This window comes from Advenella incenata, assembly GCF_004217095.1.
Taxonomy (GTDB): domain Bacteria; phylum Pseudomonadota; class Gammaproteobacteria; order Burkholderiales; family Burkholderiaceae_B; genus Advenella; species Advenella incenata.
Genome location: NZ_SHKO01000001.1, coordinates 1,848,234 through 1,905,904, shown reverse-complemented (window position 1 = coordinate 1,905,904; position 57,671 = coordinate 1,848,234). Strand labels below are relative to the sequence as shown.

Genomic DNA, 57,671 nt, shown 5'->3' with positions numbered 1-57,671 from the left:
TGATTTGCCAGATACCCAGCCTGTTGGCCAGGGACGCATAGACGTCCCGCGTTTCTTCGGCCAGTTCGATCGGGCATGGATTCTTGGTTTCGGCGTACCAGCGCAGCGTTTGCAGGCGCGATGCCAGGCGAATCAGCACAATCCGAAGATCGCTGGCCATGGCCAGCAGCATCTTGCGCAGCATTTCCCGCTGGCCGGACGATTCGTTGTGCCCTTGCGATGAAGCATTACGCGCGATCGCCCCGATCCGTAACAGCGCCCGCGAACCGTTGATCAGACTGAAGGTTTCCAGTCCGAAAAGCCTGATAAGCTCATTTTTCTGATCCTGCGCAGACTCGTCCTCCAGATCAATGGGAATGGCCAGCACCAATGCGGCAACCAGCGTCGCGGCATCCAATTGCAACAGGGAAAGAATTTGCAACATGCCTTTGGCATGATGGATGGACGGCTCGCCGGTTGCGATGGATGCGTCCTGCAAAATCGGATCGCACCAGGCCACCGCCTGTTCCACCATATTGCGGCCAGCATCGTCCAGACCGGCACATACGGCATTCATCCATGCGTTGTCCTGGAAGGAATCCGGTATGAACTCGGGTTCTGTTGTTTTCATAAGCGGGAGCAGGTGGAAATATTGGGAATATCGATAAAAGTGGCAACAGCCTGCGTTCCCTGATTGTCAATTCATCCTGGCAGTACCAGGCGGACAAAAACGATCGGGCCAGCAAACGGCATGTTTGTGCAAAAAGGTATTTTAACGCCGCTGGCCAAAAAAGAGCAGGCTTGCGTGATTTGTTTATCCGGTAGACAATTTGACACGTGTAGTAAACAGCTGGGCGCAGCCGCAAATTCCTTGTCATGCAAACAGATACGCTGCCGGATCAAGCCAACGCCCTGCCCCTGGCTCGCAGGCTGACCGCACAGGCTGACTGGCGTTACTGTCGCTCCCACCCACCGTTTATCAACAGGAGACGCGTTACCGGCTTGTCGCCCCAAAAAGGGCAGGCGTCACTTTATTTTCGCCAGACCGGCCGGCACTTTATTCTATGTCAAATGAAATTACCGGCAGCGCGCTGCTGATCGTATGGCACTCAAGAACCGGTGCCGCCGAAGCCGCCGCAAGACAGGCATACGACGCAGCGCAGGCGATCCGCAAGGAGCTTGGCGAGTCTCACAACGTTTATTTGAAGCGCGCCTGCGACGTGACCCCGGAAGATATGCTTGAAGCGGGCGCATACCTGTTTTGCGCACCGGAAAATCTGGCCTCGCTCAGCGGCCAGATGAAGGAGTGCCTGGATCGGCTGTATTACCCGGTGCTACACCGCATAGAAGGTCGCATTTTCAGCGTAATCATTACCGCAGGCAGCGATGGTGAAGGCGCGCTGCGTCAGTTACGGCGCATTTGCAGCGGCTGGCGGCTCAATGAACGAGTGCCCGGCATTATCCTGAACATGCGTAGCGATACTGAAGCGGCCATTCTGGCCCCCAAAACGCTTTCCGAGGCACAGCGTCAGCAGGCGGGAGAAATCGGTGCAACCCTGTTTGCGCTGCTGTAAGCCTCTGTTGCCTCGCCTTGCGGTCTATCCAATCGGCAAGGCGCCAGCGCGTAGCTGGCCGGCGCCGTCACTAGCGTACTATCGGATAAATTGCGGGCTTACAGCGCCGCTGTTGCGACGATTTCCACTTTATAGTCAGGATTGGCCAGGCGGGCTTCGATAGTGGCGCGCGGCGGGGCATTTTCTTTTGAAACCCACTCGTCCCAGGCCTTGTTCATTTGATCGAATTCTTTCATGTTGGCCACGAAGATCTGCACCATCAGCAACCGCTCCTTGCTGGTACCTGCTTCCTTGAGCAGGGAATCGATGGTGGTCAGCACTTGTTTGGTCTGGCCTTCCATATCGAGCGTGGCATCGTCGGGCACCTGGCCTGCAAGATAGGCTACACCGTTGAATACGGCCATATCGGAAAGGCGGCTGCCTACGTTGGTACGCTTGATCTCACTCATGACTGACTCCTGTTTGAACGTTGTCGAAAGCGTGCATTATCACACAGCCGGCGCGATTGCGGCACAAACAGAACGTCGTTTTTCAATCACGCAGGCGGCAGATCAAAGACGTGGCGCAGATAAGTCAGATAGGCCGGATCGTCGCACATGGTTTTTTCCGGCTCATCCGAGACCTTGGCCACCGGCTGCCCATTACAACGCACCATTTTCATGACGATCTGCAGCGGCTTGACACCCAGATCGTTGGTCAGGTTGGTGCCAATCCCGAAGGACACTTTGCAGCGTCCGCTAAAGCGTCGATGAATATCCATGGCCACCGGAAAACTCAGGCCGTCGGAAAACACCAATGTCTTGGTGGACGGATCGACCCGGTTATTGCGGTAGTGGGCCAGCAGCCGCTCGCCCCATTCGAACGGATCACCTGAATCATGCCGAGCGCCATCAAACAGCTTGCAGAAATACATATCGAAATCACGCAGGAATGCATTGGTTCCGTACACATCCGATAGCGCAATCCCCAGGTCGCCCCGATACTCCATGGCCCACTTTTCCAGGGCAAACACCTGGGAGTCGCGCAAGCGCGGCCCCAATGCCTGACAAGCCTGCAAGTACTCGTGGCCCATGGTTCCCAAAGGGGTGACACCATATTGCTTGGCCATCAACACGTTGCTGCTGCCCGCGAAGTTGATGCCCATCTGTTTTTGCAATGTCTGCACCACTTCGTGATGCCACTCGCCGGAAAAGCGGCGCCGGGTGCCGTATTCGGCCACCTTGAAGTTGGCCATATCGGCCGAGCTGGTAATCAGCTGGATTTTTTCCTCAAGGCGTCGTCGCCCCTCTTCGTAGTCCAGGCCCGGCGCCTTGTTGCGAAAATACACCTCATTGACAATGGCCAGTACGGGTATTTCGAACAGGATGGTGTGCAGCCAGGAGCCTTTGACCTCGATCGAGATTTCGCCCGGTTCCTGGCCTGGCGTAACAGAAATGCATTTTTCGGGCAGATGAAACAGCCCCAGAAACTCGACGAAATCCCCTTTGATAAAGCGCAGATTACGTAGATAGTCCAGCTCATCTTCGGAAAACTTGATTTGGCACAAATCGTGGATTTCACTGCGAATTTCTTCGATATACGGCTGCAGGTCAATGCCTTTGGAGCGGCATTTGAAGCGGTATTCGACGTGGGCCCCCGGAAAGTGATGCAGTACCACCTGCATCATGCTGAACTTGTACAGGTCTGTATCGAGTAGGGATTGGATGATCATGATAACGTCATAGGTGTTTTCATAACCATATCACAGCTATAGGGTTTTGAGCATATTCCCCTAAAGATTAGGTAAAATCCTAATTTGACAAATAAATATTTAATCTGGAGTGGTAATGACTCACGTCGTGACCGAAAACTGCATCAAATGTAAATACACCGATTGCGTCGATGTCTGTCCGGTGGATTGCTTCAAGGAAGGCCCCAATTTTCTGATTATCGATCCAGACGAATGCATCGATTGCGCCGTCTGTATACCCGAATGTCCTGCGAACGCCATTTTTGCTGAAGAAGATGTACCTCAGGACCAAATGAAGTTTATCGCCATCAACGCCGAACTCAGTGCTGATTTCCCCACCATCAGCCGGTCCACCAAGCCTTTGCCTGACGCCGATGAATGGAACGGAAAAGAAAATAAACTGCAATATCTCGAACGCTGAAGGAAGGCCACGCCCCGCCGTATGACACAGGAAAAATACACAAGCCAGATCGTCACCGCCCGAACAGAATGGATTCCCGGAAAACTTTTCTCGATTGTTACTACCAAAGATCCCGCATTCACGTTTGTTCCCGGCCAGTTCGCCCGGCTTGGCCTGCCGGAAAATCCGCAGATCGATGGCAAACCCGACATCTGGCGTGCTTATTCCATGGTCACTCCACCGCATGCCAATGAATTGGCGTTCTATTCAATTGTGGTCCCGGATGGCCAATTCAGCCCGCGCCTGCATGATCTGAAGGTAGGCGATGCCGTGTATATCGACAAAACCGCATTCGGCTTCATGACCATTGAGCGATTCCCCCAAGGGGGGAACTTGTGGATGCTGGCCACGGGCACCGGCCTATCTGCATACCTGCCCATGCTGGACGATCCGCAGACCTGGCAGCAGTTTGAACGCATCATCCTCGTGCATGGCGTTAGGCAAGCCAATGAACTGGCCTACCAGGACGATATTGCGCGCTTTGCCCGGACCCATGCGGCCAATGACCAACAGTTCGTGTACCTGCCCCTAGCCTCGCGCGAGCCTTTGCCGGGCATGCCGCAGGCGCGCATTACCTCATTGATCGAATCGGGTGAACTGGAACAACTGGCTGGCGCCAGCCTGGATCCGGCGCTCGCCCGTGTCATGCTCTGCGGCAACCCGGCAATGGTGAAGGACGCTCGCAAAATCCTTGCCGACCGCAACTTTGCTCCGGGCCGACGCGGCGTTGCCGGTACCCTGGCCGTGGAAAACTACTGGTAAGGATCACGGACACCGGCAAGGATCATAGGCATATTTGCGGGCGTTGTGGCCAGTCGGGCGGGTAACCCCGTATATAACCGCATGGTATTTCATGAAAATTCTTGGTAATATTTGCTCGTATCTATTGCTGCGCAGCAACATATGATCGTTTCTTGGCGATTCTTAACAAATGCGCACGCATATTTCACATTCTTGCCTATAGTGAGTGTTAGAATTTTTTCATTGAACGCCGACCTTCGTTGGATATGGACCGAACATGATCATGCTTTACCAGCTCCATGAGCTAACCCGCAGTTTTCTTACGCCGATGGCATCGTTCACACAAATCGGGTCCAACCTCTTTACCAACCCGTTCAGTCCCTACACCTACCTCCCTCTGTCAAAAAACATTGCCGCCGGCTTTGAACTGTTCCATCGCCTGGGCAAAGATTACGAAAAGCCCGAGTGGAATATCGACACGGTCATGGTGGGTGGCAAAAAAAGCACCATCACGATTACCACCACGCGAGCCAAGCCCTTCTGCAATCTGATTCACTTCGAACGCGAACACAGCAAGAATCCGGGCGGCGATCCAAAGGTGCTTATCGTGGCTCCCCTGTCGGGCCACCATGCCACGCTTTTGCGCGACACGGTCAAAACCATGCTGACCAGTTTCGATGTCTACATTACAGACTGGGTAGACGCCCGTATGGTGCCGCCCAGCAAGGGACCATTTCACCTGGACGACTACGTTGACTATGTCCGTGAATTCATCCACGTTGTCGGCCCCGACATGCACATCATGTCCGTCTGCCAGCCCACCGTACCGGTGCTGGCCGCCGTCTCGCTCATGGCCTCTGCCGGTGAACACGACGCCATGCCCAAATCCATGATCATGATGGGTGGCCCCATCGATACACGACTGTCGCCCACACAGGTCAATAGCCTGGCAGACTCAAATCCGTTCTCGTGGTTCGAAAACAAGCTGATTCACGTTGTGCCCGGCCGCTACCCCGGCGCCGGCCGCAAGGTTTACCCCGGTTTTCTGCAACATGCAGGTTTTGTGGCAATGAATCCGGACAAGCATATGGAAGCGCACTATGACTTCTACATGAACCTGATGTCCGACCAGTTGTCCGAAGCAGAACATCACCGCCGGTTTTATGACGAATACAATGCCGTGCTGGATCTGCCCGCTGAATATTATCTGGACACCATCCGCGTCGTATTCCAGGACCACCTGCTACCCAAGGGAGAATGGAAAGTACACGATGAATTGGTCAAACCGCAGGACATTGCCCACTCCCGCCTGCTGACCATCGAAGGTGAAAACGACGATATCACCGGCTATGGCCAGACCGAAGCCGCCCAGAAACTGTGTTCCGGCCTCAAAAAAGAGGACAGAAAGCATTTTCTGGCCAAAGGCTGCGGCCACTACGGCATATTCTCCGGCTCCAAATGGAGAAAACAGATTTTCCCCGTAGTGGAAGCTTTTATCACCGAAACCGAAGAAAAGAGCGTCAGTCAGGCTGTTGCCGCCGCCTGAAAGCAACTGACACTGCCATTTTCGGTACAATGAAAGGGACGTGGCTCTGGCCGCGTCCTTTTCTTATTGCTCCCTATGAACCACGCCCTCCTCATCGACCGCATAGACGCGGTGTTACCCCAGACGCAATGCACCCAATGCGGCTACGACGGCTGTCGTCCGTACGCACAGGCCCTGGCGGCGGGCACCACGCTGATCAACCGCTGCCCACCCGGTGGCGATGCCGGCATTGAAAAACTCGCAGCGGTGCTCGATACCCCCGTTTTGCCGCTGGATGAAACCTGCGGCCAGCCGGGGCCCCTGCTCGTGGCGGTGATTGATGAAACGCATTGCATCGGCTGTACCCTGTGCATCCAGGCCTGTCCTGTAGACGCCATTATGGGGGCCAATAAATTCATGCACACAATCATCCCTGATTTGTGCTCCGGTTGCGAGCTGTGTGTTGCCCCCTGTCCGGTAGACTGCATCGCCATGGTCGATGCCAATCGCCCATGGACGCAAGAGGACGCCGACGCTGCCCGAACCCGCCATGAACAGCGGGCACACCGCCTGCAACTGAATGCCCGGGAAAAAGAAGAACGGATGCGCCGTGCTGGCGCCCAGGCGGCCACCTCCAGTCAGCAGACAGATGCCCAGGCTGCCCATCCCGAACAACCTGCCGATCACCAGCCACAATCGAACCAGGCGCCCACGGCAGCGCCAACAGCCGAAGACGCCAAAAAAGCAGCCATTGCACTGGCGTTGCAACGAGCACGCGCACGTCGCAAAACCACAAATCAATCGGGTAGTACTTCATGAATGCAGCAAAACGCAGACTCATTTTCGAAAAACTGGCCGCTGCCAATGCCAACCCCACCACAGAGCTTGAGTACGAAAACACGTTCCAGTTGTTGATCGCCGTTTTGCTTTCGGCTCAGGCGACCGACAAATCGGTCAACCTGGCCACCCGCCATATTTTCAACACCTGTAAAACTCCACAAGATATTCTGGATATGGGGTTGGACACCTTTACCGAAAAGATTCGCACGATCGGTCTTTATAAGACCAAGGCCAAAAATGCACTGGCAACCTGCGCTATCCTGCAGGAGCAATACCAGGGCGTTGTGCCCGATAATCGCGAAGCGCTCGAGACACTACCCGGCGTCGGACGAAAAACCGCCAACGTTGTCCTCAATACCGCTTTTGGCCAACCGGCCATGGCCGTGGACACGCATATTTTTCGCGTCTCCAATCGAACCGGCCTGGCTCCAGGAAAAAACGTCAGGGAAGTCGAAGACAAACTCATGCGCTTCGTACCCAAGGAATACTTGTTGGATGCGCATCATTGGCTGATTCTACATGGCCGGTATATTTGCGTGGCGCGCGCGCCCAAGTGCACGCAATGCGGGATTGAAGACCTGTGTGAATTCAAAGAAAAGAATCTGGGGGGCGCTAAGCGTCAACCAGCAAAAAAAACGGGCACGGCCCGGCCAGCAAAGAAAGCCGCATTAAAAAAGACAGCGAAACCGGTCAATAAGACGATTAAAGAAGCGGCATAGCGGGGCTGCGCAAGCTTTTGTGTCCTGTGGCCAAAAACCAGGCAGCCCCATTGTGCTTTTGCAAAAGCACATGCAAAATTTGGCCTACAAGGCATCCCCAGCGCAGTTATACGAGTCGGATCAATCCTGCGCCTTGTTGCTGTGACCCAGTCCCAGATAACTTTGCGCTACCTTGGGATCGGCACGCAGAATCTGCGATGAGCCTTCCATCGCTACCTCGCCCATTTCCAGAACATAACCGTAATCAGATGCCTGCAGGGCGGCACGTGCGTTCTGCTCGACCAACAGTATCGACACGCCGGTCTCGCGCAGTCGCAAGATAATGCGAAACACTTCCTGCACCACACGCGGCGCCAGCCCCAGACTGGGCTCATCGAGCATGAGCAACGTAGGCTTTGCCATCATCGCTCGTCCCACGGCCAGCATTTGCCGCTCACCACCCGAGAGCGTGCCGGCGCGCTGATCGCGACGCTCCAGTAAACGCGGAAACAGCTGGTAAACCTGGTCCAGCGTATCGCGCCAGCCGGCAACGCGCTGACGATACTGACGAAACCCGCCAAGCAGCAGATTGTCCTGCACCGACATGCTGGTAAACAGCTCGCGCTTTTCCGGCACCAGGCACAGGCCTGCCGCCACGCGCTCTTCCACGGGCATCCGGCTGATGTCCTGCCCGCGGTATAGAATGCGCCCGTGGGCGCGACCGGATGTGGGCAAGGCGCCCATCAGGGTATTGAGCAGCGTTGATTTGCCGGCGCCATTGGCGCCAATCACCGTCACGACCTGCCCCTGGTCCATGGCCAGAGATACGTCATTGACCGCAAGCACCTTGCCGTACTGCGCATTAATATTATGTGCTTCCAGTAACCGGCTCATACGCGTACCTCATTATTGTCGGTCGTGTCGATCGCAATTTCATCTGTGATAACATCATCATCAATCCCGCCCAGGTATGCTTGCAGGACTTTGTCGTTCTGCTGAATCTGTGCCGGCGTGCCTTCTGCAATTTTTGTGCCGAAATCCATCACTACCAGATGGCTGGTCAGTTTCATTACAAAGTCCATATCGTGCTCTACCAGCAGGATGCTCATGCCTTCGTCACGTAATCCGGACAACACCGCAGCCAGCTCCTGCTTCTCCATATAGCGCAGGCCCGCTGCCGGCTCATCCAGCAACAGCAGTGTTGGATCAAGCGCCAGCGCCCGTGCTACTTCCACGATCCGCTGTTTTCCCAGCGACAGATTGCCGGCCAGCTCGAACATGCAATCGCCCAGCCCAACCCGTTCCAGCTGAACAGCTGCTTCGCGCAGCAGGGCTGCCTCATCACGCCGATCCAGCCGCAATATGCTGCGTATGGCACCGGCAGAGCGCCGCAGATGCGCACCCAGCGCCACATTCTCCAGCACACTCATCTGCGGTAGCAATTGGGTATGCTGAAAGGTGCGCGCGATCCCCAGTCGGGCAATATCTTCTGCTTTCGTCGATTGCAAGGGTTTGTCGCGAAAAACAATCGAACCGCGCGTCAATGGCGTGACCCCGGTAATCAGATTGAAGGTCGTGCTTTTACCCGCGCCGTTGGGTCCGATCAGACCCACAATCTGACCGGCAGCGATGCTAAAGGAAATGTCGTTCACTGCCACCAGCCCGCCAAACTCCTTGCGCAACTGCGCTACCTGCAGCAACGGGCGGCCCGCTGGCGGCCTGTCGGTTTTAGGCAGCAACGGGGCATCGGCCCACCATTGCGTTAAAGCGCCACTGGCCGCTTTGCGTTCGCTGCCAGAAAAAAAACGGGTCACGATTGGCCATAGCCCTTCCCGCGCATGATGCAACACCAGCACCACCAGTACGCCAAATACAATGAGCTCGAAATTGGTCGAGGTATCGAACAGGCGTGGCGCAATATCCTGAATCTGGTCTTTGAGCGTCAGAATAACGGCGGCGCCGAAAATGCCGCCCCAGACAGAAGAAACACTGCCCACCACCATCATGAACAGATACTCAATGCCATAATTGATGCCAAACGTGCTGGGGCTGACAGCACGCTGCTCGTGCGCATACAACCAGCCGGCCAGACCGGCCAGCACGGCTGCGTACACAAAGGCGATTACCTTATAGCCGAAGGTATGCACCCCGAATGAAGCGGCCATTTTTTCGCCGTTTTTCAAGGCGCGGATGGCCCGACCGCTGCGTGAATCGAGCAAGTTGATTGCCGTCCAGGCCGCCAGCAACACCACCAGCCAGATCAGATAATAAATACTCTGGGCCTGTAGCAAGGGGTAACCAAATAACGAAATTGGCGGAATACCGGGTATGCCGTCATGACGTCCAAGAAATGGCATGTTCCCGTACAGGTAATAGAAAATCAGACAGACGGCGATCGTGGCCAGCGACAGGTAGTGCCCTGACAGGCGCAATGTCACCTGTGCCAGTACAAACGCCAGCAGCAGAGTAAGCACAATGCCCAACACGAGCCCCAGCCAGGGGGATCCGTCCATGGTGGCAGACAGCCACGCGGTGGCGTAGGCTCCGATACCGACAAACGTTGCCTGGCCAAACGAGGTCAGCCCGCCCACGCCGGTTAACACGACCAGTCCGATCACAACCAGACTGGCAATGCCGATCGCATTGAGTTGATTGATCCAGAATTCAGGTACGCCGGGCACCACCGGCAGCAAGGCCAGCAGAAAAATGAACACCAGTACAGACCATTTTTTCATGGCTTACTCCTCTTCGTCGTGACGAGTGGTCACAGACAGAATCAGCAATACCGGTATGATCAGCGCAAAAACAATCACTTCCTTGTACTCACTTGCCCAAAAGGTCGAAAACGATTCAATGATGCCCACCAGCAGCGCACCCGCGGCTGCGATCGGATAGCTCATCAGTCCACCGATGATGGCCCCCACAAAGCCCTTCAGACCAATCATGAAACCTGTTTCGTAGGTAATCGAAATAAACGACACAATCATGATGCCCGAGAGCACTCCGACAATGGACGACAGCAGAAAGGTCAGGAAACCGGACATATTGGTACTGATGCCGACCAGTCGCGCGCCGCGCCGGTTCACCGCCGTCGCCCGCAATGCCTTGCCATGCAGGGTATAGCCGAAAAACAGCCACAGGGCAGCGATAATGACAGCCGTCATAGCGATCACGAACAGGCTTTGATACGTCCAGTTCAGGCCGAACAGTTCAAGCTGACCGTCAAAAAATGGCTGGGCAACCAAACGCCCTTCGGCACCAAAAAAAGCCAGGCCCATGCCAACAAAAACAAAGTGCACGGCAATGGAAATCACAAAGAGCGCCAGCACCGAACTATCAGCCATGGATTCATAGGCAAGCTTGTAAAGCATGGGACCCAGCGGGACGACCAGGAACAATGTCATCAATGCCTTGATCCAGAGCGAAGGCGTTGTACCCAAAACAGCCGGCACCGCGAAGAATACGATAATGGGCAACGCCAGGCAAAACAGCGCAGACCTGACCAGTGTCGCCGCGGGCTTGCCCTGGAACACCAGCCACAGTTCGCGCGCAAAGACCAATAAACCGGCGATCACGAGCAGCCAGCGGGTTCCCGGCACCTGATCATCGGCCAGGACCGCAAAGGTGAGCGCGCCATAGGTCACGAACTCTCCCTGCACAATCAGAATAATGCGCGTGACAGCAAACACCAGTACCAGCGATACTGCCAGCAATGCATAAATGACGCCCGTCACCAGCCCGTCCTGCATCAGAATCTTTGCAATTGACCAATCCATTATCTTTCCGTTGTTTTGCCTGCAGTTTTTTTTCTCAGTTCAGGTCCTGGGCAAATTCCCATTGGCCGTTCTTGACTCGCAGCAGTACCCGCGCGCGCTCGTCCAGCCCGGAGTGATCTTTGGCAGACATATTAAATACGCCATGCACGCCGACCACATCCTTGGTATTTTCCAGCGCATCGCGTAGCGCCTGGCGAAAGCCCTCGGTACCAGGTTTGGCGCCACCGGCCAGCGCCTTGGGGATAGCGGCTGCAACCAGCGCGCCTGCATCGCTCATATGCCCACCGAACCCGCTGACCGAGCCCTTGCCATATTGCGCCTCATATTTCTGTGTGTAGTCCAGGCCAGTAGCGCGCATGGGGTTGGCCTGCGGCAATTGATCCGCAACCAGGATCGGGCCTGCCGGTAAAACCAGGCCTTCGCAGGCGCTGCCGCACATTTTCAGAAACTCGCTGTTGCCGGCCCCATGGGTCTGATAAATCTGACCTTTATAACCGCGCTGCTTGAGCTCGCGCTGCGGCAACGCAGCAGCAGTACCCGAGCCTGCAATCAAAATGGCATCGGGCTTGGCAGCCAGCAGTTTGAGCACCTGGCCGGTCACACTGGTGTCAGGACGAGCATAGCTTTCCGTTGCCACGATCTCTATCTGCTTGCCCTGCAGCGCATTTTTGAGTTCCTTGAGCCAGTTCTGGCCATAGGCGTCGGAAAAACCGATGAAACCGATTTTACCGCTTCCGGCTTTTTCCATTGCCTGCACCACGGCGGTGGCCATCAAGACATCGTTCTGTGGTGTCTTGAACGACCAGGCGCGCGCGCCCTCCACAGGTTGAACAATGCTGGCGCTCGCAGCCAGGCTGATCATGGGAATTTTCTTCTCGGCGGCAACATCGATCATTGCCAGCGAACCGGGTGTGGCAGTGGTGCCGATAATCACATCTGCATTATTTTCGCTGATCAGCTTGCGCATATTGCGCACTGCCTGCGTAGCGTCGGTCGCATCGTCAAGAATGGTATAGTTGACCTTGGTTGATCCGATCTGACGCGGCAGCAGCGCCACGGTGTTGCGCTCGGCAATACCCAGCGAGGCGGCCGGACCGGTCGCCGATACGACGACGCCCACATTGACCGTTGCGTCCTCGGCAAAAACCGAATGAGCGCTGGCAGCAAGCGCAATACCAAGCAGGCAGGGCAGGAACTTTTTCATGATTTGTCTCTCAAATATTATGATTTCGCTTAATTACAACTGTCTATAAGATAATCGGATGCACGCTATAGTCAGAACATGGGACAATAATATGTCACACTTAAACGCGTAATCATACAGTTTTGTCCTGGTAATTCAGGAATGTGGCCCCAATTTACTTTAAAATAGAATGGTTACAGCCTGCATTTTTGAATACACCGCGCAAAGCGTGCGGCCGGCAGGCTGCAGGCATTTTATTTAAGAAAACCCGGTACGGCGACCCATTGTCACAGCCGCCACCGTTTTTGATGTAAAGGGCACCATTGAAAGTCATCAAGTCCGAACAGCAATGGCGTGAACTGCTCTCTGCGGAAAGCTATCACGTTACGCGGCAGAAAGGCACGGAGCGCGCCTTCACCGGAGAGTACTGGGATCATTTTCAGTCTGGTATCTACACGTGTGTCGCCTGCGGGACGCCACTGTTTGCATCAGATACGAAATTTGACGCCGGTTGTGGCTGGCCGAGCTATTTCGAACCCCTTAATCCGCAAAATGTCCGCGAAGAAGTTGACACCTCGCACGGCATGACGCGCACTGAAGTACTGTGCAACGTCTGTGATGCGCATCTTGGCCATGTTTTTCCCGATGGCCCTCCTCCCACCGGCCTGCGCTATTGCATCAATTCGCTGTCCCTTCGCTTTGACCCTGTAGAATGAAAAAGCTCCTGTTTGATTTTTTCCCACTGGTCCTCTTCTTTGTGGCCTTCAAGGTTGCAGATATTTACGTGGCAACCTGGGTTGCCATCGCCAGCAGCGTCTTGCAGATCCTGTGGCTGAAATTGCGCGGCCGCCCGATCGAAGCCACCAACTGGATGAACGTGATCATCATTGTAGTGTTTGGCGGCGCCACCATTTATTTCCATAACGATACCTTCGTCAAATGGAAGCCCACCGTGCTTTACTGGATGTTTGCCCTGATCCTGCTGGGCGCGCGTCTGGTGATGAACAAAAACGTATTGCGCAAAATGCTGGCCACGCAAATGAGCCTGCCAGACCGCATTTGGGATCGCCTGTCTGATACCTGGGCCGGCTTTTTCTTGTTTGCGGGGGCCCTCAATTTGGCGGTGGCATTCTCCGGCTACTTTACGCAGGACCAATGGGTCACGTTCAAGGCCTTCGGCATGACCATCCTGCTGGTGATCTTTGCGATTGGCCAATCGGTCTGGCTGGGACGGCATATGCAGGAAGTGCCCGCAACCCCCGGGCCCGCTGCCTTACCGGAGAAAACCAATGACTGACACAGATCGCATCGCGCTGATCCGTGAGCGCCTGGCCTCGCTTGAACCCCAGACGCTTGACATTGAAGACGAGTCCCATCTGCACAAAGGGCATGCAGGCGCCAGCAATGGCGCGGGCCATTACCGCCTGAGCATCCGCTCTGCCCGCTTTAATGGATTGTCCAGGGTAGCCAGTCAGCGTCTGGTCTATGACGCGCTGGGAGATTTGATTCCCTACCCGATTCATGCACTGTCCATACAGACCCAACCGATTTCTTAACCAAAAGGAAAACTATGAAACGTTTTATTTTACTTGCTGTAACTTGCGCCATGACAGTCCCGGCCTTGGCCCAGAACGTGGCCACTGTGAATGGTAAAGCTATTACCAACGATCAGGTAGATACGGCAGTGAAAACGCTCATTGCCCGTGGTGCGACAGACAGCCCTGCGCTGCGCGAACAGATTACAGAACAGCTGATCAACAGTGCCGTCCTGTCCCAGGAAGCCGAGAAACAGGGCGTAGACAAAAACCCTGAAGTGCAGTTCGCCATCGAAAATGCCCGCCAGGAAATCCTGATTGGCTCCATGATGCGTGACTGGGCCAAGACCCACCCTGTCAGCGACGAGGATGTAAAAAAAGCCTATGACGAGTTCAAGACTCAGTCCGCCGGTGAACAGGAATATCAGGTCAAGCATATCCTGGTCAAAGACGAAACTGCCGCCAATAAGCTGCTCAAAGATATCAAGGCCAAAAAGGTCAGCTTTGCCGATGCAGCAAAGAAAAACTCCATTGACCCTGGGAGTGGCAAAAACGGGGGTGATCTGGGCTGGGCTCCTGCCGAAAACTACGTACCTGAATTTGCCGAAGCAGTAAAAGCGGCAAAAAAAGGTCAGTTGCTGGACAAGCCTGTTAAAAGCCAGTTTGGCTGGCACATCATCCAGGTGACAGACTCACGTCCGGTCAAAGTGCCAACCCTGGAAGAAGCCAAACCCCAAATCAGCCAGATGCTCAGTCAGCAGTCACTGCAGGAACAGATGAAAAAACTGCGCGACGAAGCCAAGATTGAGAAAACCGCTGCCGAAGGCGCCGCCGAAAAACCCGCTGCGGCTCCCGCAGTAGAGGCACCCAAGCAGTAAGGTATTGTAAGTCGGGTTCTTTATCCGATTTACCCTGTCACTGACGACTATCCCCCATCTACCCGTTATCAGGGCCGATGGGGGATTTTTTATTGTGGGGTCAGGATGGGATCCTGATACGGGCAGCCTGACAGACAGCATCAGTCACCTTTTTGATGTGCCAGAGAAAGGACACGCGCTGCTGCAGCTTACCGCCAGGGTACGCATCAAACGAATTTTCCCGCAAACAGAGCCGGCCGGGTAACCAACCTGCGCACCCTATCGCGCAAGATTCAACAGTTACACCAGCGCATCCTGCTATAGCTTGATCTGTGTAATCTGAGAGATGAGAGGACGAGCGACGCCGATAATCGGGATGTCAGGCACTACCGGCATTGGCCGACCTGTGCCGCCTTATTGCCTGAGCAAGTCCAGCAGGCCTTCTTCGTCAAGTACCGGCACGGACAAGTCGCGGGCCTTCTCCAGCTTGCTGCCAGCCTCTTCACCCGCAACCACATAGCTGGTTTTTTTTGATACGCTGCCGCTTACCTTGCCGCCTGCTTCCATGATCAGTCTACCGGCCTCGTCGCGCGTTAGCGTTGGTAGCGTACCCGTCAGGACAAACGTCTTGCCCTGCAACACCGTGCTTTTGACTGACTCGGGCATTTTGACAGTCACGCCGGCTGCGCGCAACGCATCCAGCACCGCAATGTTATGGGGTTCAGCAAAAAAAGCCCGCAGCGACTCGGCGACCACCGGCCCGACATCATTAACCTGAAGGAAAGCGGCTTCATCGGCGGCAATCAGGGCATCAAGTGAACCAAAGTAACGCGCCAGATCCCGTGCCGTTGTTTCGCCAACATGGCGGATGCCCAGCGCATACACAATGCGGGACAGTTCTACGTGCTTGCTTTCTTCAATGGCCGCGATCAGGTTTTCTGCCGATTTGCGCCCCATGCGCTCCAGCCCCATGACCTTTTCTACCGACAGCGAATATAGGTCGGCAATCGAACGAACCCAGTCATGATCGACCAGTTGGTCGATCAGCTTTTCACCCAGCCCTTCAATATCCAGGGCCTTGCGTCCTGCGGCGTGCAGCAAGCTCTGCTTGCGTTGGGCGGCACAAAACAGGCCTCCGGTACAGCGGGTCGCCGCTTCATCAGGCAGGCGTTCCACCGCAGAGCCACAAACCGGACACTGTGTCACCATGGCAAACAACTGTGCATCTGCCGGTCGCATTTCCAGTACCGGGCGCAGCACTTCCGGGATCACGTCGCCAGCCCGGCGAACGACCACGGTATCACCAATTCTCACATCCTTGCGGCGGATTTCGTCTTCGTTATGCAGCGTCGCATTGGTCACCGTCACGCCACCCACAAAGACAGGCTGCAGCCTGGCCACCGGCGTGAGCGCGCCGGTGCGACCCACCTGCACCTCGATATCCAGGAGCAAGGTCGTCGCTTCCTCGGCAGCAAATTTATGCGCCAGGGCAAATCTGGGCGCGCGCGAAACAAAGCCCAGTTCCGTCTGTGCCTTCAGCGAATTGACCTTGTACACCACGCCGTCAATATCAAAAGGCAGGCTCGTGCGAGACTGGCCAATTTCTTCGTAAAAGGCAAGCAGCGCATCAGGGCCGGTCACGCGCTTTCGATATTTGCCCACGGACAAACCCAGGGAAGACAACCAGTCAAGCATCCCGGAATGGGTCTCGGGCAAAGGAGCAGCAAGGCCGTCCATCTGACCCCAACCGTAGGCAAAAAATCGCAGCGGCCGCTTGGCCGTGAGTCGTGGATCCAGCTGGCGCAGGCTACCTGCAGCAGCATTGCGCGGATTGACAAAGGTCTTGTCGCCCGCGGCCGCCTGGTGTTGATTGAGTTTTTCAAAGTCGCTGCGGTTCATGAGCACTTCGCCGCGCACTTCCAGCACCGCCGGAAAGCCGGGCGAGAGCGTGAGCGGGACAGAGCGCAAAGTGCGGATGTTGGACGTGACGTCCTCACCGGACAAGCCATCGCCACGCGTGGCGGCGCGCACCAGGCGGCCGTTCTCGTAACGGATACTGATAGCCAGCCCGTCCATTTTGACTTCGCAGTTATATTCCACTTTTTCTGCCGGGCCGAGCAGGCCCGCAGCACGCAGCGCATCACACACCCGCTTATCGAAGGCTGTTACTTCTTCGCTGCTGAATGCATTGCCCAGCGACAGCATGGGCACGGCATGACGAACGCTTTCGAAAAAAGGCAACGGTGCGCTGCCCACGCGCTGCGACGGAGAATCGGCGTTAATCCATTCAGGGTGTTCGGCCTCGATGGCCAACAACCGCTGCATCAGTCCGTCAAATTCCGCGTCGCTGATTGTTGGCGCATCCAGAACGTGATAGGCGTGATTGTGTGCATTGATCTGTGCACGCAGGCGCTCCAGTTCGGCCTGCAACTGTTGTTCTTTGCCCTGCGTCATGACACATGCCTTTAGGAAAAGACCCGCAAGGCGCGTGAAGAACCGGCTTGCAGGCCCTGCTGCTCCAGCTCTTCGTAAATACCGCGAATCTGCTCGTCAATGGCGTGCTCGGACCCCTCCATCACGGGACGGCCAGAATCATCGATCAGCTGGCCATCAAGGGACAGCGCCAGATCACGGGCAACCGCCATCATGCGAGCAAAGGGTGTATCATCCGGCGGACTGCAGGGAACATCCAGCAGCAGGTCCACGCGATTGACGCCGGCGTTTGCTGGGTCTTCAGCATGCTCACCCGCCAGCAACAGCACAAAGCGTGGCAGACCGTCATGGTTCATCCAGGCCAGCCCATTGCGGTATTCGGTAAAACCCTTGGCGCGCGCAACGTCGATCACACTGCGAATAGGATGTGGCTGCGCCAGTTGCACAGTAAGGCCTACTTGCGTGTCCAGATTGGCACATACCTGATCCAGTTTCCCGGCACGGCGCAGCAAGGCAGGCACATCGGGGCTTTCAACACTGGCGTCAAACTCATGAGCAATTTCATCGGCCTTGGCCCAGGCCTGTGACCATTCGATTTCGCCCAGCGCACCAGCGCGGTTAGCCAACAGAACGGCCATCTGCAATGATACGTAATTCTCGTCAGCGCGCAAATCAGCGCGATGCAGCCCGTCATCGGTCTCGGCAAAAAAGCGCAATGGCTTGGAACCGGCGTACAGGGCACTTCGGGTATAGCGGTGCAGATCGGCGCCACCAACAGGAGCGGCAAAATGCAACTCAATAACGCCTTCGGTCATTTCGTCAACGGCTTCTTCGTCGTGCTGACCATCCATATCATGGACGGGCATTGCCGCGGCCACAGGTGCAGCGGCAGGCGCTGGGGAACCTGACTCATTCAGGTCGCTGGCAAAGACCGGATCCTGCCGGTCGGCCGGCGCTTTTTGGATTGGCGCAACCGATTTACGATCCTTGAGCAGCACGTCATTTTCGTGTTCGTCGCCCATGCTGAATTGCTCGTGCATTTGCTTGCGCACCCGTTGGTCCTGCCACCAATTGAACAGCAGCACCAGCAGAATCAGCACGATTCCGATCGCAATTAAAGCCAGTTGCAAATTACTCATTGTGTGATTGACCCTTTTGTTTACGCTTCGCCAACAAGCTGTACGGCGGACTCGATATCCACAGCAACAATTCGGGAAACCCCTTGTTCTTGCATCGTAACACCGATTAACTGCTTCGCCATCTGCATGGCTATTTTATTATGAGAAATAAATAAAAACTGCGTCTGCTCGCTCATGCTGCCCACCAGGTTGGCATACCTTTCGGTATTGGCGTCGTCCAGCGGTGCATCCACCTCGTCCAGCAGACAGAATGGCGCCGGATTCAGCTTGAACAAAGCGAATACCAGCGCGGTGGCCGTCAGTGCCTTTTCACCGCCTGACAGCAAATGAATCGTACTGTTGCGTTTACCTGGCGGCTGCGCCATCACCTGTACTCCGGCATCCAGAATTTCTTCTCCGGTCATGGACAGGCGCGCCTCGCCGCCACCAAATAGCTTCGGAAACAACTCGCCAAAATGCGTGTTGACCTGATTGAACGTTTCCTGCAACAAATCACGGGTTTCCCGGTCGATACGACGAATCGCATCTTCCAGCGTATCGATGGCCTCGGTCAAATCGGCGTGTTGCGCATCCAAAAACCCCTTGCGCTCTCGCGACTCGTTCAGTTCGTCCAGCGCGGCCAGGTTGACCGACCCCAGCGCTTCGATCTGCCGGGAAATTTTCTGCACTTCGGCATGCAGCCAAGTCACTTTGGACCAGTCTTCGGGCAAATCGTTCAAATCGGCTTTGAGCGCCGCACGATCGACCTCGTGCTCGTCCAGCTGTTCGGAAAACTGCTCTACCGCCAGCCGGGCTGCCTGCTCATCCAGTTGCAGTTGCATAATATGCGCGCGACGCGGCTCCAGCGACTGCTCGGTGCGCATGCGCGTTTCGTCGGCGCCGCGCAATGTGGCAGCCAGATTGTCCAGCTCAAGACGGGCGGCAGCCAGTGCTTCCTCGCGGATCACCCGGGTTTCCAGCGCATCCTGCAGCCCGGCCTGGGTTGCTGATTCATCAAAATCAAACAGCTCTGTTTCCAGGTTTTCCAGTTCATTGCGGGCCTGGTTGATCTGGTTGCCGGCCAGGTCCCTGTTGCGCGTCAGATCAGCAATCCGCGAGGTGAGGCCGCGCTGTGTAAAGCCCGCTTCCTGTACATTCCGCTCCAGCTCGCGGATCTGCTGACGCGCAGCTTCGGCCGTTTCAGCCAGCGTCTCGCCGGCCATTTCCGCTTCAGCGTATGCTTCCTGCAGCGTGGCCAGCTCGTTGTCCAGTATTTCAAAACCGGCTTCAGATTCTTCCTTCTGGGCCAGCAACTCTTCCTGCTGTATGCGGATATCAGCCAGATCTTCGTTGATGCGTGCGTTGCGCTCTTCGCTTTGCTGCATCTGCGCGTGCAGTCTGGAATGCTCCATCTGCAGATCATGCACCCTGCGAGTCAGCTCTGACAGGCGCTGGCGCGCCGGTGTCATCGATTGCGACAGCGCAGTCCAGGCCGCTTCGCTGCGGGCCAGCTGTGTGACGGCCTGATCGGCGATCAACTGGCGCGCCTTGATTTCGCGTTTAAGGTTATCAATTTCCTGCTGGCGAGCCAGCATGCCCGACTGCTCGGAATCGGCAGCATAAAAGCACAGGCCATGCGCATCGATCATGTGCCCTTCGCGCACCACCAATTGCACGCCGACCGGCAATGATTGCCGCTGGCCCAGCGCTTCAGTCAGTGATGAAGCCGTGTAAACGCCTTGCAGCCAGCGCCCCAGCAGACTTTTGAGATCAGGATCGCTGCACCGCAACAACGACAGCAACGGCGTATGGCCCGGCAGTGCAGCCGGCAGCGCCTCGGCTGTCGGTTTCTGGTAGAACGCCAGCCGCGACGGTGGCGGATCGTCCGTAAAGGCGCGCGCCATATCCAGATCGCGCAATGGTAGTGCGGTCAGCCGTTCACGCAATACGGATTCGAGCGCCGCTTCCCAGCCCGGTTCAATATGTATTTGTTGCCAGAGCCGACCAAAGCCGGCCAGATCATGTTTTTGCAGCCAGGGTTCGAGCGCCCCCTTCTTCTGCACATCTTCCTGCAGGGCGCTGAGCGCGCTCAGCCGGGCTTCAAGCCTGGCCACATCCTGCGTTTCCTTTTGCGAATTATTTTGTGCGCTGCGGCGTGCCTCGTCCAGCTGCGGCAACCGCTCTTCCATGTCCTGCAGCGTCGCCTGCACTTCTTCGAGCTGGGCTTCGGCCGCGTTGCGATCACCGGTCAGTTGCTCAAGACGTCCCGCATCGGGACTCTGGATCTCGCCCAACTCCCGTTCCAGGCGTTCACGGCGTTGCTCCAACTGCTGCAACTGGCGGTCGGCATCACGCTGCGCCTGGGCCGTAAGCGCCAGCTTCTGCTCAACACGAGCCAGCTCGGACCGCATGGTCTCGCGGGTTGCCGACGCGCTGCGTACTTTTTCTTCCACATCTGGCATCTGGGCCTGACGCGATTCCAATTCATCCTGGACCATGGCCGCACGCTCGGCAGCAGCGGCCAGCTCTTCCTCAAGTTCGGCAATCTGTTCCGTGCAGTGCGTCAGTTGATCCTGCCACTCCTGCATTTGGGTGTTCAGTGTCGCCTTGCGCGCTTGCAGGCGGTTACGGGCATCCACCACATGGCGGATTTCGGTTTCAAGTCGGCTGACTGTGGTGTTGGCCTCGTACATGGCGGCCTGGGCCGCGTGCACTGCGTCGCTGGCCTGATAATGCGCCTGCCGGCGCTTTTCCACTTCGCTTTCTGAAGCGCGCAGTTCCGCGAGCGAGGCCTCCAGTTCGGTCTGCGCCTTTTCGATCTCGTGGGCTTTTTTCTCTTGATCGATGCGGGCATTTTCTTCCCGGATCAGCCACAGCACGTGCTGCTTTTTTTCGCCGTCGTGCTGCAGATCACGATACTTGCGTGCCACTTCGGCCTGGGCTTCCAGGCGGCTCAACTGTGAGTCAAGCTCGCGCATGATGTCTTCGACGCGGGTCAGGTTCTCACGAGTATCGCCTAGACGGTTTTCGGTTTCCCGGCGACGCTCCTTATATCTGGATACGCCTGCGGCCTCTTCCAGATATACGCGCAACTCTTCGGGTTTGGCCTCGATCAGGCGATTGATCATGCCCTGGCCAATGATGGCGTACCCGCGCGCGCCCAGACCGGTACCCAGGAAAATATCGTGGATATCCTTGCGGCGAACCTGCTGGTTGTTGACGTAATAGCTGCTGGTGCCATCGCGGGTCAGCACACGCCTGACAGCAATTTCTCCGTAAGTGCTCCACTGCCCGACGGCGCGACCGTCGCTGTTATCAAAGACCAGTTCGACCGACGCCCGTGCAGCTGGCTTTCTGTGTCCCGAGCCGTTGAAGATAACGTCCTGCATGGATTCGCCGCGCAGCTCAGAGGCGCGTGTTTCACCCAGCACCCAACGTACGGCGTCGATAATATTGGATTTTCCGCAGCCATTGGGACCGACCACGCCCACCATCTGGCTGGGCACCGGGATGACTGTAGGATCAACAAAAGACTTGAATCCAGCGAGTTTGAGTTGGGTGAGACGCACGTAGGGAACAATACAAAGTAAAAAAAAATGCCCTGAGGCAGTGCCGATACAGGTCCGGCGCGACAGTCAGGCTCCAGCCCCGTATGATAACCCAGGCGATCCGATTTGATAGTAAACAAAAGTCATAATAGCAATATTTGCGCAGGGCACAAATAGTCTCCCTCACTTGCGGTGCCACATCGATTTTTGAGCGCGAACGCAAGTCTTGTCGCGTTCTGCCGCGGCCTCGCGCGGGGCTCAATCCCCTATACCCAGCCAGCACCGGTCTGCTACGAGCCTGGCAACAAATATTTCAGCCTGCTACATGAACAAGTGGATGGATTCGATTGGCCGAATTTGTGTCGGCCCCTCATCCTGCACCGGTTTGAATCTAATTCGCCGTTGGTTGGGGTCAATGGGTAACGAAACACCACTGAACCTGATATTATGTTGCGATTGAGCACGACGGAAAAACTCGGCACCTGTCTGGTATTTCTGCCGGCATCATTTCATGACCACGACATATGGTTACTTTATCGTCTGGTGTTGCCACCGGATCCGGGTAAGCGATAACAAGTTAAAACGGGATATTCAGTTTGAAAAAAGGTTTCTTTCTCGTCATGTTGGCACAGGCGCTCTCGTCCCTGGCCGACAATGCGCTTTTTATCGCTGCCATCGCCCTTATTGCTGAACTTTCCGGACCTGACTGGATGACGCCCGCCATGAAATGGTTTTTTGCGTTCGCCTATGTCATTCTGGCTGCATTCGTTGGCGCCATCGCCGACTCTTTTCCAAAGGGTCGGGTCATGTTTGTCACCAATGCCATTAAAATTTCCGGCTGCCTGCTGATGTTCGGCTTTGCCATGATGGCTCCGTCCGACAAAAGCCTGCACGCCTACATCGTCTGTTTTTCCTATGCCCTGGTGGGCATCGGCGCTGCCGCCTATTCGCCAGCCAAATACGGCATTGTCACCGAACTGCTGCCACCGCGGGATCTGGTCAAGGGTAACAGCTGGATCGAAGGGCTCACAGTGCTTTCGATTATTTTCGGGGTTGTCCTGGGGGGCAAGCTGATCGAACCGCCCTTGTCCGATTACCTGCTGGCTCTGCCCTGGATGGCGGCCCTGGCAAAAACACCGGCCGAGGCGGCCATTGTTGTCATTGGCGGCATTTATATCCTGGCTGCGATCTGTAATTTGCTGATCCCCAATACGCACTTCGTGTATCCGAAGCAGGAATCCAATCCAGTGAAGCTGCTGAGCGTATTTGCCAGTTATGTGCGCATCCTGTGGCAGGATAAGGTCGGACAAATTTCACTGGCGGTAACCACCCTTTTTTGGGGTGCGGGCGCCACCCTGCAGCTCATTGTCTTGCAATGGGGACGAGACCACCTGCAACTGAGCATCGCCCAATCCGCCAATCTGATGGGTATAGCAGCCATCGGCACCATTGTCGGTTCGGTTCTGGCCGGCAGGGTCCCGCTGACGCGCGCACTACATGTGCTGCCTATCGGCGTTGTCATGGGCTTTTCCGTCATGTTAATGACCATAGTCAAGGACACCTGGGCGGTGTATTGCACGCTGATCCTGGTGGGCGGGCTCTCCGGCTTTTTCGTGGTGCCGCTCAACGCATTGCTGCAGCACCGTGGGCATGTCCTTTTATCGGCAGGCCATTCCATTGCCGTACAGAACTTCAACGAACAGTTGAACATACTGTTCATGGTAGCGGCCTACTGGTTCATGCTGGAAATGAACTTGCACATCAATACCATCATTATTATCTTTGGCGTCATAGTCGCAGTGCTCATGACGCTGGTGATTGCCTGGTGCTATCGCAACCAGCGACGCTATCCGGCGACCTTTGCCGAGATTGGTGAAGAAGGCCATGGCCGTGCCCAGGCCGGGCATTAGCATCTGAGCAATAGCATCTGAGCATTGTCGGGCCCGCAAGCCCGGGGTGCCGGTATTCCGGATCGCGGCCGCCACGATTGCCGCAGCTGTCCGGTTTTATGTCAGAGCGCTTTGTTTCGGAGCGCTGTTATCGGAGCGCTTGTATCGGAGCTCTTTAAGTTCAGCTGGCTTCATACGGACCACATATTTCAAATCGCCAGGTTTCAACTTATCTGATCAAGACCAGATATCCCACAGACATACCCAACAAACGCTCGGAATACTGATCCAGCCAAACGGCGGCACCGTACCGGGCCGCGCAGCAGCCAACCCATTGCGGTCGCTATCGGCCGCAGATCCGGCGCCTTATGCCGCGGTCTGCAGCAATAGCTGGCGCAGACGTTTGAGATCGACCCACGCCAGCGGCTTGGCAGCCTGGTTGGCCATCAAGTGATTTGGATGAAAAGTGACCACTACCGGAATTACCCTGCCCTGTATGGTGATCTGCAGATCCTGGATCTCACGCAGTTCGCCCACCGATTGTGTGGTGCCAAGCACAGACTGGGCCGCATTACCGAATAACAGAACGCATGACGGCTGCACCATGGCGATCTGCTGTTGCAGGTAATCGGCGCAGGCAGCAATCTCATGCGGCTCGACTGGCCGGCTCACCATTGGCCGGCACTTGACCACATCGGTAATAAACGTCGCATCACGGGAGAGGCCGATGGCGGCCAGCATATTATCCAGCAACTGGCCCGCCTGTCCACTGAGGGGCTCACCGCTGATTTCATCCTGCGCGCCTGGCGCCTGATCAATAATCATCAAGCGTGCCGTCACGCTGCCGGTGCCAGGTACCGGCTGACGGGCATGCTCCGACAGAGCGCAACGCGTGCACTGCCGGATCGTTGCAGCCAGCACCGGCCACTCGATCTGGACATCGCGCGGGGCCAACGGATCCGCCGACCGACTACCTTGGGATTCAGGCACAACGGCCCCGGGCGCACTGTCAGGCATGGCGACGCCACTGGTGGGCTCGCTCATTGTACCTCGGGAGCCATCTTCTTTCGCACGACGTGTATCGGCGCCTGCGCGGCCCGCAGGCCGACGTGGTCGCTGCATTTGTTCGCGCAGTTTTGCCAATGCCTGGCGGGCAGGCGAAACATCGTTCTGGGCCGCCGTTGCTGCGCCCGGCACCGTTTCTTTTACCGCTGCCGATTGCGTGCGGGGCTCTGCGGCGTTCGCTGAGACCGTCGCCGCAGGACGCTGATCTGAATGCGCCTGGACAGGTTCCGCTACCGATACAGCACCCGCCGCCGCAGTGTGTTTGGTGTGTGCAGCAGCAGGATGTTCGGCCACCGCGGACACCGTCAGCGCTCGCCCCCACAGACGATCAATTCCGCTCTCCTGCAACCAGAGCAGTTGCAGCGGGTTGACCGTGACATTGGCCGGATGCACCACGGGCTGGGCGCCGGCAGAAACTGAAGTTGATTCCATAGTCATCAGGATACCACGGCTTTCTGCAGAACCCAGGCATCTTCGCTATGGCCACGCCCGTCCGGATAGTAGCCCTTGCGCACGCCGATCTGTTCATAACCCCAGCGACGATAAAACGCGATCGCACCCGTATTGGACGGACGCACTTCCAGCACCTGGCTCTCCAGTTGCTGCAACAGCAGGCGCTGCTCACCCCACGCAAGCAGGCCGGCGCCAATCCCTTTTCCCTGCCAGTCGGGCGCAACGCCAATGAGCAGCAAATGAGCAACATCGGGCGCCATCAGTTGCAAGGAAAACGCCACCACCTCGCTACCATGGCACACAACCCAGGCCTCGTAACCAGCTTTTAGCGCATCGAAAAAGTTACCCTCGGTCCAGGGGTGGGACTGCACACGGCGTTCGATATCCACGACCGCAGCAATATCCTGCTGCGTCATAGGCCGGATCGCATACTTCTGCTGCAGCACCCCGATCACCTGGCTGCGCGCCTGACTCTCGGGCGATACTGCCGTTTGGCCGCCTGGCGTGATCTGCTGAGCCGATAGCGGAACTGCACGCGGATTACCGCCTTGACCCTGCCCCCTTTCCTTGATCGTAAAGGCAACTTTGTCGCGCACATACAGCGGCGCCGCCTGATCGGCCGGGATAAATCGGTTTGCGAGCCATGCGCGCAAACCGATACGGGCCATGATCGCAGCACGCGGTTGGGCATCCGGTATCAGCTTGAGGCCGGTTAAATGGGCCAGCCCCGAACATACATGTACGCCAGAACCAACCAATATAACAGGCGGTTGCCGGTCCATGCCGGGCTCGCGCTCAGCCAGCGATGCTTCATTTGTACTGCTCATACCGTTGAGCCAGAGCGGAACCTGTTCTGCAGCAATCAGGCACGGCGCCTGCTCTTGAACGAGTTCACCATCGCCGGTTTCCCTGAAGCTGGCCAGAAAGACTTCGTGCATCCGGGCATCCAGCAAGCTGACAATCAGCGCGGCGGGAGCGACCGGCCTGACTGCCTCGGCAATAGCAAGCAGCGACGATACTGGAAACACCGGAATATCCAGCCCCAGTCCCAGGCCTTGCGCCATGCCTGCTGCAATACGCAGACCGGTAAACCCACCCGGTCCCTGTCCGAAGACGATGCCGCTGATATCAGTCCGATCAAGTCCTGCCGAACTCAGCAGGTGATCGAGCATCGGCAATAATTGTTCGGCATGACCGTTAGCCTGATTGCTGACCTGCTCAGTGGTCTGGGACTGTCCACCCTCGTACCGCAGCAGTGCCGCCGACGAACAGGTGGCCGAGCTTTCCAGGGAGATCAGATTGACATTCATAAACTGCGCTTATTCACAAAAAAGGTGTTAACAGCCGCAAGCCCAAAGCCGGCGGCCGACTGCCCCCGATTACACGCGAGCGACCTGTGACAGGTGAGCGGCATTCGGGCACATGATCCCGCAATTATAAACAGGAAGCCGGTTTTGCCCGGGACGAATTGCGTTAAAATGCAAGTAGTACCTATTTGTACGTTCTGTCGGCCTATATATAAGCACCAAAACCATCGGCATGACGTCTCATTGTTTGCATTTTGAAATAAAATGTATCTACTTGCATCCCACCATCAACATATATCCAGAGAAATATTTTTAGTGTAACTGATGGTGAAAATTCAGCCATGTGCGACAGCAGAAACTGTAACATGTGCTCAAATAGCCTTGTCACTTCTCTTGGAAGCTCTTAACCAATTAGTATGAATACACCACAAACTGCCTCGTCAACACCTCCACGCAAAATTCTGGTAGTCGATGATGACCCTCGCCTTCGCGACCTGCTGCGCCGATACCTGACTGAACAGGGGTTCAATGTGTTCGTAGCAGAAGACGGGAAGGAAATGACCAAGCTCTGGCAGCGCGAACATTTCGACCTGCTGGTCCTGGATCTGATGTTGCCCGGGGAAGATGGTCTGTCCATCTGTCGCCGGCTTCGCGGCGCCAACGACAATACCCCTATCATCATGCTTACGGCCAAGGCCGAAGAAATCGATCGCATTCTGGGCCTGGAGATGGGCGCGGACGATTATCTGTCCAAACCATTCAATCCTCGTGAACTGCTTGCGCGAGTCAACGCCATTTTGCGCCGTCGCGGCTCCGAAGAGCACCCCGGCGCACCCAGCCAGGAAAACGAATCGATTGCTTTCGGGCCCTACACCCTGAATCTGTCCACGCGTACGCTGTCCCGCGGCGAAGAAGTGGTCGCCATCACCACGGGTGAATTCTCGGTGCTCAAAGTATTTGCCCGCCACCCCAAAGTACCGCTGTCACGCGACAAGCTAATGGAGCTGGCTCGTGGCCGCGAATATGAAGCCTTCGACCGAAGTCTTGACGTTCAGATTTCCCGCCTGCGCAAGCTGATAGAGCCGAATCCGGCCAAACCGGTATTTATCCAGACCGTTTGGGGATTAGGTTACGTCTTCGTTCCGGACGGCGGTAACTAAAAGACGGCGCCGCCATGGCCGCTGCCCCGGTTCAGGTTCCTCAACTGCAGAATTTCGCATCAAAAATCCGGCTGAGCTTGTTCAGCCGGTCTTTTTTCCTGCTCGCAGCATTGCTGGCCGTCAGTCTGACGTGCTGGCTGATCGTATTTTTCAACATGCAGGAAGAGCCGCGTGCCTCGCAAATGGCCGAGCGCGGTATTACTGCACTCAAAATCACCCGCAAGTCGCTCGCCTACGTCCCCCCCAATGACCGCAATGCACTGGTGATTGACCTGGCCACGACCGGGGATATCCAGGTTTTTCCCCGGCAATTGGATGATGTACTGCAGCCATTGCCGGATACTACGTTCTGGCGCATTTTCGCAGACAAAATCCAGCGCTCCGACACCCAGACCGTGACCAAGATCGCCTCCAGCATGAATGGCGAACCCGGCATCTGGATCAGTTTCAACGTGGGCGACGAACTGTACTGGCTGCTGCTCAAATCGTCCACAGACAATCTGCCGCAAATGCGTGAATGGATCGGCTGGGGCGTGATCGCCCTGCTGCTGGCGCTGATCGGGGCCGCGATCAGCGTTCGGTTTGTCAACACGCCGCTGTCACGCCTGGCCAAGGCCGCCCAGCAGGTCGCGCGAGGTGAAAACCCCGCCCCCTTGCCGGACGACCAGGGACCACTGGAAATCCGTGAACTCAATAATGCCTTTAATCGCATGGCGCGCGATATCCGTCAGACGGAAGCTGACCGGGAATTAATGCTGGCCGGCATTTCTCATGATCTGCGCACGCCCCTGGCGCGTATGCGCCTGGAAATCGAACTGAGTAATGTCAGCGACGAAACCCGCAGCGCCATTGATGAAGACCTCGGACAGATCGATCACAGTATCGGCCAGTTGATGGAGTATGCCCGGCCGGCCGGGGTGCTCCCGGAGAAGGCCATCAATATTTCCTCCATTTTGCGGGACATCTCCGACAGGGAAAAAGCGCATACGGAATCGCTCGGCGGCACGCTGCGCACCATGATCCAGCCGAATCTGTACGCACGGATCGGGGAACTGAACCTGAAGCGAATTGTCAGCAATCTGATTGAAAACAGTCGCCGCTACGGTCGATCCGTCGCTGACGGCCAACCCCATATCCTGGTGCGGGTCCGCGAAAAAGGCAGCATGATCGAGATCGATGTCTGCGACAATGGCGCAGGCATCAATGCCAAGGATACCGAAAGACTGCTGCGCCCCTTTTCACGTGGCGAAGCCGCACGGACTGGCGTGTCGGGCGCTGGCCTGGGCCTGTCGATCGTCGAACGACTGCTGCAGCACGTGGGCGGCACCCTGAAACTGCTGCCGAACCATCCAACCGGACTGATCGGACACATAGAAATTCCCAAAGCGCGAGATAGAAATTATCAATTAGACAGCCCGTATTGATAGTGTAAAATAACATTAAAACTTATATTGGAAAGTGGGCGAGGCCATCGTGGCAAACCGTCCACTCCCTTGCCATGCCTTGCGGCGCGGCAAATAAGCAGGCCCGGTACCACCGGGCGGTTGTTCAACTTCTTATGAGGAACAGTTATGAAAACAGTTGGTGAAAAGCTCGAATCGTTCAAAGTAGTCGGTGTCAAACCTGGTTTCAACAACCATGAAGAAAACGGCGTTTCTGCATTCGAAGACATCACAGAATCGTCTTTCCCCGGAAAGTGGAAAGTGATCTACTTCTATCCAAAAGATTTCACATTCGTGTGTCCTACCGAGATTGTTGGCTTTAACAACCTGGCCAAAGACTTCGAAGACCGTGACGCCGTACTGATGGGCGGCTCTGTCGACAACGAATTCTGCAAACTGGCATGGCGCCGTGAACACCCTGATCTGAACAAACTAGGTCACTACTCATTTGCCGACTCTACCGGCTCGCTGATCGATCAGTTGGGTGTACGTGAGCGCAATGAAGGCGTTGCCCTGCGCGCTACATTCATTGTTGACCCCGACAACGTCATCCAGCACGTTTCAGTCAACAACCTGAACGTGGGACGCAATCCAGAAGAAGTTCTGCGTATTCTGGACGGCCTGCAGACAGATGAGCTGTGCCCATGCAACCGCGTAGCCGGTGGCGATACACTGTAATTTGCATCAAACCCGGTTCGCCGGGTTTTTCCTCCCCTTTCTAATAGGAAAAAACTATGCAATTTCTAACGACGATTAAAAATGAAATTCCCGATTGGGCCAAGGATATCCGCCTGAATCTGGACGGCACCATTGCCCGCTCCTCCCTGAAGCCAGCCGATGCGGTTGGCGTGGCCCTGGCTGCCGCCTATGCCGCAAAGAATCCGTTTCTGATCGAGCAGTTCAAGTCTGGCCTGTCGCCAGAAGATGTCAATGGAGTTCTGACTGCAGCAGCCCTGATGGGCATGAACAACATCTGGTATCCCTATGTGGAAATGACTGACGACAGTCAACTCAAAACCCTGCCGCCGCTGTTGCGCATGAATGCCTATTCTTCGCACGGAGGCATCGAGCATGAGCGCTTTGAACTGTTTGCCCTGGCGGCCTCGATTGTCGGCAAATGCCACTTTTGTGTTAAGTCGCATTTTGACAATCTGAAAAAGGCAGGCTTCACGATTGAACAGTTGCGCGATGCTGGACGAATCGCCGCTGTAGTCAACGCCGCTGCGCTGGCCTTGACTGCCGAGGGCAAATAAGCCAGTCTGCTTCTCAAATAAAGTCATGCCGTGACCCAATGTCGCGGCATTTTTTTTAGTGAGCGCGCCGGCCAGCGCTTCTTGCTTGTTGCCAACAATCCATAGCAAAGTAAGCTTATTGTCTGGCAAGCAAGGCGATCGCCGTGGCCGCAATACCCTCTTTGCGCCCCAGATACCCCAGATGCTCGTTCGTCTTTCCCTTGACGTTTACGCAGGTGGGATCCAGCGCCAGATCAGCAGCAATATTACTGACCATGGCCGCCGCATAAGGCATGATTTTCGGCGCCTGGGCATGGATGGTGGCGTCCACGTTCACTACCTGCCAGCCGGCTTCGCGAACACGACGGTAAGCCTCGCGCAGCAGCACCCGACTGTCGCTGCCTTTGAATGCCGGATCGGTATCAGGAAACAAACGGCCGATATCGCCCAGCGCCGCCGCCCCCAGAATGGCATCGGTAATCGCATGCAACAGCGCATCGGCGTCCGAGTGTCCCAGCAGGCCATGGGTGTGGGCAATGGTGACACCCCCCAGAATCAGGGGCCGCCCCTCCTGTAACGCATGAACGTCAAACCCCTGCCCAACCCGCAAGCCAATTGTCATACAGCACTCTCCATATCATTGCGTTAACGTTATTTCTTTAACTTCATTTCTTTAACTTCATAGCTTTATGCGCGCGACATGTGTGTCGCGCCGCAGATCGACGGCTCATTATGCCGGCTCCTGCCCGGAGGCCGCCTCAGTGAACGTCAGCCATCGCTCCATCATGGCAAAATCGCCGGGCCAGGTCACTTTCATATTTTCTGCCGAACCACGCACCAACAAGGGACGGATGCCTACTGCTTCCATGGCCGAGGCTTCATCGGTAATGTCCAGCCCTTGATCAATGGCGGCAGTCAGCGCATCCAGCAAGGCGCGGGCCGGGAAAAGCTGTGGTGTCTGCGCCAACCACAAGCCTTCACGCGGAATGGTCCGCGCCACACATACCTGCTGTTGGTCATCCAGGGTAGCGCGTTTGACGGTATCGGGCACAGGCAGTGCCAGCAACCCGCCCTTGTTCTGACCCAGACAGGCATCGATCAGCGCCGTGAGCGTGTTGGCCTGCAGCCCTGGCCTTGCCGCGTCGTGCACCAGCGCCCAGCCATCACGATCGTCATAATCAAGGACAGCCTGCAACGTGGCGCTGACCGTTTGCGCCCGCGTCGCGCCGGCAGTACGATGAACGTAGACATTGCTGCCCAGGTTCAGTGTATCGATCCAGGTATCTTCAGCCGTAACCCCAATATGGACAGCGGTAACCCGGGCGTCTGCGCGCAGGGCATCAGTGGCCAGTTGCAGCATGGCCACGCCGTTGATCGTGCAATACTGCTTGGGAATCTGCCGGCCGGCAGTCAGGGCCCGACTGCCCACGCCGCCCGCGGGAATAATCGCAAAGATGTTGTCAGTCATAGTGGTTGCCGCCATTGAAGCGGCTGTCGCATCATTCAGGATGATCAGATAATATCATGCCGCTGCGCTGCCAAGCCAAATCGCAGCGGGCGATACGGTGGCTCGCGCAGTACAGGCCAGGCTGCGGACGGAGCATTGCCCTGACCGTTGCGAACTACAGTCCTGACAGGCGGCGGCACGCCGGTATCTGATAAAATGAACAGATTCGATTCCCTGCTTCTGCCTCTGTGTCAAACACTGCCCTCACCCCGCTTCTTTCCGCGCTTAAACCCGGTCAACGCTATAGCTACCCACGTCCGCCGGGCTCGGGTGACGCCTGGCTGTCGGCCGAACTGGCTCGTGCTGCCGGCAAGCCGCTGGTGCTGCTCTGCGCCGACCCCCTGCAAGCGCAACGGCTGCACGACGAAGTTGTCCTCTTTGACCCGACGCTGCGGGTGCGCCAGTTTCCAGACTGGGAAACACTGCCCTACGATGGCTTTTCGCCCCACCAGGATCTGATTTCCGAAAGACTCAAGACGCTGTCCGCGCTCATGCAGGGCAAAGTCGACGTTCTGACGGTGCCGATCACCACGGCCCTGTATCGCTTGGCGCCCACTGCGTTTCTGGCGGCCTATTCCTTTTCGTTCAAAAAAGGCGACAAACTGGACGAGGCCGCCCTGCGCGACCAGTTGATGCTGGCCAATTATGCACACGTCTCACAGGTGGCCGCACCCGGAGAATTCTGTATCCGGGGCGGACTGATCGATTTGTTTCCAATGGGGTCAGTGCTGCCCTACCGCATTGACCTGTTTGACGACGAAATCGAATCCATTCGCAGTTTTGACATGGACACGCAGCGCAGCCTGTATCCGGTCAATGAAGTGGAACTATTGCCCGGCCGCGAATTTCCCATGGACGAAACCGCCCGCAATCATTTTCGCTCGCGCTTTCGCGACCTGTTTGAAGGTGATCCGTCCCGTGCCATGCCCTACAAAGACATGGGCAACGGCATTGCCTTCGCGGGCATCGAGTATTATCTGCCGTTGTTCTTTGACGATACCGCTACGCTGTTTGACTATCTGCGTCCGGAAACCATCACTGTCACCGTCGGCGCGGTCGAAGAGGCCATCCGACAGTTCCACGACGACACGCAAAGCCGCTACCGGTTCCTCAAAAGCGATCGCGAGCGGCCCGTACTGGCGCCCGAGCACCTGTTTCTGTCTGAAGAACAGTTTTTTGTGCACCTGAAGTCCTTTGCCCGACTGCATCTGGATGAAACCTCCCCCAATGCGCAGTTTGCGCCGGCCCCCGATATCGCCGTGCTCAGACGCAGCGATGATCCTTTTGCGCGCCTGCGCGCCTGGTTAAATCGCGGAGAACAACGATTGCTGCTCTGCGCCGATTCGGCCGGTCGCCGTGAAACGCTGTTGCAGTTGCTGCGCGAACAGCAACTGGAGCCCAGTGCAGCCTTTGACAACGTCCAGGACTTTGTCGCCTCCGATATCGATTTTGGCATTGCTATTGCGCCGCTGAACACCGGTTTTATCATTCGCGACCGGCAGCTGTGCCTGGTCACAGAGAACGACCTGTATCCCGGCTCGGCATCGGTCGCCCAGCGCCGTCGCCGCAAACAGGAACGCAGCAGCAACGTTGACGCCATGGTGCGCGACCTGTCCGAGTTGCGCGAAGGCGATCCGGTCGTCCATATGCAATACGGTATCGGGCGCTACCACGGCCTGGTCACCATGGACCTGGGTGAAGGCGATATCGAGTTATTGCATCTGCAATATTCAGGCAATAGCACGCTATATGTCCCGGTCTCGCAACTGCACGTGATCTCCCGCTATAGCGGCGCCGATCCTGAGCATGCGCCGCTGCATCAATTAGGTTCCGGGCAATGGGACCGGGCCCGCAAGAAGGCCGCCAAGCAAATCCGCGATGCCGCAGCCGAGCTGCTGGCCCTGTATGCACTGCGCGCCGCACGTGAAGGCTTTTCCTTCAAGCTGCCCTTTTCCGACTACCAGACCTTTGTCGAAGGCTTTGGCTTTGAGGAAACCGTTGACCAGCAAGCCGCTATTGACTCGGTGATCGGCGATATGACATCCGGCAAACCAATGGACCGCCTGGTGTGCGGCGATGTCGGCTTCGGCAAGACCGAAGTTGCCCTGCGCGCCGCCTTCCTGTGCGTGGCCAATGGCAAACAGGTCGCATTGCTGTGCCCCACCACGCTGCTGGCCGAACAGCATGCCCAGACCTTCGCCGACCGGTTTGCCGACTGGCCGGTGCGCGTGGCAGAACTGTCGCGCTTTCGCAGTACCAAGGAAGTCAAGGCGTCGCTGGACGGGCTGCAGGATGGTACGGTTGACATTGTCATCGGCACGCATAAGCTGCTGGGCAAGGAAGTCAAATTCAAGCGCCTGGGGCTGGTCATCATTGACGAAGAACATCGGTTCGGCGTGCGTCAGAAAGAAGCGCTCAAGGCGCTGCGCGCTGAAGTGGACATCCTCACACTGACCGCAACGCCGATTCCGCGCACGCTGGGCATGTCCCTTGAAGGCATACGTGATTTTTCCGTGATTGCCACGGCGCCGCAAAAGCGCCTGGCCATCAAAACATTCGTACGGCGCGAGGACAATGGCACCATCCGCGAAGCCGCCCTGCGTGAATTGAAGCGCGGCGGTCAGGTTTACTTTCTGCACAACGAAGTGGAAACCATTCAGAACCGCCGCGCGCGCCTGGAAGAGCTCCTGCCCGAAGCGCGCATTGCCGTGGCCCATGGCCAGATGCCTGAGCGCGAACTTGAAGAGGTCATGAAGGGCTTTTATCAGCAGCGCTTTAACATTCTGCTGTGCACCACCATTATTGAAACGGGTATCGACGTGCCAAGCGCCAATACCATTATTATTCATCGCGCCGACCGGCTGGGCCTGGCGCAACTGCATCAGTTGCGGGGCCGTGTCGGCCGCTCGCACCATCAGGCCTATGCCTATATGCTCACGCCGGGCGAAGACGCCATCACCAGCAATGCAAAAAAACGGCTGGAGGCCATCCAGTCCCTGGAAGAACTCGGTTCGGGCTTCTTTCTGTCCATGCACGATCTGGAAATCAGGGGCACGGGCGAAGTATTGGGCGAATCGCAATCGGGCAATATCAACGAAATCGGCTTTACCATGTACAGCGATCTGCTCAACGAAGCCGTACGTGCGCTCAAGGCCGGCGAAGAGCCGGATCTGGAGACCCCGTTCAATTCTGTCTGCGAAGTCAAACTGCACACGTCTGCCCTGCTGCCTGCCGATTACTGTACCGACATCCATGCCCGCCTGTCCCTGTATAAGCAGCTGGCCCACGCCAAGACCGAAGATGACCTGCTGGCCATCCAGGAAGAACTCACCGACCGCTTTGGCAAAATGCCGGACCCGGCCCGTATGTTGATCGCAACGCACCGGCTACGCATTCTGGCCGAAGCACTGGGCATCACCAAGGTCGACATCAGCGATGATCAGGCGCTGCTGGTCTTTGGCCCCAAGACCTGCGCCGACCCACTTAAAATGATCGAGCTGGTGCAAAAACAAAAGCACATTCGTTTTTCGGGGGCTGATAAATTGCGCATTGAACTGAACAATATGCCCGACATCAGTCGCCGCATCGATACCATTCGCCTGCTGCTCAAGACACTGGCGGCCTGATTTCCTTTTCATCCGGATTTTCCTTAACATGCATCTCGTACTCCAAGCCCCCGGCATTCGCCATGACCTGATCGAACAGGCCGCTGCGCTGGCCAGCGCCAACCGCATTACACCGCTGAATGCCTGCGCCATGCGCCTGGAAGACATTGATGAAACGGCATTGCCCCAATTGCAGGAATGGGCCAAAACCCGCCATGTCGATCTGGCTGCTCTGCAAACGATCCGCCCGCTGGGTGAGATGAAAGTGCTGGCCATGGATATGGACTCGACCCTGATCAATATCGAATGCATCGACGAGATTGCCGACATGGTAGGCAAAAAAGCAGAGGTATCAGCCATCACAGAGGCAGCCATGCGCGGCGAAATAAAGGACTTCAGTGAAAGCCTGTGCCGGCGTGTTGCCCTGCTCAAGGGTGTCGCCGAAGCCGACCTGCAACGCGTTTACGATGAGCGCCTGCAACTGAATACGGGCGCTGAAAAATTGATTCGAACCATGCAGGCGGCCGGTGTTCACGTCATGGTCGTCTCTGGCGGCTTTACCTTCTTTACGGAAAAACTGCGCGCCCGCCTCGGGCTGGACAGTGCCCACGCCAACGTTCTGCAAGTGGAAAATGGCAAATTGACCGGACAGGTCGTAGGTGATATCGTCGATGGTGACCGCAAGGCTGCGTACCTCAAGTCACTGGCGGCGTCGCTGAACGCCACCCCGGCGCAGTGCATCGCCATGGGCGATGGCTCAAACGACCTGAACATGTTGTCCAACGCCACCTACTCAGTGGCCTATCGGGCCAAACCGGTATTACAGGAAGCGGCCACATTCCAGATCAATTACGCGGGTCTGGACGCTGTGCTCAACTGGTTTGACAGCAAAGACGCTGTCCAGGCAGCACAACGCCGTTAGGTGCCGGCAAAGAAGGCCCCTCGCAATGGAGCTGAACCCATGAAAGTCAAACGTATTGTCGCCAACATCCAAAGCCCCAACGTCGCTGCTGCCAAAGCGTTTTATCAGGACATCCTGGGCCTGGATCTGTTGATGGACCATGGCTGGCTACTTACGGTTCAGACCAGACCATGCAGACGCAACTGAGTATCGCCAGTGAAGGCGGGTCAGGAACCCCAGTACCCGATCTGTCCATTGAAGTGGACGATCTGGATGAGGCCCTGCAACGCTGCGAGGCGGCAGCCATTACACCGAAATACGGACCGGTGACCGAACCCTGGGGGGTGCGCCGTTTTTACGTACGCGATCCCTTTGACCGCCTGATTAATATTCTGGTTCATCTCTGAAGAAGCAAGCAGGTATAAAATAGATCCTGCAACAACCTTGCCCGTGAAGGAATCGCATACTGCCCGACAGACGACAACCCATTGCCAGGGACATACCATGCAGTTGAATCAGGCCATCGTAGAGCATCTGAGACGCTTCCCCCCCTTTCAGAACATGCAGGAGCACGTACTGGACGCACTGGCGGGCCGACTGGCCATCAATTACTTCGCCAAGGGCGAGACTATTATCCCGGCCAACGCGCCACCACCCGAAACCTTCTATATCGTCAAACAGGGTATTGTCCAGACTGAACAACTGGCCAGCTCAGCCCGTCAGTACCGCGATACCTTCGAATTGCACGAGGGCGAATGCTTTCCCCTGGGCGCCATCCTGGCTCGTCGCTCCCCCGGCAGCCAATTCGTGGCGGCAACCGATACTTTTGTCTATGAACTGTGCCTTGCCGGCTTTGCCCAACTGCGCGCAGAATCGCCTGTTTTCCGAGACTATTGCGAGCAGCGCACCGCCCTGCTTCTTGAGTACTCCAAACAGATTATCCAGGCGCAATATAGTCGCAGCAGCGCTGAACACCCGCCGCTGACTATGCCCTTGCGGCAACTGATCCGAAGAGAGCCGGTTACCTGTTCACCCAGCCTGCCGCTACGCGAAGTCTTGCAACACATGAAGGAACAGCAGGTTGGCTCCATCATCGCGGTCGATGTCAATAAGCAGGTGGTCGGCATTTTCACATTGCAAGACCTGCTTACCCGGGTCGCACTGCCGCAGGCCGATCTGGATGCCCCCTTTGCCGGCTACATGACGGCAGATCCAGTTTCGCTGCCGCCGGATGCTCCCGCCTCTGAAGCCGCGCTCATCATGGCCAGGCGTGGATTCAGGCATATCGTGGTCGCCGACGGCGACACTGGCAGACTGCACGGAATGGTGTCGGAAAAAGACCTGTTCTCGCTGCAGCGAATCAGCCTGCGACAAATCAATCTGCGTCTGCAGGCAGCGCAATCGGTCCAGGAGGTCGCCGCCTGCTGCGACGATATTCGCAAGCTGGGCGACAATATGATGGCCCAGGGTATCGCTGTAGAACAGATTACACAGATTATTTCAGTCTTGAACGATCTGACGCTGAACCAGATTTCCCGCTTGATGCGCGAACGGCACCCGCAGGTGCAGACACTGGACTATTGCTGGCTGGCGCTGGGCTCCGAAGGCCGCATGGAACAGACGCTCTATACCGATCAGGACAATGGTATTATCTTTAGCGCCACCGATGCGCAGCAAGCCCAAGCGAGACGACCTATCCTGCTGGCGTTTGCCAAAGAGGTTAATGAGGCCCTGGATATCTGCGGCTTTCCCTTGTGCAAAGGCAATATCATGGCGTCGAACCCGCAATGGTGCCTGAGCACCGAAGAATGGCGCGCACGCTTTGGCACCTGGATCAGCAGCCCCGATCCGCAGGCAATCATGCACTCCACCATCTTCTTTGATTTTCGTGCGTTGGAAGGCAATGAGCAACTGGCCACCTCGCTGCGCCAATGGCTGAACCAGACCCTGACACAGCACCCGCTGTTTCTGCGTTTTCTGACGCAGACTGCGCTGTCACGCAAACCACCACTGGGACTGTTCCGTGATTTCGTGACCAGCCAGGACAACACCCTGGATCTGAAGACCCAGGCAGCGGTACTCTTTGTCGACGCCGCACGCATACTGGCACTGCAGACAGCCAGCACCCACACCAATACGGTGCTGCGCCTCAAAGAGGCAGGGCCGAAAGCCGGACTGCGCCAGGAACAGGCCGACGCCTATGCAGAAGCATTCCTGTACATCCAGTTATTGCGAATGCAATTGCATCATCAGGCCGCTGCAAAAAATCAGCCTTACTCTAATCAGATCGACCCAGGCACGCTTAATGCCCTGGATAATCGGATCCTGCGTGAAGCCTTCAGGCTGGCCAAGTCCCTGCAAAGTATGCTGGCGGTAAAATATGCACTGTAAGACACTGCGACAACCACCAGGATCATTTCGACTAGCGGTCAGGAGGCAACAGCCATGAGTCTGCTGGGGCTTTTCCGTTCGCGCAATGTACACCGGCGCCCTGCCTCGCTGCAAGCGCGCTTTGAGGCGTGGTGCGCACTGCCGCAACCCAGCGGCGCCCAGGCGGTTCTTGAGAGTAGAATCGTGGTGCTGGATGTGGAAACCAGTGGCCTCAATCTGAAAAAAGATACCCTGATCGCGATTGGCGCAGTTGCCATTGAGCGCGGGCGTATCATGCTGGACGATGCCTTCGATATTGTTCTACGGCAAGAGCAGATCAGCAGCAAAAGCAATATTCTGATCCATGGCATTGCCGGTGGAAAACAACGCAGCGGCATCGATCCGGCCGAGGCTCTCATGCAGTTTCTTGAATATATCGGCTCCGACCCTCTGCTGGCCTTCCATGTCGCCTTTGACCAGACCATGCTCGAAAAAAGCCTGAAAATGTGGCTGCAAACCGATCTTAAAAAAAGGCAATGGATAGACCTGGCCTATCTGGCCCCTGCCCTGATGCGCGAGCAAGCCTTGAATCACAGAACGCTGGACGACTGGATGCAACTGTTTAATATACACAACCATCGGCGTCACAACGCAGTGGCCGATGCGCTGGCGACTGCCGAGCTGTTTCTGTGCATCAACAAAAAATGCGAGCAACAAGGCTGGCGCACGCTCAACACCCTGGGCGTCGCAGAACGGCAATACCGGCAAATACTCGGGCGGTAAATAGACGGATGAGCGCGCTATCGTCGCTTAACTGCTGTGCACAGCAATACCATCTAAGGCAATAATGCATCTCAATACAATGCAGTGTAATGCCGTGTGGCAAATAGTGGCGGTGTGGAGGGTTTGGAGGTGTGGTGGTACGACCGTAGCACGACCACACCACACCACACCACCAAGAACAGATCAACCACACCACGCCACACCACCAAGAACAGATCAACCACACCAAACACATCTACGCAGATATAGGCATCACCTTATATCGCTACGTCGGCGGTCTCCATAAAAAATCCCGGCCAGTGCGCGCACTGCCGGGATTCGGTTCAATAGCCAGGCTGTCTTCAGGCCGTTTTATGGCGCCCGGGATGCTTCATCAGATGGCGCCAGACAAAGCCGGGATAGGCCAGCACCACGTACAGACACGCAGCAATCGCGTAAAACTCCCAGTTTTTCACTGAAGGATTCGCGTAGTTGGCTTCAATGGCAAAGCCGATGGCGCCGACAATAAAATAGCCAATCAGCACTTCCAGCAGGCGCGTACTCACATGCTTGACCGGCACGCTTGGCGTAACTAGGGCGCCCGGCGCATATAGTGCCAAACCCAGCAGCAATACACCTGCCAGCATATAAGTCAGGTTCCCGGCCTGTGTTCCAAGCAGCCAGCAACCGGCGCCAAGCACCGCATACGATAGCAAGGCGCGCAGCGGATAGAACCAGAGTGGATTTTGCCCCTCGCCCGTTTGCGACCATAACGTAAAGACAAAGGCCCTTTCGGTCAGAAACGGTGCGATGGCAAACACAAACGCCAGCGCTATGAAAATCCAGATCGATTCAGCAGGATACATAAAGGATCAGTCCGTCAGAATTTTAGTGAAGCGTCAATGACCTGCACGCACAGGGTCATCAGGCCGCCCGGCAAGACACCCAGCACAATGATCAGCAGACCATTGACCGACATCACGCCGCTGCGGAATGACCAGGCCGTATCAGGAGCCGGAACCCCTTGCACCGGTTCGTCGAAATACACCACTTTGACAACGCGAAGATAGTAAAACGCACCAATCAGCGAACACAGGACTGCATAGATCGCCAGCCACACATGCCCGGCCGACACCACTGCCTGCAAGACGACCAGTTTAGCGTGAAAGCCGACCAGTGGCGGAATACCTGCCAAAGAGAACATCAGCAACAACATGCCGAAGGCCATCAGCGGACTGCGTTGATTCAGGCCCTTGAGATCGTCGATATTTTCGCATTCAAAACCCTGGCGGCTCATCAACAGCACCAAGCCGAAACTGGCCAGGGTAGTCAGCACATAGGTCACGATATAAAACAGAGACGAGGCATAGGCGCCGCTCATAACCGTACCGTTAGCAGCAACGCCTGAGAGCAGCCCAAGCAGCACAAAGCCGACATGCGAAATGGTGGAATAAGCCAGCATCCGCTTGAAGTTGGTCTGCATGATCGCAGTCAGATTACCAATGGCCAGCGACAGTACCGCCAGAATGATCAGCATGGGCTGCCAGCTTAAGGCAACACCATTAAGTCCTTCGATCAGCAGACGCAGCGTGATAGCCAGCGCCGCCAGCTTCGGCGCAGCGCCGATTGTCAGCGTAATGGCAGTGGGCGCCCCTTGATAGACGTCGGGAATCCACATATGAAATGGCACGGCGCCCAGTTTGAATGCCAAACCGGCAACAACAAAGACCGTACCCAGGACCAGGGTCATTTCACCTGCCTGACCGCTGCGGATAACCTGCATTACCCCGGCCAGATCCACGTGGCCGGTCGCACCGTACACCATTGAAATACCGTAAAGCATGAAGCCGGAAGCCAGCGCACCCAGCACGAAATATTTCATGGCCGACTCGGTGGCAACCAAAGAATCACGGCGCAGCGCAACCAGGGTGTACAGAGCCAGGGACATCAGCTCCAGGCCCAGATAAATGGTCAGCATGCTGCTTGCGGAAATCATCACCATCTGTCCCAGCAACGCGCACAGCGTCAGCGGATACAATTCTCCCGACTTGGACATGTCACGATCCACCACATACTGGCGGCTGTAGATCAGCGTGACCAGCACCGCCAGATATGACGCGATCTTCAGAAAGTGCGCCAGCGGATCGGCAACATACATGCCATAAAAGGTGGTGCCGCCAATACCGCTATTCCACTGCATCAGTGATACCACTGTCAGAATGATCAGCGCGCACAGCGAAAATACATAGGTGGTTTTGCGACTGGCTTCATGACTGAATGCATCGTAAACCAGAATGCCCATGGCCATGATCACCAGAATGATTTCAGGCGCTGCAAGTGCAAAATTAAATTGATTTTCCATGATGACTCAGTCTTACAGTTTAGAAACGGCCACGTGATCCAGCAATTGCTGGACGGACACGTGCATCACATCGGTAAACAGTTTCGGATAGATACCCATTACCAGCACAAAGATCGCCAGAATTGCCAGCAGTGCATATTCGCGGCAATTGACATCTTTCATCTGCTTTACCGCTTCATTGGTAATATCGCCATAGGCGACGCGCTTGACCATCCACAACGAGTACGATGCACCCAGGATCAGCGCGGTCGCGGTAAGCAGGCCGATCCAGAAGTTATGCTCGACTGCACCCAGAATCACATAGAACTCGCCAACGAATCCGCTGGTCGCAGGCAGGCCGCTATTGGCCATCGAAAACAATACAAAGAACGTGACGAACTTGGGCATCGTGTTAATCACACCGCCGTAATCGGCAATGCGCCGCGTATGCAGGCGATCATACAGGATGCCGATACACAGGAACATGGCGCCCGAGACAAAACCGTGCGAGATCATCTGAATAATCGCGCCTTCCATGCCTGCTGTATTGAACAGGAAAAAGCCCAGGGTGACAAAACCCATGTGAGCGACCGATGAATACGCCACCAGTTTTTTCATGTCGTCCTGAACGATCGCCACCAGGCCGATATAGATCACGGCAACCAGCGACAGCCCTATCATCAGGCCGGCCATGCTGTGCGACGCATCCGGCGCAATGGGCAGAGAAAACCGCAAGAAACCGTAGGCGCCCAGCTTGAGCATGATCGCGGCCAGCACGATCGAACCACCGGTAGGCGCTTCCACGTGTGCATCCGGCAACCACGTGTGTACCGGCCACATGGGGACCTTGACGGCAAAGGCAGCCAGCAATGCAAAGAAGATCAGCATTTGCGGCGTATAGCCCAGCTTGGCCTGCTGCCAGACCTGAATGTCGAACGACCCGGTCTGCGTATACAGATAAATGAAAGCGACCAATGTCAGCAATGAGCCAAGCAGCGTATACAGGAAGAACTTGAACGCTGCATAAACACGATTCGGGCCGCCCCAAACGCCGATGATAATATACATCGGGATCAGCGTAGCTTCGAAGAATATATAGAACAGCAGACCGTCCAGGGCGGCAAACACCCCAACCATCAGGCCAGACAGGATCAGGAACGCGGCCATGTACTGAGCAACACGCTTGGTGATCACTTCCCAACCGGCCAGCACGACAATCACCGTGATAAAGGACGTGAGCAGCACCAGCCACATCGAAATACCGTCCACGCCCAGATGATAGGTCGCAGAGAAGGCATCGATCCAGGGCGTTTTTTCGACAAACTGCATTTGCGCCGTTGAACCGTCAAAACCAAAATACACCGGCAAGGTGACCAGAAAGCTGATCACGGAGCCGAAGAGTGCCAGCTTGCGGGTGAAATCGGCGCGTTCATCGCTGCCCATGATCAGAACCAGAATACCGGCAACGATCGGCACAAAAATTGCCAGGGACAGCCAGGGTAAGGTAGAAGTCATTTCGCCCATCTTAAAGTACCAGCACAAATATTGAAATGAAGGCAATTACGCCAACGATCATGGCAAATGCATAATGGTAAATATAACCAGATTGCAGATGGCGGCTGATGGCAGCCAACAGCCCGACAAGACGCGTACTGCCCGAGACCAGTCCGCCATCGATCACACCCTTGTCGCCAACGTTCCAGAACAGCATACCCAGACCACGGGCACCACGCGCAAAGATGTTTTCGTTGACCCAGTCTACATAGTATTTGTTTTCCAGGATCCGATTGACGCCTGACAGCGAGCGATAAACGCGCGCAGGCAGCGCCGGATTGACCAGATAGCAGTACCACGCAACGACCAGTCCGGCGATCATCAGCCAGAACGGCACTGTGATGAAAGCATGCAGGCCATATGCAACCCAGCCGTGAAACTCATGCGCCAGTTCCTGCATGGCCGGATGTGCTTCGGAAACCGTAATCACGCCCTTGAAGAAATCGCCGAACAGCAGCGGATCAATCACCCAGGCGCCAATCACAATGGAAGGGATGGCCAGCAGTACCAGAGGCAGTGTCACAACCCATGGAGACTCGTGTGGCGTGCCGCCGTGATGGTGGTCATCATGGCCGTGCGTATCGTGTGCAGCGGCATGATCGTCGCCGTTATGCGCATGACCATCGGTATTGAATCGCGGCTTGCCGTGAAACACCAGAAAGTACACGCGGAAAGAGTACAGCGACGTGACGAATACCCCGATCAGCGTTGCCCAATAGGCGAACCCGCTACCCCATACCGTTGCTGCGCCGGCAGCCTCGATGATATGTTCTTTGGAGTAAAAACCGGCAAAGAATGGCGTACCGACCAATGACAAGGTTCCGATCAGGAAGGTGATCCAGGTGATTGGCATGTACTTGCGCAAGCCACCCATATTGCGGATGTCCTGGTCATGGTGCATGCCGATAATCACGGAACCGGCGCCAAGGAACAGCAGCGCTTTAAAGAAAGCGTGCGTCATCAGGTGGAAAATGGCTATCGGATAAGCCGATGCACCCAGCGCCACTGTCATATAACCCAATTGAGACAGGGTCGAATAGGCAACCACCCGTTTGATGTCGTTCTGAATGATACCCAGAATACCCAGGAACAGTGCACCGATACTGCCGATCACGATCACAAATGAAAGCGCCGTGGGAGACAGTTCAAACAGGGGCGAGAAACGCGCGACCATGAAGATACCGGCAGTCACCATCGTTGCCGCGTGAATCAGGGCGGAGATGGGGGTCGGGCCTTCCATGGAGTCAGGCAGCCAGGCATGCAGCGGCACCTGAGCCGATTTACCCATGGCACCGATAAACAGGCAGATACATGCAACCGTGATCAGGTGCCAGTCGGTACCCGGAAAAGCGGTGGCTGCCAGTTTGTCGGACTGGGCAAAAACGTCGGTGTAGTTCAGTGAACCGGTATAGGCAAACAACAACGCAATGCCTAGCACAAAGCCGAAATCGCCCACGCGGTTGATCAGGAACGCCTTCATGTTGGCGAAAATCGCCGTAGGCCGCGTGTACCAGAAACCAATCAGCAGATAAGAGACCAGGCCCACCGCTTCCCAGCCAAAGAACAGCTGCAGCATGTTGTTGGCCATGACCAGCATCAGCATGGAGAAGGTGAACAGCGAAATATAAGAGAAGAAACGCTGATAGCCCGGATCATCGGACATATAACCGATGGTATAGATGTGAACCATCAGCGATACGGACGTGACCACAACCATCATGAGCGCAGTCAGCGCATCAACCAGGAAGCCCACCTCTGCGACGCGGGTGCCGATCAGGCTCCACGTATAGACCGTATCGTTATAGTAAGCCCCGTTAAAGCCAACCTGGTACAGCACGTAGGCCGAACCAAAGAACGACACGGCCACCAGGATGATCGTGATCATGTGGGAAGCACGGCGGCTGACTGAGCGGCCGATAAAGCCGGTTCCGAAAAAACCAGTAAGGATGGCGCCCAGCAAGGGAGCCAGTGCAATGACCAGAAGCAGTGAAGATGATAAGGAGTTGTTCATTCCGGATCCTTACCCTTTCAAACGACCGATGTCGTCCACGTTGATTGAATTGATTTTACGGAACAGCATCACAAGAATCGCCAGGCCGATAGCCGCCTCGGCAGCGGCCACCGTAAGGATGAAAAATACGAATACCTGTCCTGCTGTATCCGGCATGCCATCAGCACCCGGCATCCAGCTGGAGAAAGCAACGAAATTGATATTGACGGCCAGCAACATAAGCTCGATCGACATCAACAGACTGATCAGATTGCGACGGTTCAGAAAAATACCAAAGACGCCCATGGCAAACATAATTGCGCCAAGGATCAAATAATGAGCGAGTGATATGGTCATTTGCCTTCCCCTGCTGGTTTCACATCCTGTGCATCCGCCGTCGGCAATTCACGCTGTGACGGAATATTGACCATTTTCAGGCGATCGGATGCCTTTACGCGCAACTGCTGATCGGAGGTAACATACTTGCGATTGCGGCGCTCGCGCAAGGTCAGCGCAATCGCGGCGATCATGCCCACCAGCAGCGTCATTGCACCAATCTGGATCGCGTAGGAATACTGGGAATACAAGGCAATACCCAATTGGCGGGTGTTGTCGTAATCGGCCGGCATGGAGATGGACGGACCCGAACCCAGATACATATTGCCCAGTACAAAGGCGATTTCCAGGACCATGACGCCACCGACCACCAGCCCCAGTGGCAGATAGGTTTTGAAACCGGACCGCAAATGAGCCGGCGTGATGTCAATCATCATGACCACAAACAGGAACAGCACCATCACGGCGCCCACATAGACCAGAACCAGCAGCAGGGCCAGAAACTCAGCGCCCAGCAGCATCCAGAGCATGGATGCCGTAAAGAACGTCAGAATCAGGTGCAGCACCGCCGTTACCGGGCTGGTCGCAGTAATGACACGCGCACCTGCAATGATCAGGATAACGGCCAGAATATAAAAGAGAACAGTTGTAAACATGGTTATCTTCTCATTTGCCTTTATCGATACCGGGCATCGGCTTCGCGACGCGCAGCGATCTCGGATTCATACTTGTCTCCCACGGCGAGCAGCATATCCTTGGTGAAATACAGGTCGCCCCGCTTCTCACCGTGGTACTCGTGAATATGTGTCTCGACGATAGAATCGACCGGGCAGCTTTCTTCGCAAAAACCGCAGAAAATGCACTTGGTCAGATCAATGTCATAACGCGAAGTGCGACGGGTGCCGTCATCACGCTCTTCCGACTCGATGGTGATGGCCAGGGCCGGACACACCGCTTCGCACAACTTACAGGCAATGCAGCGCTCTTCCCCATTGGGATAGCGGCGCAACGCATGCAGGCCACGGAAACGCGGCGAAGCCGGTGTCTTCTCGTGAGGGTACTGCAACGTAATCTTGCGTTTGAAGAAGTACTTGCCCGTCAGACTCATGCCTTTCAGCAATTCAGTCAGTAACAGGCTGCCAAAAAAATCCTTAATTGCACTCATGTCTCTGTCAGCCTATTTCCAGATATTAAAGGGCGTCTGCATCCAGATCGCGACCACCAGCAGCCAGACCCCTGTTAGCGGAATGAATACCTTCCAGCCCAGACGCATGATTTGGTCATAGCGGTAGCGGGGAAAGGAGGCGCGAAACCAGATAAATAGCGACACCACGAAAAACGCTTTCAGACCCAGCCACAACCAGCCCGGCACCCAGGTAAAGGGCGCAAAATCAAGCGGTGCAGACCAGCCGCCCAGGAACATCACCGAAGCGATGGCGGACAGCAGAATCATATTGGCGTACTCGGCCAGAAAGAACAGCGCGAAACCCATGCCTGAATATTCAACCATATGGCCGGCCACAATCTCAGACTCCCCTTCGACCACATCAAACGGATGGCGATTGGTTTCGGCCACGGCAGAAATCACGTAGATAACGAACAGCGGCAACAGGGGCAACCAGTTCCAGGACATGAAAGTGACGCCGTGCGAGGCGAACCAGCCTTGCATCTGCCCTTGCACGATGCCATTCATGTTCAGCGTGCCGGATACCAGCAAAACCGTTACCAGCACAAAGCCCATGGCCAGCTCATACGACACCATTTGCGCAGAGGCGCGCATGGCGCCCAGGAAAGCGTACTTGGAGTTGGACGCCCAGCCGGCGATAATCACGCCGTACACACCTATCGATGTAATCGCCATGACATACAACAAGCCGGCGTTGACATTGGCCAGAACCACTTCAGGACCGAAAGGTACCACTGCCCAGGCGGCAAGCGCCGGAATCAGGGTAAGCACCGGTGCGATGAAATACAGCACCTTGTTGGCTTCTGCCGGCACGATGACCTCTTTGGTCAGCAGCTTGAGCACGTCGGCAAACGGCTGGAGCAAACCCCACGGGCCGACACGATTGGGACCGCGACGCACGTGCATATAGCCGATCATGCGGCGTTCCCAAAGGGTGAGAAAGGCCACGCAGATAATGATGGGCAGTGCGATGACAACAATCATGACCAGCGTCCAGAGGACGAGCCATGCCACCGGGCCGAGCAGATCGGTTCCCCAGACATTCACTGCCTTGACGCCGTCGGTAAACCAGGACCAGATATCCATCAAAGTTTCTCCACGAATACGTTACCGAAAGCACTGCCAAGTGCGGCAGTTTGTGCAAAGCCCTGAGCGATGCGAACTGTGTTGTCAGCCAGGCGGTCATCCTGCTTTGCCTGGATCCGGATATCGTTTCCGTTACTGCCGCGAACCCGCACGGTGTCGCCGCTTTGTATGCCCAGGCGGGCAAGCGTTGCCGCGTTCAGGCTGGCTACTGGTGCTGCACTGGCTGGTGCCAGTTGCAACGCCTCGGCACGACGCACGATGGCGTCCGTGCGATAGATCGGCAGATCGGCAACGCGCTGCAGGGCCCCGTCGGCGATCGGCGCTGCTGCCGATGCACTGGCAGTTGCGGTCACCCGGTTGGATAATTTTGCGGTAAAGCCATTCATGAGCACACTGTCGCGCACCGACTCTGAAGTCTCATCTTCGAAATCGGTCAGCTTCAGAATATTGCCCAGTACCCGCAGTACTTTCCAGGCCGGACGACTTTGTCCCAGACCGGCAACCACGCCTTTGAAGCTTTGCGCACGACCCTCAGCATTCACAAACGTGCCGGAGGTTTCAGTAAATGGCGCAACCGGCAGCATGATGCGTGCCCAGTTTTCGGCAGCCGATTTATATGAAGTCAGTGCAATGGAGAACGCTCCGGCCAGCATTTTTTCTGCTTTATCGCCATCATCCATGTCCAGTGCAGGCTCAGCGTGCAGAACCAGATACGCCTTGAGCGGGTTCTGCATCATTTTGGCCACATTCATTCCGTCTTCGGTAGCCACGGCGCCGGCAAGATAGCCGCCTACCGTGTTGGCGCCCGCTGTCAGAAAGCCCAGCGTACCGTTGGCCTGCTGAGCGATGGCCTGTGCCTGGACAGCCAGTTGTGTGGCTTGTGGTGAGGCCACGGCCATATTGCCCAGAAACACGGCGCATTTACTGCCGCCAGCCAGAATGGCCGCGATGTCGGCTGCGGTCAGATTCTGGCCGCCAGACACTTGTGCGCCCTGCTGCGTGCCCTGCTCCGCCGCATTACCGGCAGCAGCCACCTGGGCCACAAAATCGAGCAACTGATCCGGTGCAACGGTAATCCGTTTCGCAGTTGGGATCAGCGGGTCCTCGCCTGTCGTGTCGATAATGACGATCTGGGTGCCATGTTTAGCAGCCTGGCGCAAGCGCTGTGCAAACAGCGGATGATCCTTGCGCAGCACCGAACCGATAACCAGTACGCGATCCAGGGTGTTCAATTCGGCAATCGGCATGCCCAGCCAGGGGAAACCTTGCAGTGAATGCTCAAAGCCGGCATCGGTCTGACGCAGACGAAAATCAATATGCTGCGAACCCAGGCCGCGCGTCAGACGCGCGAGCAAGGCCAGTTCCTCAACGGTGGAGTACTCCGTGGCAAGCGCGCCGATCTGACCATCACCATGCGTTTGATTGATCCGCTCCAGCACCTGTGCAGCAGCTGTAAGCGCTTCATTCCAGGAAGCCTCGCGCCATACGCCATCATCACCCTTGATCATGGGGTTTTGCAGACGGTCTTGAACGTTAAGGCCTTCGTAGGACCAGCGATCTTTATCGCTGATCCAGCATTCATTGATATCTTCGCTCTCGAACGGAACCACGCGCATCACACGATCACTCTTGACCTGCACCACCAGATTGGCGCCGACGCTGTCGTGCGCGCTGATCGAACGGCGACGGGCCAGCTCCCAGGTACGTGCGGTATAACGGAACGGTTTGGAGGTTAGCGCACCGACCGGACACAGATCAATCATATTGCCGGACAATTCGGATTCGATGGCATTGCCGACAAAGGTCTGGATTTCCGAATGCTCGCCGCGATTGACCATACCCAATTCCATGACGCCAGCCACTTCCTGGCCGAAACGGACACATCGGGTACAGTGGATACAACGGCTCATCTCTTCAGCGGATACCAGCGGACCGACATCCTTGTGAAAGACTACCCGTTTTTCTTCACGATAGCGCGACTCGTCACTGCCGTAGCCCACGGCCAGATCCTGCAGCTGACATTCGCCACCCTGGTCACAGATCGGGCAATCGAGCGGATGGTTGATCAGCAGAAACTCCATGACGCTTTTTTGCGCAGCAACAGCCTTGGCCGAGCAGGTGTGCACCACCATGCCCTGCGTCACGGGTGTTGCACATGCCGGCAGCGCCTTGGGCGCTTTCTCGACTTCTACCAGACACATACGACAGTTGGCCGCAATGGACAGCTTCTTGTGATAACAGAAATGCGGAACGTACAGGCCCAGTTCGCTGGCGGCATGCATAACCATGCTGCCTTCGGGCACTGCTACGGGTTTTCCGTCTATGGTAAGTTCAACCATGCTTTGACCTACAGATATTGAGGAACCACACATTGCTTATGCTCAATGTGGTATGCGAATTCATCGCGATAATGCTTCAAAAACCCGCGGACTGGCATTGCCGCCGCGTCGCCCAGCGCACAAATGGTGCGGCCCATGATATTGCCGGCAATGGTATCGAGCAGGTCCAGATCTTCCTGGCGACCCTGCCCGTGTTCAATGCGGTTGACCATGCGATAAAGCCAGCCGGTTCCTTCCCGGCAAGGCGTACACTGTCCGCAGCTTTCTTCAAAATAGAAATACGACAGACGCAGCAATGACTTGACCATGCAGCGGGTTTCATCCATGACAATAACCGCGCCGGAACCCAGCATTGAGCCGGCCTTGGCGATGGCATCGTAGTCCATGGTGGTGTTCATCATGATGTCGGCTGGCAGTACGGGGGCACTGGAGCCGCCCGGAATGACCGCCTTCAGCTTGCGTCCGTCACGCATGCCACCGGCCAGTTCCAGCAGTTTGGAAAAAGGCGTGCCCAGCGGGATCTCATAGTTGCCGGGGCGTTCAACGTCACCGGTAATCGAAAACAGTTTGGTCCCGCCGTTATTGGGCAGGCCGATGTCCAGGTATTGCTGACCCCCGTTGCGGATAATCCAGGGAACCGCCGCAAAGGTTTCGGTATTGTTAATGGTTGTGGGCTTGCCGTACAGGCCAAAGCTGGCCGGAAATGGCGGCTTGAAGCGCGGCTGCCCTTTCTTGCCCTCAAGAGACTCAAGCAAGGCCGTTTCCTCGCCGCAAATATACGCACCGTAACCATGGTGAGCATGCAGCTGGAAAGAAAATTCGGAACCCAGGATCTTGTCGCCAAGAAAACCCGCAGCGCGTGCTTCCTCGAGCGCTTCTTCAAAACGTTCGTAGACCTCGAAGATTTCGCCGTGGATGTAGTTGTAGCCCACCGTGATACCCATGGCATAAGCGGCAATGGCCATGCCTTCGATAACAATATGCGGATTGGAACGCAGGATATCGCGATCCTTGAACGTACCCGGTTCGCCTTCGTCGGAATTGCAGACCAGATATTTCTGACCTGGGAAATTGCGGGGCATGAAGCTCCACTTCAGACCCGTCGGAAACCCGGCGCCACCACGGCCACGCAGCCCTGAGGCTTTGACTTCAGCAATGACCTCTTCCTGCGTCATGCCGGTTGTCAGAATTTTGCGCAATGCCTCGTAGCCGCCGCGCTTGACATAGTCCTCAAGACGCCAGTTCTCACCATTGAGATCGGCCATGATCTGCGGTTGAATATGGCGTCCGTGCAACGCCATGGAAGCGTTCAGATCGCCGGCAGGATTGGCATTGAGCCCCTGCGAATATTTGCTCAGAATCACACTCATGCGGCATCTCCCTGTTGGGCAAGCTCAGCCAGCATGGCATCGATTTTTTCGGTCGACATACGTACACACATATGGTGGTTGTTCACAATAAGAACGGGCGAGTCACCGCAAGCGCCCATGCACTCGCCTTCCTGCAGGGTGAACAGACCATCGCTCGTGGTTTCACCCAACTCGACACCCAGTTTCTGCTTCAGATAGTCGGCGGTTTTCTCACCGTCACGCAAGGCACAGGGCAGATTGGTGCAGACACTGATCTTGAACCGGCCGACGGGCTTGGTGTTGAACATGTTGTAAAAGGTGGCAACCTCCTGGACTGCGATCGGCTCAACGCCGATATAGCGTGCCACATCGGCAATGATCTCTGCCGATACCCAGCCTTTTTCCACCTGCGCGATGCGCAGGGCCGACATAATGGCGGACTGACGCTGATCGGCCGGATATTTGGCCAGCTCTTTGTCTATCCTTGTATACGCCTGTTGAGAAAGCAACATTTTTTAATCCAGTAATCCGCTGTGATCAGCGGTCAATTTCACCAAACACGATATCCTGAGTACCGATAATCGTGACAGCATCGGCCAGCATATGGCCGCGGGACATTTCGTCCAGTGATTGCAGGTGTACAAAGCCCGGCGGACGGATCTTCAGGCGATACGGTTTGTTCGCGCCGTCTGACACCAGGTAAATACCGAACTCTCCTTTTGGATGTTCGACTGCAGAATACACTTCGCCTGCTGGTACCGAAAAACCTTCGGTAAACAGTTTGAAATGGTGGATCAGCTCTTCCATATTGGACTTCATGCTGGTCCGCTTCGGCGGGGTAATCTTGTGGTTATCATTGATAACCGGCCCGGGGTTATTGCGCAGCCAGTGCACGCATTGCGAAATAATGCGGTTACTTTCACGCATCTCGGCAATTCGAACCAGATAACGGTCATAGCAGTCGCCATTGGTTCCTACCGGAATATCAAATTCCAGGCGATCATACACTTCATAGGGCTGCATGCGTCGCAGATCCCAGCTTATGCCCGACCCGCGCAGCATTGGGCCGGTAAAGCCCAAGGCCATGGCGCGATCGGGATCGACCACCCCGATGCCGACCAGACGTTGTTTCCAGATGCGGTTATCGGTGAGCAGTGTTTCATACTCATCGACGCATTTGGGGAATCTCTCGGTAAATGCTTCAATGAAATCCAGCAGCGAGCCATCACGGTTCTCATTGAACTGCTTGATTTCGCGTTTGCTGCGGTATTTTGAATCCATCTTATGCTGCGGCATGCTATCGGGCAGATCACGATACACACCACCAGGACGATAATAGGCGGCATGCATGCGTGCGCCCGAGACCGCCTCGTAGCAATCCATGAGATCTTCACGCTCACGGAAGGCATACAGCATGGCAGCCATGGCGCCCACGTCGAGCCCGTGCGTACCGACACTCATGAGGTGATTCAGCAGGCGGGTGATTTCATCGAACATGACGCGGATGTATTGGGCGCGCAGCGGCACTTCAATACCCAGCAATTTCTCAATGGCCATGACGTAGGCATGCTCGTTGCACATCATGGAAACGTAATCGAGACGATCCATGTATGGCAAGGCCTGCAGATAGGTTTTATGTTCGGCCAGTTTTTCAGTGGCACGATGCAACAGACCGATATGGGGATCGGCCCGCTGGATGACCTCGCCGCTCAACTCCAGGATAAGACGCAGCACACCATGCGCAGCCGGGTGCTGGGGACCGAAGTTAAGCGTGTAGTTCTTGATTTCTGCCATATTAACGTCCTACTCCGTAGCCTTCCTCGCGGATCACGCGTGGGGTAATTTCGCGCGGCTCGATGGTTACGGGCTGATAAATCACGCGCTGGGAAGCTTCGTCGTAACGCATTTCCACATAACCGGACAGTGGAAAATCCTTGCGGAACGGGTGCCCAATAAAGCCATAGTCGGTCAGAATACGACGCAGATCGGGATGGCCTTCAAAGACAATACCGTAAAGGTCGAATGCTTCACGCTCAAACCAGTTAACGGCAGGCCAGACATCGATCAACGAGGCGACAACCGGGAAGTCATCATTCGGCACCCAGGTACGCACCCGCAGGCGCCAGTTATGCGTCAGCGACAGCAGTTGCACGGCAACCGCAAAGCGAGACGGAAAAGTGCGCGTGGCGTGCGCGCCGGGCTGGCCGTAAGTCAGATAGTCCACTCCGCACAAATCGATACAGGATTCAAAGCGGAAAGCTGCATCATCACGCAGAAACCGACAGGTATCTATCCATTTTTCGGCTGGGATTTCCAGGTTAAGCTCGCCATAGGCGCTGGTCAGGACGAACGACTCTTTATCGCCGAACTGTGCGCGCAGGGCTTGTTCCAAGGTTTCTAAACGGGTCATAACATTGACGCTTCTACAATAAGAGGTGCGGCCGTCGGCCGGTTACGCTTCGCGTGCGATGGTATTGGTACGACGAATCTTGTTCTGCAACTGCAGCAAGCCATATACCAGGGCCTCCGCAGTGGGTGGACAGCCCGGCACATAGATATCGACCGGGACGATGCGATCACAGCCACGGACAACCGAATATGAATAGTGGTAATACCCACCACCATTGGCACAGGAGCCCATGGATACCACCCAGCGAGGTTCTGCCATCTGGTCATAAACCTTGCGCAGCGGCGGCGCCATTTTGTTGCACAGCGTACCGGCAACAATCATCACGTCGGACTGTCGGGGGCTGGGGCGGAAAATAATACCAAACTGGTCCAGGTCATAGCGCGACGCACCGGCGTGCATCATCTCGACAGCACAACAGGCCAGACCGAAGGTGACCGGCCACATGGAGCCGGTTTTCACCCAGTTAAGCACGGCATCGGTTGATGTAACCAGAAAACCCTGCTTGTTCAATACGTTTTGTTCAGAAGACATAGTGACATACACTCCAGGGACAGGTTAATCCCAATCTAGTGCACCCTTTTTCCATTCATAAATAAACCCGACAGTAAGTACTGCCAGGAACACGATGACCGTCCAGAATCCGACCAGACCGACCTGCCCGTTGGCAATAGCCCAGGGGAACAGGAAAGCGATTTCCAGGTCGAACAGAATAAACAGGATGGCCACCAGATAATAACGGACATCAAAGCGCATACGCGCGTCTTCGAAAGCTTCGAAACCACACTCGTAAGGTGAATCTTTTTCGGTACCGGGCTGACGCGGTCCAAGGAACGATCCCATTGCCAGCAATGCGACACCAATGATGCCTGCAACCACAATAAAAAGGAGGACCGGGAAGTATTCAGCGATAGACATAATACGCCGCCACAAAGGTTGAATATGAAAATTTATAAACTTTTAGATTGTATCATTTCACAAACATCCGCGCGCGGATTCATCCGGTAAAATCCAGATAATTAGGCTAGTACAGACACCTTGATACAACATTTTTCCAGGCAACTGAATCACAGCTTAACAGATTGATCTTTCAACCAAAATCGTAAACTCCCAGATCAAAAATCCCACAGCAACTGGGCACCGGAACGACCTCGGACATCAGATTACCCGTCACCCCCCCTGGGCGCGCCCGCCTGCTATCACCCAGCACATCATGGAAAACCACCACGCAGACCGGCCGCTTGCCAGGTGCAAACCGAATCTGGCACAACCGCCTACCAGACACAATGCCCCACAACCCAGCTTACCTCACAATCAGACATAACGGAGCCTGTGGGGTACCGCCACGCGAATCACACTAGCAAATCATATGCCAGCAAAGGCGCGGGCACCAATAGAGACAAGAAGAACAAGGATGGGATAGAAAACCAGGAAGGCCCGCAATGACGACGACCTTGCGCACAACCATAACGCACGCAGACAGGAGCGCCAGCCGGATTGCCATACAAGCACACGAGCGCCAGCCGCCAGCCCCGATTATAACGAACAAAAAAAACCACCCCGAAGGGTGGTTTTTATGCTCTATGAAGACATCGCTAAGCGATGCATTTCATTAGAAGCGGTGTTGCATACCTACACCAACCAGAGTTGATTTCAGTTTAACGTTTTCTGCGTTTTCAAACTTCAGTTTGCCAGTACCGTAAGATGCGATTGCATACAGGCTGGTACGTTTAGACAGGTTATGTACATAACCCAGGCTGAAGATGTGCAGTTTGCCTTTCACACCGTCAAATGCTTCGCCAGTGTTTTTGGAAGTGTTGCCTTGGTAAGAGAACAGTGCTTTACCATCATCACCAACAGGAGCAGTCAGACCAGCCATCCAAGACTGTTGACGGTAACCGTTAGTTTGTGTGTAGTTCAGGTTGTCGTTAGCACGCATACCAGAAGTGAAGTCAGCCAGCGCGCCGTTCAGGCCAACGCTACCAACACCAGCTTCAGCAACAACGTCGTTAGCTACAGAACCACGGATCTGACCGTAGCCCAGGTGCAGTTTAACAACTTCGAAGTCGTAGGCGCCAAACAGGTTCCACATGTGTGTAGTACCTTTGAAGTCGCCTTGTGTACCACGTACGTCTGTACGGAAACGGTCATAAGAAGCGGCTACAGAGATTGGGCCGTTGTAGTAAGCCAGACCAGCAGTGATCCAGTTAGAAGTATCGCGTTCTTCTTCCTCGAAACCGAAGCCGTTATCGGATTCAGTTTTTGTGTTTTTACCAGCATAGCCGATCGCAGCTTTGAAACCTGCGAAATCAGGTGTCATGTACTTGATGGAGTTATCCATACGGGCAGATGGTGAAGAACCGAAAGCACCGTCAGTAATACCAGCTTGTTTGAAGCTTGTACCGAATGGATCGATTGGAGAGATGAAATCATCAGCAACGTTGTACTGACGACCCAGAGTCAATGTACCCCAGCTGTCACCAGTCAAACCAACGATTGCTTTACGACCGAACAGACGACCACCTTGTGAAGAGCGACCGTTACCCAGATCAAAGCCGCTTTCCAATTGGAAAATGGCGCTAGTACCGTTACCCAGATCTTCAGTACCTTTCAGGCCCCAACGGTTGCCGTTTTTAACGCCGTTGATCAGACCGATATCGCGTGTTTTTGTGTAAGCATCACCCTGAGTGACTTTGGTTTGTTGATAACCAATACCAGCGTCAACCAGACCATACAGCGTTACAGAAGTTTCTGCGTGAGCTACACCAGCGAAGCCGGTAACCAGAGCTGCAGCAAGCAAAGTCTTTTTCATTTGTTAAATCTCCGTAGATTTTGAGTGATCAGAGCAGCGATCAAGACGTTATGTTCTACCGCTCTATAAAACTCCGCGAAGGGAAGTTGTAGTTATTGCACCAAATTTTGGCCCGTCTGGCTACCTTGATCTGCATCAAGAACCGTTTTTTTTGCTTTTTTGTAGGTTGCATGCAACAAAACCACAAATTAAACGGTAAACAACGACTGGAAAATCAAAAGAAAGTCGCGGTTAAGCTAGAAATTACTTTAACTTGGCTAATCTCAAGGAAATCAGGTACCTACAGCCTTGCTGAGTTTCTACCAGGTGACAATTAAGCGATCGCGTAGCGAAAACTCCACAGTCATCCTCAGGTTAACAGATCCGTTCGGCAATGTGTTGTAGATTCAACACATAATGTTGTATATACGCTATTTAAGCCATGGCACACGCAATCGAAGCGTATATCCCGCGCCGGATCCGCACATCTTGCGCATCACGACACAGCAATAGTACCAAGGAGCCAGGCTCTGGCGCGTCAGCGCTCGAGCGCGAACCATACCACCCGCAGAAAGATCGCTCATAGCCAATTCACCGACCTCT

49 protein-coding genes and 1 pseudogene (1 of these 50 only partly in view) are annotated in these 57,671 nt (G+C 55.7%); 20 read left to right on the top strand and 30 right to left on the bottom strand.

Features of this window, described 5'->3' with window-relative positions; translation table 11 throughout:
* Positions 1 to 610, bottom strand: partial view of a RelA/SpoT family protein gene (locus tag EV681_RS08600; RefSeq protein WP_165392979.1) — the 5' portion only. Its footprint begins 1,724 nt before the window's first position; only the first 610 of its 2,334 coding nucleotides appear in the window; the start codon lies at positions 608 to 610; its stop codon lies off the left edge, out of view.
* Between the two features lie 433 nt (positions 611 to 1,043).
* On the opposite strand from EV681_RS08600, the gene EV681_RS08595 reads away from it, so the two are divergent.
* Positions 1,044 to 1,553, top strand: a complete 510-nt coding sequence (locus tag EV681_RS08595; protein WP_130303738.1) for a flavodoxin family protein — start codon at positions 1,044 to 1,046, stop codon at positions 1,551 to 1,553.
* 98 nt (positions 1,554 to 1,651) lie between these two features.
* Here the strand turns inward: EV681_RS08595 and EV681_RS08590 are convergent, their stop codons facing one another.
* Both EV681_RS08590 and pncB read right to left on the bottom strand, forming a co-directional pair.
* Positions 1,652 to 2,002 (bottom strand): RidA family protein, encoded by a 351-nt coding sequence (locus tag EV681_RS08590; protein WP_128394499.1) that lies wholly within the window; start codon positions 2,000 to 2,002, stop codon positions 1,652 to 1,654.
* An 86-nt stretch (positions 2,003 to 2,088) separates the two neighbouring features.
* The gene (gene pncB, locus EV681_RS08585) at positions 2,089 to 3,264 is read right to left on the bottom strand and encodes a nicotinate phosphoribosyltransferase (protein ID WP_128394500.1); all 1,176 of its coding nucleotides are present in this window, start codon (positions 3,262 to 3,264) and stop codon (positions 2,089 to 2,091) included.
* A gap of 115 nt (positions 3,265 to 3,379) precedes the next feature.
* Here pncB and fdxA point away from each other — a divergent pair, with 115 nt between their 5' ends.
* The 5 genes from fdxA to nth all read left to right on the top strand — a co-directional run bounded on the left by fdxA (position 3,380) and on the right by nth (position 7,567).
* Complete coding sequence (gene fdxA, locus EV681_RS08580) at positions 3,380 to 3,703, top strand: ferredoxin FdxA (protein WP_128394501.1); 324 nt, start codon at positions 3,380 to 3,382, stop codon at positions 3,701 to 3,703.
* A 21-nt stretch (positions 3,704 to 3,724) separates the two neighbouring features.
* Positions 3,725 to 4,504: a ferredoxin--NADP reductase gene (locus EV681_RS08575; RefSeq protein WP_130303737.1), complete on the top strand. Its 780-nt coding sequence runs from the start codon at positions 3,725 to 3,727 to the stop codon at positions 4,502 to 4,504.
* Between the two features lie 262 nt (positions 4,505 to 4,766).
* Positions 4,767 to 6,029, top strand: a complete 1,263-nt coding sequence (locus EV681_RS08570) for a polyhydroxyalkanoate depolymerase (RefSeq protein ID WP_130304050.1) — start codon at positions 4,767 to 4,769, stop codon at positions 6,027 to 6,029.
* A gap of 75 nt (positions 6,030 to 6,104) precedes the next feature.
* Positions 6,105 to 6,827, top strand: coding sequence for an electron transport complex subunit RsxB (rsxB, locus tag EV681_RS08565; protein ID WP_130303736.1), 723 nt, complete (start codon positions 6,105 to 6,107; stop codon positions 6,825 to 6,827).
* On the top strand, positions 6,824 to 7,567 hold the full coding sequence (gene nth, locus EV681_RS08560; RefSeq protein ID WP_128394504.1) for an endonuclease III: 744 nt from the start codon (positions 6,824 to 6,826) through the stop codon (positions 7,565 to 7,567). The genes rsxB and nth overlap by 4 nt, the downstream gene beginning before the upstream one ends.
* A 120-nt stretch (positions 7,568 to 7,687) precedes the next feature.
* Here the strand turns inward: nth and EV681_RS08555 are convergent, their stop codons facing one another.
* From EV681_RS08555 to EV681_RS08540, 4 genes are read right to left on the bottom strand one after another with little or no spacing between them, the layout of a single operon-like run.
* Positions 7,688 to 8,440: an ABC transporter ATP-binding protein gene (locus tag EV681_RS08555; RefSeq protein WP_128394511.1), complete on the bottom strand. Its 753-nt coding sequence runs from the start codon at positions 8,438 to 8,440 to the stop codon at positions 7,688 to 7,690.
* Complete coding sequence (locus EV681_RS08550) at positions 8,437 to 10,281, bottom strand: branched-chain amino acid ABC transporter ATP-binding protein/permease (RefSeq protein ID WP_130303735.1); 1,845 nt, start codon at positions 10,279 to 10,281, stop codon at positions 8,437 to 8,439. Before EV681_RS08550 ends, EV681_RS08555 begins: the two co-directional genes overlap by 4 nt.
* A gap of 3 nt (positions 10,282 to 10,284) precedes the next feature.
* Positions 10,285 to 11,322 carry a branched-chain amino acid ABC transporter permease gene (locus EV681_RS08545; protein ID WP_130303734.1) on the bottom strand — a complete coding sequence of 346 codons (1,038 nt, stop codon included), beginning with the start codon at positions 11,320 to 11,322 and terminating at the stop codon, positions 10,285 to 10,287.
* Between the two features lie 34 nt (positions 11,323 to 11,356).
* On the bottom strand, positions 11,357 to 12,526 hold the full coding sequence (locus EV681_RS08540) for an ABC transporter substrate-binding protein (protein ID WP_128394514.1): 1,170 nt from the start codon (positions 12,524 to 12,526) through the stop codon (positions 11,357 to 11,359).
* Positions 12,527 to 12,828: 302 nt separating this feature from the next.
* Here EV681_RS08540 and msrB point away from each other — a divergent pair, with 302 nt between their 5' ends.
* From msrB to EV681_RS08520, 4 genes are read left to right on the top strand one after another with little or no spacing between them, the layout of a single operon-like run.
* Entirely contained in the window at positions 12,829 to 13,221 is a 393-nt protein-coding gene (gene msrB / locus EV681_RS08535; RefSeq protein WP_130303733.1) for a peptide-methionine (R)-S-oxide reductase MsrB, read from the top strand.
* A complete protein-coding gene (locus EV681_RS08530) occupies positions 13,218 to 13,802 on the top strand; it encodes a septation protein A (protein WP_130303732.1) in 585 nt (194 codons plus the stop codon). Before msrB ends, EV681_RS08530 begins: the two co-directional genes overlap by 4 nt.
* The gene (locus EV681_RS08525) at positions 13,795 to 14,061 is read left to right on the top strand and encodes a BolA family protein (protein WP_128394517.1); all 267 of its coding nucleotides are present in this window, start codon (positions 13,795 to 13,797) and stop codon (positions 14,059 to 14,061) included. The genes EV681_RS08530 and EV681_RS08525 overlap by 8 nt, the downstream gene beginning before the upstream one ends.
* A gap of 14 nt (positions 14,062 to 14,075) precedes the next feature.
* Positions 14,076 to 14,918 (top strand): peptidylprolyl isomerase, encoded by an 843-nt coding sequence (locus tag EV681_RS08520; RefSeq protein ID WP_128394518.1) that lies wholly within the window; start codon positions 14,076 to 14,078, stop codon positions 14,916 to 14,918.
* A gap of 393 nt (positions 14,919 to 15,311) precedes the next feature.
* Here EV681_RS08520 and ligA read toward each other — a convergent pair whose 3' ends face one another.
* The 3 genes from ligA to smc are packed head-to-tail and all read right to left on the bottom strand — an operon-like array spanning position 15,312 to position 22,017.
* On the bottom strand, positions 15,312 to 17,351 hold the full coding sequence (gene ligA / locus EV681_RS08515) for an NAD-dependent DNA ligase LigA (RefSeq protein WP_128394519.1): 2,040 nt from the start codon (positions 17,349 to 17,351) through the stop codon (positions 15,312 to 15,314).
* Between the two features lie 11 nt (positions 17,352 to 17,362).
* Positions 17,363 to 18,469, bottom strand: a complete 1,107-nt coding sequence (locus EV681_RS08510) for a cell division protein ZipA C-terminal FtsZ-binding domain-containing protein (protein ID WP_130303731.1) — start codon at positions 18,467 to 18,469, stop codon at positions 17,363 to 17,365.
* Between the two features lie 20 nt (positions 18,470 to 18,489).
* Positions 18,490 to 22,017, bottom strand: a complete 3,528-nt coding sequence (gene smc / locus EV681_RS08505; protein WP_128394521.1) for a chromosome segregation protein SMC — start codon at positions 22,015 to 22,017, stop codon at positions 18,490 to 18,492.
* A 575-nt stretch (positions 22,018 to 22,592) separates the two neighbouring features.
* On the opposite strand from smc, the gene lplT reads away from it, so the two are divergent.
* Positions 22,593 to 23,906, top strand: a complete 1,314-nt coding sequence (gene lplT, locus EV681_RS08500) for a lysophospholipid transporter LplT (RefSeq protein WP_128394522.1) — start codon at positions 22,593 to 22,595, stop codon at positions 23,904 to 23,906.
* A 345-nt stretch (positions 23,907 to 24,251) separates the two neighbouring features.
* Here lplT and EV681_RS08495 read toward each other — a convergent pair whose 3' ends face one another.
* Together EV681_RS08495 and tsaB are read right to left on the bottom strand one after the other, a co-directional pair.
* Positions 24,252 to 25,382, bottom strand: coding sequence for a uracil-DNA glycosylase (locus EV681_RS08495; RefSeq protein ID WP_165392978.1), 1,131 nt, complete (start codon positions 25,380 to 25,382; stop codon positions 24,252 to 24,254).
* A gap of 5 nt (positions 25,383 to 25,387) precedes the next feature.
* Positions 25,388 to 26,713, bottom strand: coding sequence for a tRNA (adenosine(37)-N6)-threonylcarbamoyltransferase complex dimerization subunit type 1 TsaB (gene tsaB, locus EV681_RS08490; RefSeq protein WP_130303729.1), 1,326 nt, complete (start codon positions 26,711 to 26,713; stop codon positions 25,388 to 25,390).
* A gap of 413 nt (positions 26,714 to 27,126) precedes the next feature.
* On the opposite strand from tsaB, the gene ompR reads away from it, so the two are divergent.
* From ompR to EV681_RS08470, 4 genes are all read left to right on the top strand, one after another.
* Positions 27,127 to 27,870 carry an osmolarity response regulator transcription factor OmpR gene (gene ompR, locus EV681_RS08485; RefSeq protein WP_025373153.1) on the top strand — a complete coding sequence of 248 codons (744 nt, stop codon included), beginning with the start codon at positions 27,127 to 27,129 and terminating at the stop codon, positions 27,868 to 27,870.
* A gap of 14 nt (positions 27,871 to 27,884) precedes the next feature.
* Positions 27,885 to 29,294 (top strand): sensor histidine kinase, encoded by a 1,410-nt coding sequence (locus tag EV681_RS08480; protein ID WP_128394525.1) that lies wholly within the window; start codon positions 27,885 to 27,887, stop codon positions 29,292 to 29,294.
* Positions 29,295 to 29,441: 147 nt separating this feature from the next.
* Positions 29,442 to 29,990: a peroxiredoxin gene (locus tag EV681_RS08475; protein ID WP_128394526.1), complete on the top strand. Its 549-nt coding sequence runs from the start codon at positions 29,442 to 29,444 to the stop codon at positions 29,988 to 29,990.
* Positions 29,991 to 30,046: 56 nt separating this feature from the next.
* The gene (locus EV681_RS08470) at positions 30,047 to 30,565 is read left to right on the top strand and encodes a carboxymuconolactone decarboxylase family protein (RefSeq protein ID WP_128394527.1); all 519 of its coding nucleotides are present in this window, start codon (positions 30,047 to 30,049) and stop codon (positions 30,563 to 30,565) included.
* Between the two features lie 115 nt (positions 30,566 to 30,680).
* Here the strand turns inward: EV681_RS08470 and ispF are convergent, their stop codons facing one another.
* Positions 30,681 to 31,166, bottom strand: coding sequence for a 2-C-methyl-D-erythritol 2,4-cyclodiphosphate synthase (ispF, locus tag EV681_RS08465; protein WP_128394528.1), 486 nt, complete (start codon positions 31,164 to 31,166; stop codon positions 30,681 to 30,683).
* 108 nt (positions 31,167 to 31,274) lie between these two features.
* Positions 31,275 to 32,012: an IspD/TarI family cytidylyltransferase gene (locus EV681_RS08460; protein ID WP_128394529.1), complete on the bottom strand. Its 738-nt coding sequence runs from the start codon at positions 32,010 to 32,012 to the stop codon at positions 31,275 to 31,277.
* A gap of 227 nt (positions 32,013 to 32,239) precedes the next feature.
* On the opposite strand from EV681_RS08460, the gene mfd reads away from it, so the two are divergent.
* From mfd to EV681_RS08435, 5 genes and pseudogenes are all read left to right on the top strand, one after another.
* Complete coding sequence (mfd, locus tag EV681_RS08455) at positions 32,240 to 35,677, top strand: transcription-repair coupling factor (RefSeq protein ID WP_242612172.1); 3,438 nt, start codon at positions 32,240 to 32,242, stop codon at positions 35,675 to 35,677.
* 28 nt (positions 35,678 to 35,705) lie between these two features.
* The gene (gene serB / locus EV681_RS08450) at positions 35,706 to 36,578 is read left to right on the top strand and encodes a phosphoserine phosphatase SerB (RefSeq protein ID WP_128394531.1); all 873 of its coding nucleotides are present in this window, start codon (positions 35,706 to 35,708) and stop codon (positions 36,576 to 36,578) included.
* Between the two features lie 39 nt (positions 36,579 to 36,617).
* Positions 36,618 to 36,964: pseudogene (locus EV681_RS08445) on the top strand (VOC family protein).
* 97 nt (positions 36,965 to 37,061) lie between these two features.
* Complete coding sequence (locus tag EV681_RS08440; protein ID WP_130303728.1) at positions 37,062 to 38,948, top strand: DUF294 nucleotidyltransferase-like domain-containing protein; 1,887 nt, start codon at positions 37,062 to 37,064, stop codon at positions 38,946 to 38,948.
* A 54-nt stretch (positions 38,949 to 39,002) separates the two neighbouring features.
* Positions 39,003 to 39,710, top strand: a complete 708-nt coding sequence (locus EV681_RS08435) for a 3'-5' exonuclease (protein WP_130303727.1) — start codon at positions 39,003 to 39,005, stop codon at positions 39,708 to 39,710.
* Positions 39,711 to 40,051: 341 nt separating this feature from the next.
* Here the strand turns inward: EV681_RS08435 and EV681_RS22700 are convergent, their stop codons facing one another.
* The 16 genes from EV681_RS22700 to EV681_RS08355 all read right to left on the bottom strand — a co-directional run bounded on the left by EV681_RS22700 (position 40,052) and on the right by EV681_RS08355 (position 57,089).
* The gene (locus EV681_RS22700; RefSeq protein WP_242612171.1) at positions 40,052 to 40,555 is read right to left on the bottom strand and encodes a DUF2818 family protein; all 504 of its coding nucleotides are present in this window, start codon (positions 40,553 to 40,555) and stop codon (positions 40,052 to 40,054) included.
* A gap of 14 nt (positions 40,556 to 40,569) precedes the next feature.
* Positions 40,570 to 42,054, bottom strand: a complete 1,485-nt coding sequence (gene nuoN / locus EV681_RS08425; protein ID WP_128394535.1) for an NADH-quinone oxidoreductase subunit NuoN — start codon at positions 42,052 to 42,054, stop codon at positions 40,570 to 40,572.
* A 9-nt stretch (positions 42,055 to 42,063) separates the two neighbouring features.
* Positions 42,064 to 43,545, bottom strand: a complete 1,482-nt coding sequence (locus tag EV681_RS08420) for an NADH-quinone oxidoreductase subunit M (protein WP_128394536.1) — start codon at positions 43,543 to 43,545, stop codon at positions 42,064 to 42,066.
* Between the two features lie 10 nt (positions 43,546 to 43,555).
* On the bottom strand, positions 43,556 to 45,595 hold the full coding sequence (nuoL, locus tag EV681_RS08415) for an NADH-quinone oxidoreductase subunit L (protein ID WP_130303726.1): 2,040 nt from the start codon (positions 45,593 to 45,595) through the stop codon (positions 43,556 to 43,558).
* A 9-nt stretch (positions 45,596 to 45,604) separates the two neighbouring features.
* A complete protein-coding gene (gene nuoK / locus EV681_RS08410) occupies positions 45,605 to 45,931 on the bottom strand; it encodes an NADH-quinone oxidoreductase subunit NuoK (RefSeq protein WP_014750301.1) in 327 nt (108 codons plus the stop codon).
* On the bottom strand, positions 45,928 to 46,566 hold the full coding sequence (locus EV681_RS08405) for an NADH-quinone oxidoreductase subunit J (protein WP_128394538.1): 639 nt from the start codon (positions 46,564 to 46,566) through the stop codon (positions 45,928 to 45,930). Before EV681_RS08405 ends, nuoK begins: the two co-directional genes overlap by 4 nt.
* 20 nt (positions 46,567 to 46,586) lie before the next feature.
* Positions 46,587 to 47,075: an NADH-quinone oxidoreductase subunit NuoI gene (gene nuoI / locus EV681_RS08400; RefSeq protein WP_128394539.1), complete on the bottom strand. Its 489-nt coding sequence runs from the start codon at positions 47,073 to 47,075 to the stop codon at positions 46,587 to 46,589.
* A 12-nt stretch (positions 47,076 to 47,087) separates the two neighbouring features.
* On the bottom strand, positions 47,088 to 48,182 hold the full coding sequence (nuoH, locus tag EV681_RS08395; protein WP_128394540.1) for an NADH-quinone oxidoreductase subunit NuoH: 1,095 nt from the start codon (positions 48,180 to 48,182) through the stop codon (positions 47,088 to 47,090).
* Positions 48,182 to 50,521, bottom strand: coding sequence for an NADH-quinone oxidoreductase subunit NuoG (gene nuoG / locus EV681_RS08390; RefSeq protein WP_130303725.1), 2,340 nt, complete (start codon positions 50,519 to 50,521; stop codon positions 48,182 to 48,184). Before nuoG ends, nuoH begins: the two co-directional genes overlap by 1 nt.
* An 8-nt stretch (positions 50,522 to 50,529) precedes the next feature.
* A complete protein-coding gene (gene nuoF, locus EV681_RS08385) occupies positions 50,530 to 51,891 on the bottom strand; it encodes an NADH-quinone oxidoreductase subunit NuoF (RefSeq protein ID WP_130303724.1) in 1,362 nt (453 codons plus the stop codon).
* Complete coding sequence (nuoE, locus tag EV681_RS08380; RefSeq protein WP_128394543.1) at positions 51,888 to 52,382, bottom strand: NADH-quinone oxidoreductase subunit NuoE; 495 nt, start codon at positions 52,380 to 52,382, stop codon at positions 51,888 to 51,890. Before nuoE ends, nuoF begins: the two co-directional genes overlap by 4 nt.
* Before the next feature lie 25 nt (positions 52,383 to 52,407).
* Positions 52,408 to 53,664 (bottom strand): NADH-quinone oxidoreductase subunit D, encoded by a 1,257-nt coding sequence (locus tag EV681_RS08375; protein WP_128394544.1) that lies wholly within the window; start codon positions 53,662 to 53,664, stop codon positions 52,408 to 52,410.
* A gap of 1 nt (position 53,665) precedes the next feature.
* A complete protein-coding gene (locus EV681_RS08370; protein WP_130303723.1) occupies positions 53,666 to 54,280 on the bottom strand; it encodes an NADH-quinone oxidoreductase subunit C in 615 nt (204 codons plus the stop codon).
* A 42-nt stretch (positions 54,281 to 54,322) separates the two neighbouring features.
* Positions 54,323 to 54,811, bottom strand: coding sequence for a NuoB/complex I 20 kDa subunit family protein (locus EV681_RS08365; protein WP_014750293.1), 489 nt, complete (start codon positions 54,809 to 54,811; stop codon positions 54,323 to 54,325).
* Between the two features lie 24 nt (positions 54,812 to 54,835).
* Positions 54,836 to 55,195, bottom strand: a complete 360-nt coding sequence (locus EV681_RS08360) for an NADH-quinone oxidoreductase subunit A (RefSeq protein ID WP_128394546.1) — start codon at positions 55,193 to 55,195, stop codon at positions 54,836 to 54,838.
* A gap of 694 nt (positions 55,196 to 55,889) precedes the next feature.
* Positions 55,890 to 57,089, bottom strand: a complete 1,200-nt coding sequence (locus tag EV681_RS08355; protein ID WP_130303722.1) for a porin — start codon at positions 57,087 to 57,089, stop codon at positions 55,890 to 55,892.
* Between the last annotated feature and the right edge of the window lie 582 nt (positions 57,090 to 57,671).

What these genes read in the sequence shown, in the direction of transcription:
- EV681_RS08595 (WP_130303738.1), top strand. Translation starts at nt 1,044, where the DNA reads ATGTCAAATGAAATTACCGGCAGCGCGCTGCTGATCGTATGGCACTCA.
- EV681_RS08590 (WP_128394499.1), bottom strand. Translation starts at nt 2,002, where the DNA reads ATGAGTGAGATCAAGCGTACCAACGTAGGCAGCCGCCTTTCCGATATG.
- pncB (WP_128394500.1), bottom strand. Translation starts at nt 3,264, where the DNA reads ATGATCATCCAATCCCTACTCGATACAGACCTGTACAAGTTCAGCATG.
- fdxA (WP_128394501.1), top strand. Translation starts at nt 3,380, where the DNA reads ATGACTCACGTCGTGACCGAAAACTGCATCAAATGTAAATACACCGAT.
- EV681_RS08575 (WP_130303737.1), top strand. Translation starts at nt 3,725, where the DNA reads ATGACACAGGAAAAATACACAAGCCAGATCGTCACCGCCCGAACAGAA.
- EV681_RS08570 (WP_130304050.1), top strand. Translation starts at nt 4,767, where the DNA reads ATGCTTTACCAGCTCCATGAGCTAACCCGCAGTTTTCTTACGCCGATG.
- rsxB (WP_130303736.1), top strand. Translation starts at nt 6,105, where the DNA reads ATGAACCACGCCCTCCTCATCGACCGCATAGACGCGGTGTTACCCCAG.
- nth (WP_128394504.1), top strand. Translation starts at nt 6,824, where the DNA reads ATGAATGCAGCAAAACGCAGACTCATTTTCGAAAAACTGGCCGCTGCC.
- EV681_RS08555 (WP_128394511.1), bottom strand. Translation starts at nt 8,440, where the DNA reads ATGAGCCGGTTACTGGAAGCACATAATATTAATGCGCAGTACGGCAAG.
- EV681_RS08550 (WP_130303735.1), bottom strand. Translation starts at nt 10,281, where the DNA reads ATGAAAAAATGGTCTGTACTGGTGTTCATTTTTCTGCTGGCCTTGCTG.
- EV681_RS08545 (WP_130303734.1), bottom strand. Translation starts at nt 11,322, where the DNA reads ATGGATTGGTCAATTGCAAAGATTCTGATGCAGGACGGGCTGGTGACG.
- EV681_RS08540 (WP_128394514.1), bottom strand. Translation starts at nt 12,526, where the DNA reads ATGAAAAAGTTCCTGCCCTGCCTGCTTGGTATTGCGCTTGCTGCCAGC.
- EV681_RS08530 (WP_130303732.1), top strand. Translation starts at nt 13,218, where the DNA reads ATGAAAAAGCTCCTGTTTGATTTTTTCCCACTGGTCCTCTTCTTTGTG.
- EV681_RS08525 (WP_128394517.1), top strand. Translation starts at nt 13,795, where the DNA reads ATGACTGACACAGATCGCATCGCGCTGATCCGTGAGCGCCTGGCCTCG.
- EV681_RS08520 (WP_128394518.1), top strand. Translation starts at nt 14,076, where the DNA reads ATGAAACGTTTTATTTTACTTGCTGTAACTTGCGCCATGACAGTCCCG.
- ligA (WP_128394519.1), bottom strand. Translation starts at nt 17,351, where the DNA reads ATGACGCAGGGCAAAGAACAACAGTTGCAGGCCGAACTGGAGCGCCTG.
- EV681_RS08510 (WP_130303731.1), bottom strand. Translation starts at nt 18,469, where the DNA reads ATGAGTAATTTGCAACTGGCTTTAATTGCGATCGGAATCGTGCTGATT.
- EV681_RS08495 (WP_165392978.1), bottom strand. Translation starts at nt 25,382, where the DNA reads ATGGAATCAACTTCAGTTTCTGCCGGCGCCCAGCCCGTGGTGCATCCG.
- tsaB (WP_130303729.1), bottom strand. Translation starts at nt 26,713, where the DNA reads ATGAATGTCAATCTGATCTCCCTGGAAAGCTCGGCCACCTGTTCGTCG.
- ompR (WP_025373153.1), top strand. Translation starts at nt 27,127, where the DNA reads ATGAATACACCACAAACTGCCTCGTCAACACCTCCACGCAAAATTCTG.
- EV681_RS08480 (WP_128394525.1), top strand. Translation starts at nt 27,885, where the DNA reads ATGGCCGCTGCCCCGGTTCAGGTTCCTCAACTGCAGAATTTCGCATCA.
- EV681_RS08475 (WP_128394526.1), top strand. Translation starts at nt 29,442, where the DNA reads ATGAAAACAGTTGGTGAAAAGCTCGAATCGTTCAAAGTAGTCGGTGTC.
- EV681_RS08470 (WP_128394527.1), top strand. Translation starts at nt 30,047, where the DNA reads ATGCAATTTCTAACGACGATTAAAAATGAAATTCCCGATTGGGCCAAG.
- ispF (WP_128394528.1), bottom strand. Translation starts at nt 31,166, where the DNA reads ATGACAATTGGCTTGCGGGTTGGGCAGGGGTTTGACGTTCATGCGTTA.
- EV681_RS08460 (WP_128394529.1), bottom strand. Translation starts at nt 32,012, where the DNA reads ATGACTGACAACATCTTTGCGATTATTCCCGCGGGCGGCGTGGGCAGT.
- serB (WP_128394531.1), top strand. Translation starts at nt 35,706, where the DNA reads ATGCATCTCGTACTCCAAGCCCCCGGCATTCGCCATGACCTGATCGAA.
- EV681_RS08440 (WP_130303728.1), top strand. Translation starts at nt 37,062, where the DNA reads ATGCAGTTGAATCAGGCCATCGTAGAGCATCTGAGACGCTTCCCCCCC.
- EV681_RS08435 (WP_130303727.1), top strand. Translation starts at nt 39,003, where the DNA reads ATGAGTCTGCTGGGGCTTTTCCGTTCGCGCAATGTACACCGGCGCCCT.
- EV681_RS22700 (WP_242612171.1), bottom strand. Translation starts at nt 40,555, where the DNA reads ATGTATCCTGCTGAATCGATCTGGATTTTCATAGCGCTGGCGTTTGTG.
- EV681_RS08420 (WP_128394536.1), bottom strand. Translation starts at nt 43,545, where the DNA reads ATGACTTCTACCTTACCCTGGCTGTCCCTGGCAATTTTTGTGCCGATC.
- nuoL (WP_130303726.1), bottom strand. Translation starts at nt 45,595, where the DNA reads ATGAACAACTCCTTATCATCTTCACTGCTTCTGGTCATTGCACTGGCT.
- nuoK (WP_014750301.1), bottom strand. Translation starts at nt 45,931, where the DNA reads ATGACCATATCACTCGCTCATTATTTGATCCTTGGCGCAATTATGTTT.
- EV681_RS08405 (WP_128394538.1), bottom strand. Translation starts at nt 46,566, where the DNA reads ATGTTTACAACTGTTCTCTTTTATATTCTGGCCGTTATCCTGATCATT.
- nuoI (WP_128394539.1), bottom strand. Translation starts at nt 47,075, where the DNA reads ATGAGTGCAATTAAGGATTTTTTTGGCAGCCTGTTACTGACTGAATTG.
- nuoH (WP_128394540.1), bottom strand. Translation starts at nt 48,182, where the DNA reads ATGGATATCTGGTCCTGGTTTACCGACGGCGTCAAGGCAGTGAATGTC.
- nuoG (WP_130303725.1), bottom strand. Translation starts at nt 50,521, where the DNA reads ATGGTTGAACTTACCATAGACGGAAAACCCGTAGCAGTGCCCGAAGGC.
- nuoF (WP_130303724.1), bottom strand. Translation starts at nt 51,891, where the DNA reads ATGAGTGTGATTCTGAGCAAATATTCGCAGGGGCTCAATGCCAATCCT.
- nuoE (WP_128394543.1), bottom strand. Translation starts at nt 52,382, where the DNA reads ATGTTGCTTTCTCAACAGGCGTATACAAGGATAGACAAAGAGCTGGCC.
- EV681_RS08375 (WP_128394544.1), bottom strand. Translation starts at nt 53,664, where the DNA reads ATGGCAGAAATCAAGAACTACACGCTTAACTTCGGTCCCCAGCACCCG.
- EV681_RS08370 (WP_130303723.1), bottom strand. Translation starts at nt 54,280, where the DNA reads ATGACCCGTTTAGAAACCTTGGAACAAGCCCTGCGCGCACAGTTCGGC.
- EV681_RS08365 (WP_014750293.1), bottom strand. Translation starts at nt 54,811, where the DNA reads ATGTCTTCTGAACAAAACGTATTGAACAAGCAGGGTTTTCTGGTTACA.
- EV681_RS08360 (WP_128394546.1), bottom strand. Translation starts at nt 55,195, where the DNA reads ATGTCTATCGCTGAATACTTCCCGGTCCTCCTTTTTATTGTGGTTGCA.
- EV681_RS08355 (WP_130303722.1), bottom strand. Translation starts at nt 57,089, where the DNA reads ATGAAAAAGACTTTGCTTGCTGCAGCTCTGGTTACCGGCTTCGCTGGT.